This window comes from Amycolatopsis sp. NPDC028719, from assembly GCF_055565395.1.
Genome location: NZ_JBVHUL010000009.1, coordinates 252004 through 309674, shown reverse-complemented (window position 1 = coordinate 309674; position 57671 = coordinate 252004). Strand labels below are relative to the sequence as shown.

The window sequence follows — 57671 nt, the reverse complement described above, 5'->3', positions numbered from 1 at the left end:
GGTGATCGTCGTCTACGACGAACCCGACACCCATCTTGACTACCATTACCAGCGGGATGTCATGCGGGTAATTCGGGAGCAGAGTGCCGTTGACCACGTCAACGTGGTCGTCGCTACGCACTCGATGAACCTGATCGACGGCGTCGACATCCGGGATGTCGTGCTGCTGCGCGCCGACGAACGGCAGCTGACGGTCTTGGAACGCCTCGGCTCCGGCGCTCACTCGGACTTCGACCAGCATCTCGGCCGGATCGCGACCGCCGTGGGCCTGCGCAACTCCGTCCTGCTGCACGAACGATGCTTCCTCGCGGTCGAGGGTGAGACGGAGCAGCAGGCCCTCCCCCTTCTGTTCAGGCTCTCCGAGGGGCTTTCGCTCCAGGCTGCCGGCATCGCCCTGTGGGCCTGCGGCGGGAACGACGGTGCCCTGTCCCTGGCCAGGTACCTGTACACCCACGGCAGGCAGTTCCTGCTGGTGGTGGACGCCGACAGCCAGGCACGCAACAAGATGTTCGGCAAGGAGCGGCTCAGGCGAACGTTCGACAACAAGTACGAGGACTACGTGGTCCTGCTCGGCGAGACGGAAGGTGTGAACGAGCTGGAAGAACTCTTCGATGACGAGCTTTGGGCTCGCGTCGCGAACTCGGAGTGGCCACGTGATGGTGGTTGGAAGCCGGACGACTTCCGGGCGCACCGAGGCGGCAAGAAGTTCAGCGGAGACGTCGAGAAGATGCTGCGCGAGCACGGATCTTCCAAACCCGGCGGGAAGCCGGACATGATGGTCGCCATCGCCTCACACTTGAACAGCCCGGAAGAGGTGCCCTCTGGGCTCCGGGAGGTCTTCCGGCGGCTCCGGAAGCTGGCCGGCTAGCCGGCGCAGCCGTCGCCCGCGGCGGGCGAGGAGACGTTCTTTCCGCTGTTCAAGAGTGGGTTCGACCCACTTGTGGAGGCCGGCCTCGGCGACCCACCGCTGGAAGTGGTCTCGGCGATCGATGCCGCACCAGCGGCACCCGTTGGGGTTCGGCAGCATGTCGTCGTCATCAGTTTCGTATCTCATCTCGCCCTCCTTCGCCTACGTAGTTTCTACCCTGGGGCACCGACAAAAACCCGCCGAACCGACCGTGCTCGTCCGACTACTTTAAGTGAGATTCTGTGGATCGTGAGGCAGTGAAGTCCGATAGCATCGCGTCGATCGGCTACGACACGTCGGCCGAAATCCTTGAGGTCGAGTTCAAGCGCGGCGGCGTCTATCGGTATCTCGACGTTCCGGACGTCGTGCACCAGCAGCTGCGGCAAGCTGAAAGTCACGGTAAGTACGTCAACGAACACATAAAGCCGCACTACCGGGCAACTCGCTGTTGACCCGCGAGGATCCAGCCGCAGGCCAGCGCCTGCAGCTCGGCGACCTCGGTGTCGGTGTGAGCCGCGCGTTGGCATGTGGACTGCGCATGCCCCGATGACGAGTAGGCCACGCGGCGGTCACTACCGCTGATCGCGCACGAGAGGTTGCGCTGGCGCGCATTGGGCGACAGCCTCGCCCGATGGACATAGAATCCGACCGGCATTCCTTCTCACAAGGTTGTGAGCGATGTACGCGGTAGGCAGCGCAGACGCGGCGGACGCGTGGACGGAGACCGTCTCGCGCCTGAACGGCCGGCTCGGCACCGCCGCTCCCGCGGAGCACACCGGCCAGGTCCACTGGCAGGTCAGCGACGAGTTCCGACTCGTCCACTGGAAGAGTGACGAGGAAGAAGTCCATCGCGGCGCGGCGGACGTCCGTGCCGATCCCCGGGGTACGGTCGAGATACTCTTCCCGGTCTCGGGAAGCGTGATGGTCGAGCAGGCCGGCCGGCGGGTGCGGTTGGGTGCCGACGCGACAGTGCTGTGCGGCCTCGATCGTGAGCTCGAGTTCTGGCACAGCCAGGGTTTCGAGGCAGTGGCGCTTGTGGTTCCGGAAAGCCGCCTACTGGCCAGGGCGCGATGGTTCGACCAGCGTCCTACGGTGTTCGAAGGGCGCCGGGGTCTGGGCAGGGTCGCGTTCGATCTTCTTCGCACGTCCTGGCTGAGCGCGACGCACTGAGCGGCTCTGACTTCCACGCGGCATGTGAGCGAGCCGTCGATCTCGCTTGCCTCGCCGGTTCCGGCGCCCGCGCGCCGGGATGCAGCCATCGCTCCGAGGTACGCGCGACCGTCCGCCGCTTCGTCGCCGAACATGCGGCCGAGCCGGATCTGGACGGGCACGAGGTCGCGGCCGCGCTTGGCTGGTCTCGACGGTACGTGCAGGCCGTACTGCAGGATGAAGGCCTGACGCTGAGTGAACTCGTCCGCAACGCTCGGCTGCAGGTGGCCTACTCGGCGGTAGCGGTCAAAAGTCGGAGTGTCCTTCCGCTGAACAGCGCAGCCGAGCAACGAGCCACTGAGCCGAGGTGCACCATGCGCCCGAGACAACCGCTTCCCACGTACGGTCGCCGCGTACACCTCGCGAAGATCAGGCCGGCCCGGACATGAACCCCGCACACGGTCGCATCGCCCAGCTGCGCGCGTATGGCTTCGTGATCAGACCGCTTCCCAATGCGTTCGGCGAAGTCGACGGTTTGCATGCCACGCGGACCGGGCTGGGCTGGGTCGACTCCGTCGTGATTCGCGGCCCCGAATACGCGGTAGCGGTGCGGGTCGCGGACACATTCAGTCTTTCGACCCCGTTCGCCCAGTCGGAAGTCGCATGGGCCGAGAGCGGCGAAGTCGTCGAGGTGATCGACAGGCTACTCGCACTGTGCCTATCCGGAACCGTTACCCCGACGACGAACATAGTAGGGGAGTGAAAACCCACTGACGGCAGGTGGTGGCCCGCTTTCGGCCGTCAGTGGACGATGGCGCACCGGCCAGAGCGATTGCTCTCCCGCTGGTACAGCAACTCGTACTGTTGCGGACCCCTGTTGAGCACCGATCCTTACACCGGCTTCGCCTTGGCCAACGGTGGAACCAGCACTCCGCACAGCCCTGATGGCCAGCCGCTACTCCTACCCGTGATTCTACCGAACACTGGTGATGGACCGTGTCATCCGGGACGGTCCGGCCACTACGGTGGCCCGATGAGACATCACCGAAGAGGCCTTCCCGCAAGGACCGCCGCAGCAGTTAGTTCAACCCGTTCGCCGTTGTCGTCGAAACCGAACATCCGGGTCGGCAGGTTCAACGCTTCCGACTTGGATGGGTAGCAGAAGTACAGGATCTCCCGGCAGAACGCCGCAGCATCAGGCATCACGGCGTCCTGACAGGTACCGAACACGGTGATGTCGTATTTCTCCGCGACCCGTGCCACGGCCGACAGCACGTCGCGGCGATGCTCCTCACCGAGTGAATCGCCAAGTTCATCGAGAATCAGCACACGACCTCGCGGGTTCGGGCTCGCCAGCAGCGCCGCCAGCACGAGGTGGATACTGAAAAGCTTCTCCTGAGCCGAGTTGGTGGCGTTGTTGTACGGGAGCATCCGGCCGGCCGGCGACCGGCGCCACATGGGCACGACTGACCAGGTCCACGGGTCGTCAGGGTGGATCGGGCGTACGACCGTGTGGTGCAGCTTCGCGCCGTAGCCGTCGGGAGTCGACTGGTTGAGGTTGTCCAGGGCCTGGCTGATGGCGTCCATGTTCGCCTCGATGCGGCGCTCAAGGCTGTCCTGCACATTGTCGAGGCTCTCCGCCAATTCAGCCAGGGTCGACATCGCGTAGGTCGTTTCCCGTTCCCGCTGAAGCCGGGCGGTGTCGATTTGCTCAACGGCCAGATGGTCCCGTTCAAGCAGCTGGATGAGCCAGTCCTGCAGGGCGGCCGATATCCCGGCGTATCCGGTGTCCCGGCCCGACGGACCGCGATGGACGAGCACTTCCTTGCGCCGCAGAGCTTCGGTGATGGCGGGAGTCGGAGCCCCTTCGCCCGAAGTACGATCCACCTTCAACTCGTTGAAGATTTCGACGAGGTAGTCGTTCGCGCTCTGGCTCAACGTATCCTGTGTACGCCGTTCGGCTCGTGCCGCCGGATCCCTCGGGCCGAGGGCGACGCAGGCACCGGCCGCGTCGTCGTATTCGAGCGCGGCGTCGTTCCAGTTCAGCAAGACGCGCGCGGTCGCGTGGTCACCTCCGAGCTCGATATGCCAGTACTGCAAGTCCAACGCGTCACGTTTCTGCTGCAACCGCGTTATCTGCAGATTGGACTCGGTGATGTTCTTCTCGCTCTGAGCTCTGGCCGCTTCAGCTTTCGCGAGTGCCGACTGCGCGCTCCGGAGATCTGCTTGGGCGCTGGTGTGCACGTCCATGCTCGTGTCCCTGATGGCCAGCAACTCCTCCGAATGCGCGCGTGCGGCAAGCAACTCCGTCGTCTCGATGGTTTGCAACGAAGAGGTGAGTTCATCACGCTCAGCGGCTGCACGGGCAGCGGCGAGGGTTCTGTCGGCCTCTTCCTCCATCTGCTTGGCCATGTCGGCTGCGTTGTGCGCCTGTTCCCGGAGTTTCTCTGCTTGCGAGAGCTGTTCTCGCAGTGAACTGATGATGTGCACTCGGCCGGTGGTAGGACGGGGAAAACCCGCCACGACGGTGGCAGCGAGTGCGGAATCGAGGATGCCGGTGACCTCACCGAACCCCACGGGCTCCGTCCGCGCCTCAAGTTCGGACAAGAAGGCCAGTGCCTGGCTCGGGGCGTTCGTCAGCCCGGCAGGGAGGGGGCGCGCGGGCTCCGGCGCCCCCGCGACGACGATGGCGCCCGGCACGTCGGCGAGTGCCCCGATCGCCCGGCGCGCATGCTCGCCCTCGGCTACGCAGACTGCCGCCCGCCAGGGATGAAGGCGCGGCTCCCACACGTCTCGGTGACCATCGGCGACATCGATCGCGTCCATCAGACCGATCGCCTCGACGCCGTGCTCAGCAAGCACCGCGAGCGTGCGAGCGGCCGAGCCCCCGGTGCCGAGTTGCGCACGTTCGAGTTCCGCGGACAGCTCTTCGACCTCGCCGTCGGTCTCAGCCGCCCGGGCCATCGCCACGGCACGCGCTTCGCGGCGACCTTTCAGCTCGGCTTCGGCCTCGGCGACGGTCATCCGTACATCGCGAGCGCCCACCGCATCCAGCTCTGCCACGCGAGAGCGGATGAAGGCGATTCTCTCAGTCAGCCGGCCTTCATTTCGCTGCGCTTCCTGGTACCGGACATCGTCCTGCCGGAACGCCCTTTCGAGGTCCGTCGCCTTCTGCTTGAGGCTGCCGAAGTTCCGGAGCTCCTTCTCCTTCGCTTTGAGTTCGACGAGCCGGGCACGTTCCAGGTCCAGCCCGGCACCGATTTCCCGGCTCTGAGCGGTCAGCCAGTCCGCGCGAGCAACGGTATCCAGAAGGCCACGAGCGAGATGCCTGCGCCACAGGAGATCTCCCTCTCGCAGCTTGGCCCGGACGGTTTCCCTGGTCCGCACGTCGTCCAGGATCTTTTCCTCTGCCGCCCACTTCTCGTTGTTGGCCACCTTCGCGGCTTCCACAGTCGCGCTCTGCTCCGCGAGCTTGCGACGCTGCTCCTTCTCGAGCTCCAGGGCTTCGCTGCGGCCCGTGAGCCGGACCAGCGCCGCACCGATGTCCTCCGGCTTGAACGCGCCGGTGTCCATCTTGAGCAATGAAGGCCCGCTGCGCTGGCTACCGCGGGACGCGACGTAAGCCAGGCAACGGGGACTACGACCGTAAAGCTTGTCCACGTAGGTGTTCGAGCCGAACTCCACCGCGGGCAGGGAATTCCAGACGCCGGCCGCCCTGCGATGGCGTTCGGCGTCGGTGTCCGCCTCGACGAGGTGTACGCCAGGCTGGTGCCGGACCCGGATGTACTTCGGGTCCGACGCGATCCTCAGCCACACCGTGTGCGCCGAGCTCGCCACGTCGTCGGGATGGGCAAATACACCGACGACGTATCCGGTCTGCGCGGCGGGGTAGCGGGCCGCGGTCACACCGGCGGTGTCCGGCTCGAACAGCAGCTGTGCGACGGCGGCGACACCTCCTCCTGCCACCCGCCACTCGGGATCGCCGAGCAGCAACGACACCGCGGCGTTGAAGCTCGTCTTGCCCGACTCATTCGAGTCCCTCGGGCCTCGACCGGTCACCGCCACGAACGAGGACGGCCTGATGGCGACCGGGTGGCTGGTGTGCCGGGCTATGGCGAACAACTGCACGGCGATGAGCTGGCGTTCACCGATGATGCCCAGCACGTCGTCAGGGTCGGAGCCGCTGCGCTCGGGTTCGTCGAACAGGGTGGTGATGGTCATGTCGAGGCCTTCCCGGGCGTTTCGAGCGTGTCGCTGTTCGCGCGACGCTTGCGCAGCACGTGCGCGTATGCGCTCTCAGGTGCAGCTAGGATGAGCAGGTCCTCCCAGAGCACGGAAGTCCGCTGCGAGGTCAGGCGGTGCAGCGCAGGGCCTGGTGTGATCCCCGCTCTCGGACTCCGCCTGATCAGTCCGGCCGACTGCAGTCGTTGCAAGGATTTCTTGATGGCGGATTTCGTCAAAGCACGGTTCTGCGCGAGTTCGTCCGGTGTGGTCGAACGTGCCCCGGCGGCGCCGGCCAACGTCTCACTCGCTGACGCTCCTCGCGCGCGGGGAATCGCGACGCATCGTAAGAGCACCAACGCCAGTACGGCTCGGTCCTGCCGTGCGAGGATGCCGACGCCTTCCCGGACCAGCACGTCGGCCACGTCGTCGGCGTACCCGCTCGTGTAACCGTCAGCCACTTTGTTCAGCACCCTGCCGCACCGCTCGAGCCGCGTGGCCACGGCCGCGCGCAGGGCGGGATCCGTCAACGCGGGGAACCCGGTCGCGGGAACAACTCCGTCCGCGATCTCCAGCGCACCGAGCGCGTCGTAGACCAGGTTTTCGTCGTCCTCGGACAGACGACGTACCTCGTTCACCATTCCCAATCCTCCTCGGATGGCACGCGCGGCAGGTCGACGTGGAACGGCTGGTGGGCGTCCTCTTCATCCGGAGCGGCAGCGACGTGGACTGCGCCGTCCAGCCGGGGAAGCTGTTCATGGAACCGGCGCATGGAGTCGACGAACGCGGGCGGCAGCCCAGCCGCGGCGGGGCCGAGCCTCAACGTCCGTCCGGACGCCCTCACGAGGTGAGCAGGGATGAGGTCGTGTGCGAGGGTCGCTTTGACCCACATGGCGGCCATGCCCAGCTCCGCGGCGACGTCGATCACGAGTGAGGTGGTGAACGGCACGCCCGGATACGGGTCCGCCGTTCGGTCGGGCCATGCGAGGCCGAGACAGCAGGCCCAGGTGAGCCGTGCCGTGGTGCTGAGCCTCCGGACTGGGTAGGCGTTGCTGTCCTCCGGCGACGGTGTCGCACGCGATGACCAGCCGAAGGTGACGACCTGGGATCCTCTCCTCGCCGCGGCACCGTCCGGGGACGCACATCGCACGAGGACGCGTCCCGTGTCCTCGACCCGGCCGCGCATCGCTTCCACTTCGGCCGGAGTGCTGTCGCCTATCGGGAGCGATCCGGCTGCTCGAAGCATGGCGAGTGTGACGGCTGGGTCGCGCGGTGCGTTCACTTGGTCGTCTCCTCTTCCGGGGTGGGCCGAGACGTCCGGACGCGAATGGCGGAGCCGAACTCCGCTTCGGGACTCGCCCGCCTGAGGATCACCGGGTGCATGTAGGTGACCGACGCGTCGGCGTCGACGATGAGCAACTGGCCGAGCTCGACGATGAACGGCAGGTCGGGGTCGGCCGCGACCGCCAGCAACTCCATCAGGTGTTCGCCCGCCTTCGGCCACCCCAGTGCGCGCAGGGCGGAGGTGAGCTCGATTTCTCGGCGGCCCTGCAGATGGGCCTCAGTGGTCAGGGCGCGTCGGCGGTTGGAGCGTTCGAGGCGTGCTCGCATGGCGCCGATGGGGTCTTCCTCGAGCCCATCAGTCGGAACCGGTGGCCGTACAGAGGCGCGCACGCGGGGCCGATACTCCTCGATCGCCTCCTGCAGAGAGCCGGGATCGACCCACGGCTGCGGAGGATCGACCACCAAACAGGTTCCGACCGCGGCCAGGTCGTCCAGCGTTCCGTCCAACGCGGCTGCAAGGTACTGCTCGGCGGACAACACGGTGAAGTCGAGGGTGACACCGCCCTGGTAGAGAACGCGGTCGACGGCGGCGAACACCTGCTGGCGGTAGACGAGTTCGGCCTCGACCAGGCGGAATGCCAGGTCGCCTAGCTCGTGGTCATCGGGGAACTTGTCGGTGACGAGTTTGTTCAGCGTGTGCACGTCCTTCTCGACCTGCGCCGAGTCGTGGTTGCGGTGCTCTTCGATCAGCTCGGTGATCGACGCGGTGTGAACCAGGCGTGCGAGCTTGGCGGCGTAGACGCTCAGCAACTGACGGCACCTCTTGAGGTACGTCTTCAGACCGGCGCGGTTCACCTGGTCATGCTCGATCACCCACCGTGCGCGGTCGAGGAGCAGCAGCATTTCGTCGACGCCTCCCCGCGCGCCGAGGCGTTCGAAAACGAGCAACCCGGCGAGCCCGGACGGATCCAGCACGTAACGCTGCTGGTGCTTCTTCGCGAGGAAGGGGGCGATCAGGCCCATGCGGACGAACAGGTCGAACCGCGCCTCGAACAGACGTCCGTCGTGATGCCCGTAGCGCGCCAGGATCTGCTCCACCTCGGCCTTGGTCAGCCCGAACAACCCGGCGTTGTCGGCGAACACCTCCGAGAGGTCACGCGCCATCTTGAGTGCGCGCGGATCTTCGGTGACAGCCGAGGCGTCGTTGGCGATCGGCGCCATGAACGACCGCAGCCGATCGAGAAGCGCTGCGTCTTCGGGGAGCACGTGATCCACCCCGGCTCGCTCAGGATCAGGCACGGAGAACAGCGGAGACTGTTCTTCTACGTTCCCTTCCTCGTCCTCCTCGGGTTTCATGACGACGACGGCCCCGCCTTCAGGGCTGATTCGAGCAGCTTCGGCAGCAGCGGAAGGACGCGTTCGTGCAACAACTGCTGCTCCACCGCCTTGCCGGTCGTCCCTATGCGGCGGGCAACCTCGGCCAGTTCGCCGGACAGCAGCGGTTCGACCTTCTCGGCCAGCAGTTTGTCGTCACGCTCGGCTTTCGCCTGCTCGTCGCGGTTGAGCCTCTTCCGCGGCTGCCCTGTCGTCAGCAGGTCGAGGGTCATCGCGATCGGTTCGACAGGTCGGTCGATCGCCCGCTCGAGCATTGTGAAGATCTCGAGTCCCGCCGCATCGAGATCCATCCACGCCGCCACGGTCCGACCGGGCAGGGAGTTTATGAGATCGGCGATGTTCACGACCGCCTTCCCCTTGCCCCATACACAGAGCCAGGACTTGGTGATCTCCTCGATCGCGCACACCTTGCTGAAGGTCTCCGCATTTTCGATGATCAAAACACCGGTCGCGGAACACTCGATCTCGCCGACGAGCTGCATGCCGTCCCGCGGCAGCCCGATCCACGGGTGAGATCGCGCCGCGTCGGCGATCGCGTTGCCGTGCCTCCACAGGAGCGGGCCGCGAAGCCTGATCTCCACGTCGGACCTGTCGACGGCCAACGCGAAGTCCAGCCCCACCAGCTGGCTGAACACGAGAACTCGGGCGGCCGACCAGGGGATATGGGTGTCGCCCCAGGCATGGCCCGCCAGCTCGGCCGGCCCGGGCACGTCTGTCATGCGCGCCCGCACGCAGGCTGCCCGCAACGCGGCCTCGTACGTGGGCCAGCTCTTCGCCGTGGTCGCGGTCCCGTCAGGCACCACGAACGCCGCTCCGGGCGGCACGCGTTCCAGGGCAGATCGCTCGATCGCCAGCCGCGGCTGTCCTTTCGCCTCGTCCAGGAGAGCCAACAGCTCAGCCCGCACGCTGTCCGGGTCCCGCCGCGGACGCAGCTCGGCCAGGACGTCGGGAGCCTGCTCTTGCCAGGCGCTGGACAGCCGCCAGCTCTCCGGCAGGCCCAGCTTCATCCGGTCCTCGTCGACCTCGCATCGAAGCACGACACCACCGGCCCGGATCAGCTGGTCGGCGATCGTGTCCGCACGCGCCCCGAACCGCTTGACCACGGTGGACCACCGCCGCATACGAGCCGACAGCACCCAGCTGAGGTCGGCCTTGGACATGTCGGACGGCGGCTCGAAGGCCGGAGGCCTCCGAGCGGTCAGGACGTCGACGCGGTGCACACGTGTGCGTCGCTTGCGGTCGCGGGGAACTTGCGCCACCCCGCTCCGGTGGAAGGGGATGGTGACCGCCTGCATCCCATCGGGCACGCCGTGCAGCACCACCGGAGTTCGGCCGGCCAGCCCTCCAAGCAAAAGCAAGTAGTTCTCGTGCATGAAATTCCCTGATCGTCGCGCCATCGCTGAAACCTGTAACAACGGCGGCAGCTGCGACTCGTACACGGTTCGATGATCATCGACCTGGCTGAAACACTAGCAGAAGGACTTGATCTATTCATTGGCCAAAAAGTTGACAATAACTCGCCGACCCAGCGAAGGTGTGGTTGCCCCACGATTCGGATCCGCCGACAATGCGGGCATGACCGCCATTGCACTGCCGGACGGCCGGACCCTGCACATCGAAGTCAGCGGCCCCGGATCGGGACTGCCGTTGATCTTTCACCACGGCACACCGGGATCCGCGCTCCGGTTCACCGGTTTCCAGCACGCGGTCCATGAGCGCGGTCTCCGCCTGGTGCGGTATTCCCGCGCCGGTTACGGCCGGTCGAGCAGATTGCCCGGCCGGTCGATCGCCGACGTCGCGGCGGACGTCTCCGCGATTCTCGACCACATCGACTCCCCGCGCTGCGTCGTGGCAGGCCGGTCCGGTGGTGGCCCCCATTGCCTGGCCACCGCCGCGCTGTTGCCCGAGCGAGTGGCCGGCGCACTCGTGATTGCCGGGTTTGCCCCGTATGACACGACCGGCCTGGACTTTCTCGCCGGGATGGGTGAACTGAACATCGAGTTGTTCGGCCGCGCCCTGGGTGGTGAGGCCGAGCTCCGCCCTGCGCTGGAAACCTACGCTCGCGATCTTGGCGTCAACGACCCTGCTGCGATCATGCGGGGATGGCGGACCCTGCTCCCGGAAGTTGACCGCGCGGTCATGACCGGCGAGTACGCCGAAGACCTGGCAGCCAATTTCGCCGAAGGGCTACGCCCTGGTGTCGACGGCTGGGTCGACGACGACCTCGCCTTCGTACGCCCGTGGGGATTTTCCGTGGCCGACATCAGCGTTCCCACCTTCGTCTGGCACGGCAGCGAAGACCTCTTCGTCCCCTTCGGACACGGTGAATGGCTCGCTGACAACATTCCGAACGCGACAGCCCACCTTCTCGTCGGCGAAGGTCACCTGTCGCTCGCCCTCGGCGCTCTCGACACGATGCTGGCCGAACTGACCGAGGCCTGCTAGGAGCGATCCTGTAAGTCGTGACAAACGCTGCCCGCAGATGGGTCGACGAGCAGCCGCAATCGCGCACCCGGCGACGGTTGTCGGAGCGCGCTCTGTCCCTTAGCTGAGAGAACAGCAACAGCTACGAAGAGGCCGGCACCCAAGACGCACGCTGAGCTGACGGCAGCCACTGCCCACTCAGGTTCCCGACACCACCGCAACAGCGCTCCCGCCTGATGCACGATTCATCGCGGACCTGGCGGCATACTGTGCTCGTGCATGACGATCACGTCGACCGCGCGGCGCTTCTGCGGGAAGCGAAGGCGTGGGGGATGCCAATGGACAACGCCGGGAGTCCGGCCGGCTGGCCCCGGCCGCGGGTCGATGGCCTCCCTGTCCCGTGGCTGACGCCCTGTACCGACGGGGTCGCCGAGTGGTCGGACGTGCTTGAACACCGCGTTGCACGCTGCAGGTCGCACTGGCTGTGCCAAGTCTGCGGCGAAGAACTCGACGCCACGGCATGGGTCGTCCTCGAATACGGCGATCTCATCGTCAGCGGTGCTGCGATGCACCGTCGCTGCCTCGCCCTGGCGCAACGCTGGTGCCCACGGCTGTCTCGGCATCCCGGAGACTTCACGACGGCTGAGATCACCCGGTCCGAACTCGGAGACCAGGCCGTCCGCCCACGCCTCTCCTAGGGCCCGCCGGAGACTGTCCGCCCACGCAGTGCGCCAACGCGGACAGCGCCGATCGACGGTGAGCTAGCGGGTCGGGCGGGTCTCGACCGCGGTGACTCGATGCTCATCGGCGGTTGGCGGGCGTCGTCCACCAGGTCCAGGTTGACCATGAACGGCTTGATGAATCGGAGGATCGGCGTTGTCCGGCCCTGGCCGGTCCAGTAGGTGCGGAAGTGACCTCGCCGCTGATGCGGAACCGGACGGCGCCGCCCGGTCTCGGTCACGGCCGCAGCCAGCTCGGCGCCAGCCCGGCGCGCGGCGTGGAAAGCAGGCCCGAGTCGCCAGCCGACCTTGATCACCCGCGCAGGCTTCGGCGACTTCGCACCCTTGCCGGCGCTGCGGCGCTTGGCCGATCGGACGATGATCGTGTCGGGTTTCGCTGGAGAGGTACAGCGGGACGTTCAGGGCGGTGCGGATCAGCTCGGTGAGCCAGTCCTTCATGCGTTTCGACGGCAGGACCACCCCCGGTTCGGCACCGAACCGGGCGAGCGTCCACTCGACCGCCTCCGCCACGGTGAACATGTCCTCGCCGACGGGCACGGTAACGCGTACCAAGTCGGTGTCGACGCGCTTGCCCTTGTCGTCGACCAGGGCGGTGACGAACATCAGTCCGAGGCTGTCACGGCTGTCGTCGTGGCTCGAGCACAGCTGACGGGGTTGTCCCGAACTGCCGTAGACGTAGAAGCCCAACACGCGACCGCGCACGCCGCTATCCGGCGTGGTCGTCAGGATCGGCTTGGGAAAGTCACTAGCGGATTCGTGTGCGGGAGAAGGTCGAAGATCGGTCCCGGCAAGCGCTCGGGACTGCTGTCGGCCAGCTCCGAGAGCATCTGCGGGTGCACAGCGTAAACGATCTTGCTCGAGTGCCAATCCGGTGAATCGCGAGCGCGACGATGCTGCTGTAAGCGGAGTGCCGTAGTTGGACCGGCACGTGGTCAGGAACATCGAAGCGTGTTCCGCCAGCCGCGGCGATTCGGATCTGGTCCCAGCAATCCTGCTGCTGGAGGAACAGTTTTTGCGCCGACATCTGGCGTTCGATGTCTTCTGCGACCTCAGCTGCCTTGGTACCGAGTACCAGCTCTGAGCTGGCTTCCACTGCCAAGACCTCCGTTGCCATGAATTGGTCAACGCCAGCGCGTGCCTTCAGCGACCGAAAGACTACCCGGCGAGACCGAGAGTGCCCGAGACCAACTGCATCATTTCGAAGCGATTTTTTGCCGGTAAAGCAGCTGGTGCTGGTGCGCACCCTTGATGAGCACCGACACTTCGACGGGCCGCTCTTCGTCGCTGTAGATCGTGCGAAGCTGCCGGATGACCGGAGTGCCCTCGGACAGCTCGAGCGCCTCGGCTTCGTCAACCGTTGGCGCCCGCGCCGAGATCCGGTCGACAAATCCCCGTTGCGGAAGCCCGAGATCCACCAGCACTTGCGGCGCACCACCCCGAATCCTCGCGCGGCCGGCCAAACCAGTACCCGCCGCGATGCTCAACGGGTAGTACGAGGCCGACAGCTCCACCGGCCGCTCGTCATGAACAAGAACCCGCCGCCGCACGATCGCTCTCGCCCCGGGGTCCAATTCCAATGCCTCGACGACGTCGGCCGGCGGATCCACCTCTTCGACCGCGACCAGCTGGTACCGGAATTTGCCCGGCTCGGGAGCGATGTAGGCGGAGGCGTCGATGACGAACGGCTGCCGATCGCGGACGTAGACGCCTTTGCCGACGCGGCTGTCGAGGAACCCTTCGGCCTTCAGCGTCGACAGCGCACGCTGGATCGTGGCGTTCGCCGCCGCATACCGGGCGACGAGCTCCGCGGTCGAGGGCAGCTGCGCGCCGGGCGGAAGGTCGCCTCGCATGATCTGGTCGCGCAGGTCCGCAGCGATCTGCTGATGGCGCGGCCGGACGTCACGGGCGCGGGGCAAGTCCGACTCCTCGAAGCACGGTGATCACGGGGTCAGCTCGTAGCGTAGGCGCCGCCCCTCGGCGACCATCGTCATGACGCTCGCTTCGACCGCGACGTCGTCCTGGTCGTAGAGCACCCGCGACAGCTGCAACACACACGCCGGGTCGTCCAGCTGCAGCTCGACACGCTCCTCGGCGGTCGCCAAGCGGGCGAGGACGTCCTCCCGGACCCGCCATGGCGTGGTGTCCAGCATGAGCACGCCCGACGACGTAGCCTAAGGGTCATGTCCACGCCGACGAATTCGGACACTCCGTCCGCTCTCGAGAGGAAAGTGTGCGACGCCGCCGTACGGGCATGGCACGTCGCGGGTGAAGAGTCGCGACTGATCGCGTGGGCATCGCTCGCGGAACAACTCGGACGCTCCGTGACCGGAGCCGCTCTGGGATCCGTCGTCCTCGTGCCCCGCTTGCGCCGTGTCGAGTGCGTGTTCACCGCCGACGAGCACTGGGATGTCGCCCGCCAGGCCCTGCTCGTACTCGCCGATCAAGGATGGGCTGTCAACGCGCTCGTGCCGCTGCACACGATGGGGGCAGCGCACGAGGTGTTTCGGGGCCTTCCGGTTCACCTGCAGGGGTGGTGGGAGCGAAATGACCGTGACATGGCCTTCACCGAGCCCGAGGTCGCTTGAGTCATGCCACCTTCGTTGAACACTCAGACTGTCGTCGCGTTCATCTGGGACTTTGACAAGACCTTGACGCCCGGGTACATGCAGGTCCCTCTGTTCGACGCCTTCGGAGTCGACGCACAGAAGTTCTGGAGCGAGGTCAACAATCTGGTCGGCCACTACCAGCAGCGCGGCCTACGGGTCTCCGCTGACACGGCCTATCTCGGTCATCTCTTGAGCTACGTTCAGGATGGCCCGTTCAGCGGGCTCACCAACGCCAAACTGCGCGAACTGGGCGCGCTGGTTCCGCTGGCCCCTGGCATGCCGGAATTCATGGCGCGCACGCGCAAGCTGGTCTCCGAGGACGACAAATACCGACACCACAACATCACAGTCGAGCACTACATCGTGTCGACCGGGCTGCGGCAGATGATCGAAGGGAACCCGATCCACGAGCACGTGGACGGCGTCTGGGCGTGCGAACTGCTGGCCGACCCGCCTACGGCCGGCTACCTCGATTCACCGGACGCTGCGGCGGAGACTGACGTGCTGTCGCAGGTCGGGTATGTGCTCGACAACACGACCAAGACACGCGCGATCTTCGAGATCAACAAAGGGGCGAACGTCGAGCAGATCGACGTCAACTCCCGGATGGCGGACGAGGATCGCCGCATTCCCATCCCCAACATGATCTACATCGCGGACGGTCCGAGCGATGTGCCCTGCTTCTCAGTCGTTGGCAAACACGGTGGCATGACGCTCGGGGTGTACACCGCCCAAGGCTCCGCCAGCAACTACGACGGCGTACGCCAACTCGAAGACGATGGCCGCGTCAACTCCATCGCGGAGGCCAACTACGAGGCGGGCTCGCCCGCTGATCTTTGGTTGCAGTCCTCGCTGCGCAAGATCGCGAACGGTATCTGCGAACGCCGTGATCAAGCGTTCGCCAGCATCATCGGCCCGGCCGGCCACAAGGTCTGACAACCACCGAGCCGGGTTCGGTTTGGGGTTGCTGGCCGGCCCACGATCACCCACTCGGAGCGGTCACGACGGCGTCGAGCCCACGGGCAGCGCACCGATGTCGTCTGTCGGACATCCGACTCGGGCTGCTCGTTACCGTCGGAGCGGCCCTGGCGGTGCAGCGTGAACTGCCGAATCCCACCGTAGCGACCAATGCACCGGCTGTCAGAGGCACGCTCAGGCAGAGAGCACGGCGACCATTGCGAACTCGTTCGTCCGTTCGAGTGTTGCTGCCGTTGATCATTGCGTGTTTGGTGACGACCGAGGACCCCCAGTCGGCTACTGTGCGCAGTCGTGATCGTTGCGCTGGCCATCACCACCGTCGCGCTCTTCGTGACCGACCTGTGGCTGGTGACGTACATCGTCGTCACTCCAATCCAGTCGCGCATATCCAACCGACGTCTGCGGTGGACCACGGGTGACCACGTCGAAGACGTGCGCAACCGGGCCAGCCTCGCCGCCCCGCTCTCCCTGATGGGCCCGGTCAACACGGTGGCCGGTGCGTTCGCCGGCCTCGGAGCGTCGACGTACGTCGTGAACAGCGAATTCCGCTTCACGACGTAGCTCCTGCTCGTCATCCTGCTCGGCATCGCACTGGTTTCGGTCCAGTTCGGCGGCTTGATCATCGGATTCTGGGCATCCCGTCCGCTGCGCGCCTGGATCACCAACCCCTTCGTCCTCGAGGCCACCCTGCGACGCTGCCTACAAGAAGGACCAGCACCTCGAGAGGTGGTTGATGACTTCGAACAGAACCTCGCCGACCTCCGGCGCAAGCCGTCGGTCCGTGGTCTGAAGACTGCTGACGACCTAGTGCGCCTGGGCATGCAGGCTCCGGCCGCACTTCAGGAATGGCCGGCTGCCCCGGACCACGATTCGGCGAGATGGACGAAGTTCGTCCGGCACGAGCTTGATCGGCACGCAGCCCGGCGTTGGCTCTGGCATGGGCACCGGCGGTCGTTCTTTCTCCCGCTCGTACTCGGGTCGGCTTTGGCGTTCGCCGTCACCTGGCTGGGTACCGTTCAGTTCGACTCCGGCCCGATCGTGGCCACGGTACTCGTGATCGCGTTCAGCTCGTGGCACCTGCTCCTGGCTTGGCTGGGTTCGAAAGGAGTTCGAGAAGACCTTGTCCTCACCAATCGCCAGGACGCTCTCGTGCGGGCGAAGTTGTCAGTGTGCGCCGAGCTGATCCTGGCACTACGGAGACAAGGCGAACCGGCAACGGCTACGACGGTCGACTCGACCACGCTCGTCGTGTCGATCGGCCGCTGGCAGCTCAGGCGCGGGCCTCGGAAACGTAACGGCGGGTGAGCTCGGCAACGATACCGTCGGTGCATCCGACGACTTCCGGGAGTGCTGCATGCTGAAGCTCGTCCGAGACGAAGGCACACCGAAGACCCCGCTCAGCCTCGGCGACCTCCCTCTCGGCCCATGGGCCGGGACGACACTGCAGGTGTGGGCGACGAAGACCGGCACGCGCTGGCACGCCGACCCAGATTGCACGTCGTTGAAGGCAAGGGTGCGCTCCGAGGAATTCGTCCAACCGGCCGGCGGCACCCTTGCCGACCGCAAGCTGCCCGAGGGTCTCCACTGTGATCCGCCCGGCATGCTCGGTGACTACCTCGCTGCTGCCAGTCGTCTGGTGCGCCTGTCGAACGAGACGGACGCAGCAGAGGACGAGTGGGACCACGGGAACATTCCGGTCCGCTCCCTTCGCCCCGGCCTCCGGTGGGGCAATCCCCACGTCCTGGAGTTGCTCGCCACGGAACCGCTTGCTTCGGTGGCGGCTGCGGAAACCCGGCGTCACGAGGAACTCGTCGAGAAGGTGTGTCACTTCGTCGCGGTCAACGACGAGAGGCCGGCGTTGATGGTCCTGGCCGATTGGGTGCGGCGCGGGCGGACCCCGCGTGAGCACAAGCCCTACTACGACCACTTCGTCGAGACCGCCGCCGAGTTGTTCGACGCCGCCGACATCACGACCTACATGGGGATGAGGTCCTCGATCAACCGCGACAGCCTGCCGGACTGGCTCAGATCCGTCGCAATGGGCACCACGGGCGAATCGGCGACAAGCGAACTCGCCGAAGAGGAGTACGCACGTTGCCGACGGATGCGCCGGACCGAGGAAAGCGATCTCTCCGAGCAAGTCCGCGACACGTGGCTGGCCGCCGGGGCGAAATGGCAGTTCATGCTCGAATCGATGGCAGTCGCTCACCCGGGCTCGGTGTTGGCCGTGTTCGAAAACCACGGCAGCGGAGTCGACCACGAACTGCTCGATCTCTGCACTCGTACCGGACCATCGGCCCACCTCATCGTCGCGCACCTCGACTGGACGATCGCGGCGGTTCCGGCAGCGTGCCGCCTCTCCTTCGGCAGCGCGGACGCGGGCCCGGGCGGCCTGGTCCTGATGGACCAGGTCCACTACCGTGTCGACAACGACACCTGCGGCCTGTTCCTCCGCAACCTCGTCACCAGGCTCGGCTGTGCCAGCCTCACACGGTATGTCTGGTTGGGCTCGGCGGAGCCGGAGGACCGGGAAGAGCCAGAATCCGACGAGGATGACTGGCAACTGGCCACCACGATCGCGCGACGAGGTTTCAGCGCGACCGGCCTGGGCTACGGCGTTTCCCTGGGCGACTGCCTTCCCGCACTCCAGGCAGCTCTGCAAGGTGAGGAGATTTCGCCTCCGTCGGCGCCCCGGAAGCGTCGCCCAGCTAGGTCCTGACGTCCCCGCCAGGCCGTTCGCGCGGATGGCAGGTAAGGCAACGACGACGGGATGACGCGGCCCGCAACCACTCCTCTGCTTGAGCTGCACTCATCCTCAAAACGGCTTCAGCGGTCACGCCCGGCTGAGAAGGACGGAGGTGCCGGCAAGCCCCGCGGTGGAGAACTTTCGCGCCAGGACGAACAGTGAACTTGTGTACTGCGTCCGAACACGGCCGGTGCACCTCCAGCTGCTTCTGCACCATCCGCATCCGGCGATCCAGTCCCTGAAGCTCGCGTTCAACCGTGGACCTTCGCCGATTCAGGCGAGCCAACTCCTCCTCGAGCTCGCGGATCCCGGTGCTCGGCTTTCCGGCACTCCGGCCAGGCCAAGCGGCCTTGCCGCGATGACGATGGAGGGCTCGAGACCGCACGTGGCACAGGGCGCACCTCCCGAAATCGCGGCGTGAACGGTCCGATGGTCTCGGTGTGAAGTTCGCTCGGCCACGTGCCCGCAGTACAGCCGAACCCGCCACCTCATCAGGTTGCTCCGCGGCTGACGCACAACGCTCGCAAAGAGGGAACTCACCCTCTCGATCACCGCATCGGGCAGTGGTGGTGCAGCTTCCGCGACCGCGGAAGCGTAGGCGACCATGGCGACGTATTCCTTCTGACGCCGGTGATCGGCTTTGCTCAACACGTGCTCAGCGGCCGGGTCACCGAGGTGTTCGTACTCGGAGAGATCGACCGGCACCACCGAATCCATGACCATGGGCTCCCTACGCCGAAAGACCGAGTACGAGCGCATCTGCCAGGCGTTCCGGAACCCGCGCCCGGAGCAAGCTGCCGGCCACCGTCACCTCCACGTCGCCCCCGGCCAAGCGGCAAGTGTGCCGGATCCGATGTCAACACAATCAGGTCACCCCGGCCGAGTACCAGCCAAGGTCGAGGGGCGAGATCGAGGCAAGTCGCCGTGGTCGACGACACCGAGCGATTCGCCCCGTTTCCGACGCCGAGCTCTCCCGTATGCTTGATCACTGTGCCAAGCGGAGCCACGAATCACCCACTCGGAAGTCGTACACCGCCGCTCTACTTCACCTTGGTCGACCGGGCATTCAGACACCTCGCCGAGGCCCGACCCACCCTCTTGCGACTCGCGGACGACGAGCTGGGGCTGGATTGGAACGACTCACCTCAGGCCTGGCCGGCGAACGAAGTCGCGACGGCAGCCAACCTATCCGAAGCGGTGGCCGGCGCCCTGAGCAAAGGACCCGTGCTCCTGCTCCCACCGTGGGGCCGCCGTGGACGCCGTCGTACAGGCGAGGTGAGCCAGCACGAGCACGAGCTCATGCTCTTGGAGTGCACCCCGCCGAGGTCCAGCGCGTTGCTCGCAGCCGTGATTCCGGCGATCAGCCTGGTATCGGTCGGCTCCGAACAGTTCAGGGAACAACTCGGACGCAACTGGCAACCGGTTCTCGTCCAGTACTCCCGGGGCCTCCTACCCGGTCTCGACCACCGGTTCGTCGTCGCGACCGTCTTCCTCAGGCCCAAGGTCGAGGACGAGAGGCCACCGCTGCGGATCTTCGAATGCTCCGCTGCCGACGACGACGCAGCCATCCTCGACGACTTCGGCAGATTGCTCGCGAGAAAAAGCGGTCAGGGCGCCTTCGGCTATGTGTTACCAGAGGTGCCAGCCCCCGGGGAATCGTTGGCTTTCGCCCGCCATGCCCCGCGGCTGAAAGCCCGACGCGACTCCCTGACCGTGTTCGGTGGCGCGGGAACGCTCGACGAGATCTTCGAGGTCCAGCCATCTGGCTTCAACCTCACCACCGACCGAGCCCTCAAGTGCGCCGCCGACGTTCCCGGAGCGATCAGGGTCATCGGTGGCCGTGAGATCAAGCGCGACGGCACGATCGCCTTCCCGGACGAGGACACCGAGTGGGCCGAAGTACCGTCGGCTAGGCAACTTCAGGCTGGCGACGTCGTCGTCAGGGCCATCACGATGGCGGGACAGAAACTGATCCTGGCCGAAGTCTCCGAGGAGGATCTACCCGCGGTCGCCACCAACAGCGTGGCCGTGCTGCGTCCGAAAGCGGACTTCGACGGGGCTCAACGCTCGCTGGTCGTTAAGTACCTGCGATCAGAGTTGGCCCGTGAACTGCTCGATGCACACAGCGGCGCGGTAGGCACGCTGAATCGACAAACTCTCCGAGGGCTGTCGCTGCCGAGACCCGACGAATCCTTGAGCGCCGCCTTGTCCGACCTTGCCGAGGCCGAACGGAGCTTCGAAGCGTGGCGAGTGGAAGCGGCGGCCGTCCTGGAGGCCGCATTCCCCGACAACGAAGACTTCGAGGCGGCCAGGGCACGGCTCGTCGAACACGGACGCAACTCACGACTTCGGCTGGAAGCTGCGTCGAATATCGCCGACCAGGACCACCTCGTCCGGACCCGATTCCCGTACCCGGTCGCTTACCGCTGGCGGATTGTGGAAGCGGAGCTCAGCGCGGGCTCTTCCAAGGACGCCTACGACGCAATCCTGCAAGCCGCTGAGGTGCTTCTGTGTTACACCGCCCACCTGGCCCTGGCCCTCGCCAGGGCCGCGAACGTCAACGTCGGGTATCGCAGCACCGTCCAGGCCTCCCTCGCCAAAGGGAAAGGTTTGGGCTTCGGCGATTGGTCCGCGATCCTGGAAGAGGTGCGAGACGGCAAAGCCTTCCGAAACCTTCCGAAGGCCCACCCCTTGGACGACCTCCGCTCGCTCCTCGCGAGCAACCAGGTCGCAGCGGCCCGCAAGAGGCTCAACGACCGCCGCAACGACGACTCACACCTGCGGAAGGTTGATCCGACCGACTTGCCGCAGGCGACCAAGTCCGCTGCAGCCGATCTGCGCACCTTGCTAACGGCTGCGAAGTTCCTGTCCGACCTGTCGCTAATCCACATCACTGCGGTCAGATGGGACAGCATCCGCCAGGAAGCCATGGTCAGTTATCGCGAATTGATGGGCGATCATCCCGTTGTTCCGACGCGGACGATGACCTACCCCGAGCCCGACGTGGAGGTGGACAGCCTCTATCTGAAGGACACCCGCCACCGGCTGCACCTGCTGCGTCCCTTCATCGCCGGTCGCATTTGCCCAGAGTGCCGCAACTGGTCGACGTTCCACGCCGACGGCGTTCGCCAGGGTGTCGTGACGTTGAAGAGCCTCGAACACGGTCACACCGTCAAGGACGCCTCGGGCGATGAACCTCTCCGCCAGGTCGGGCTTCTTTGACAGGCCGGCTTCGTCCGCCCTGGACGATCGCACTCGCACGGCGGCGAAACGATCTCTGCGCTGGCCATTTCTCGTGCCGCAACGGTACCGCAGGTCATGGCATCCCACGACCCCCCGGCTCCGGCGGTGACCCGACGCACTTCTTTCGCGGTGTTCCGGTGCGTCCAGCGCCCAGCAGTTCACGCGTTCAGGCAAGATGCTGGGTCGACCGATGCGATCAACGCCGAGGAGCACTTGTGCCGACGCACCCTGCCGAAGCCGCCGTCCGCAAGTTTTGGGGGGCGAAGGACAGTCCCTCGTCCAGGCCTGTCACGCTCGGATACAAGGCAATGATCGACTCAGTCGTCGAGGAACTGGTCAGTGTCGGCATCGACCGCGCCACCATCCACGTCAGCCGCCCGCTACCGGTTCCCGGGGCGTACCAGAACACCGGCAGGCCGTGGGACATCCTCGTGCTCGAAGAGGACATGCCCGTAGCCGCGATCGACATCAAGGCGCTGTTCGGCTCCATCAGGAACAACATGCGCAACAGGATGGACGACGTCGTCGCGGCCGGCGCCAATGTCGCCAGAGCCTTCGACCAGCGTGCCGTGCGGGCCTTGAAACCCGCTGTGGGACAACTTTTCCTCCTCGAAGAACGTTGGGATACAACGGATCCCAACCGGCCGCGGCAAACCGCCTTGAGCACCTTCCCAGCCGGACCGCCCGAGTCTGTTCAAGACCAGTTCCACGCCTTTTTTCGACGCTTGTTGAACGACGAGATGTACGACGCGATCTGCTTCCTGACCTCGACCTCTCCACCCAATGTGAACGTCCGCGAGCCGGACCCGGCAATGGGCTTCGCCTCGTTCGCCGCTAAGATCGCTGAACGCGTTGAAGATATTCGGGAAGCTCGCGGACGAAGCAAGATCCAGGCCGCGGAACTGGGACGAAAACTCGCCGAACGCGACGACCTCAGCGTCGTGGTCGCAGGTTTGAGCACCACCGACGCCGGCCGCTTAGCTGTCGACCTCGACGTCATCCACCGACGTCGGCAGACCGTCGAGGAACTGCGCGACCTCGTCCTGAACCCGGACACGACCGAAAACGAGATACAGAAGATGATCGGCCGGAAGTACTGGCTCTTCGGCGGCCAGTACACCGGTGTCTTGGAACGGCGCGACAGCTTCGCCCTCGACGAGCACGACATCCCGCTTGTATGTGCCGACCGCAGCATTCACATCGTCGAGCTGAAACGCCCAGGTCACAAGCTAGTCAAGGCGCAGCGGAACCATCTGATCGTTTCGAACGACGTCCACGCGGCTGTCGGGCAATGCATGAACTACCTCCGCGGCATCGACGAACTGGGCGCGGCCATGGGGACGTACTACCGCAACGAGCTCGGTCTGGAGTACGACTACCGGCGCGCCAGGGGAACGGTCATCATCGGCCACCCCGAGCTGTCCACGAGCGACGACGTCACACGTGAGCAGGTCGAACAGGCCATCCGTTCGTACAACGCCCACCTGAGCCGAGTCCAGGTGATCACATTCGCCGATCTGGTCGACAGCGCCGATCGCGCACTTCGGTTCGAAGCCGAAGAACTCTGAACGCCGGCGTCCCGGCGAGGGCTGCGTAACGACACCGGTTGCGCCGTCGCCACAATGCCGGCCGACACTTTCGGTGACTCACCGCCCGCGCAGCACGGTCGTGCTAGCCGGGTCAGTGCACAGCGGGCTGACCGACGACCCACTGGCCGAGCTCGACCACTTGCGGGCACCGCTGGTGCGCCCGCTCAGCGGGCTAGTGTTCTGACGATCCTCAGCTCGCCACTTGCGCAGGATTCGTCGGCCGTAGTTGTGCGTTCCGGCTACCCGATCCAAATCAGCGCCTGTCGGCGTGCGGCCGCGCGCCCGCTCGCCGACGTAGTACTTCCACATCCGCTGCTCAGCCGTTGGCTCAGAAACCCCCATGCTTGACGGCGAGACCACGACCGGCTGAACCGGTGTCGCGGTCTCGTCGTCCGCCTCCGTCTCGAAGGGCCGACTATCCGTCTCGCTAGCACCGCCAGCGGTCTCGGAGACAGTCTCGCGAGACCGATTCTTCAACGCACCGTTCAGCAGTTCGACTGCCAGCAGCAACACCAGCGGCGGGCACGCCGCCACCGTCACCTGCAACACGCTCAACGCCGGCGCCGAGCAAACGTTCGCCACCAGCGACAGACAGATACCGAACACGAACGCCAGCCACGCCACCCATCGACCCGACGGGTGACCGCTGCGATGGGTCTTCCACAGCTCGACCGTCGCGATCGTCAGCAAACCGTCGACCAACAGCGGTCAGATTGAGGCGGTCACACCGTCCGCTCCAAAGCGGAGCGCGAACTCGCGTCCGTGACGGTAGGAGGCATACGCCGCGCCGAGGGCGACCAGACCGGTGCAGATGCATTGGATGGACAGAGCAAGGTCTTGAGCAAGCCAATCCTTGAGCCGCCTCATGGCCGCACCGCCACGTCAGCCTCCTCGGGATAGCTGTCTCGCCTTCCGCGAATCGGTCGCCGCAGGAGGCTCGGACCAGACGACACGACCCGGCATTTGCGAGCCCGAGGTGAGCCCGAGAGCGCATGCACGCGACGACAGACCGCGACACAGGCCGACACCGTCGCCACCCCACGACCGAGGAAAACGACCTTGGCCGACATCACTCGACACCATCCGGAACATCAGGGTGGGCACTCTTAACCAGCGGATTGAGGAGTCGCACCCCGTACGGTCGATCGACCGCTGCCGGACCAGCCAGCCAACTTGCACTGCGTCGAACATATGTTCTACGCTCGGTGTGTCGGGCGGGGTGGGGAAGACCCCGCCCGACACCAGACGGATCTCGGCCACCGCACAGCTTGTGATGGGTTCTAGGAGGCGACCCTGTCCGCCGCTACAAGGTCAGCGGACACCAGACCGTGAGACCCGACCGGTCGTCCCGCTTTGTCCAGTCGGCCAGCGGCCTTCCAAGTACGCAGAATGCGGCGGCCGTAGTTGCACGTGTTGGCAACACGATCGAGCTCGGCGCCGGTCGAGACACGGCCGCGCGCGTGCTCCCGGACATAGTGCTGCCACATCCGCTGCTCCGCCGTCGCCTCCGCCTCGTCCGAGACGAGGTCTCGCTCCGAAGTCTCGGCGCTCTCGTCGATCTCGATGTTGACGCGGCAACGACGTAGAGATCGGTTGAGCAGCTCGACCGCCAACAGCAACGCCAGCGGCGGGCTGGCCGCCACAATCACTCCGAAGACCGTGTGGTCTTCGGTGGATCCGATGTTGGCGCACAACGACAGGCAGATCCCGAACCCGAACGCCAGCCACGCGATCCGACGGCCGGTGTCATGGCCGGCCTTCCATAGCTCGACCGTGGCGATGGTGAGCAAGCCGTCGACGATCAGGGGCCAGATCGACGCCGTTGTCGGGTCGCCGCCGAAGCGGAGTGCAAAGACGCGGCCGTGTCGGTAGGAGGCGTACGCCGCGCCGAGCGCGACCAGCGCGGTGCAGGCGCACTGGACCACCAGGCCGATTGTCCATCGATCCGTGCGGCTCATCAGGCACCTCCACGGGCATGCTTGTGAGCAAGGGGATGGGGTTCGCCGGTCAAGGCGGCCAAGGCGGTGGCTACGTCTTGGAGCGAGGCTTTGACATAGGTGACCGTGGCGCTGTCGGCCGAGTCGAAGTGGCCGGCGTAGGCGTGGGCCACGCCGTAGCCGAAGCGGCGTTCCACCCAGGTCAGTGTCGTGTGGCGGAGCCAGTGGGTGGAGACGTTCTGCGTGCGCACCGAGGGCACTTGGCGGCCGACCCGGTCCCAGAGGTGGTCGTAGCGGCGCTTGGTGATCGGCTCGCCGGTGCGGTAGCGCAGCAGCTGCGCGTCCGGATGGGTCGCGCCCCGCTCGGTCGAATGGGACAGCAACAACCGCATCAGGGTCGGCGAGACTGGCTGGAAACGGCTGGTGCCGTCCTTTTCCCGGAGATGGACGAGACATTGGGTCTCTTCCAGGTCTCGTCGCCGCAGGCCGAGTGCTCCCCCGCGGCGGCAGGCGGTCTCGGTGTGCAGCCGCAGCAGCAAGGTGTCCAGATGCGGGTCGTCGCCGGTCGTCGCGGCCGCGGTGTTGATGTCCACCAGTTCGTGGTCAGCCAGCGCCCGGCGCGGGGACGGCAGCCGGCGCGGCTTGGCCACCTTCAGCGCTGGGTTCTGCGACTCGCTCAGCAGCTGGTCGTTCACCGCGTGCCGGTACAGGCAGCGGATCGCGGCAATGAGGTTCTCCGCCGCGTTCCGGCCGCCGCGGCTGTTGCGGCGCACGAGAGCGTTTGCGCGGCTCGCCTCCGCCAGCTGTTTGATCTCCGACGGCGTCGGCTCGTCCAGCCGCCGGTCGCCCCACGCCTCCTCGACGCGGCGCCAGTAGGAGCCGTAGGACCTGGCCGTCGCGGGCGAGACCGCCCGCGAGACCAGCGGGATGTACTCCGAGAACGTCGGGACCACCGGCCGCTGCCCAGTCTCGGCCAGCAAATCAGCCGGGGCGATGCCCATCTTCGACAGCAGCAGCCGGGCCGCGTCCAGCTCCATCGGGCTAGCGGTCATCACGATCACCGCCGATCAGGTACGCGTGGTAGCTGGTGACCATCTGATCGAGGGCGCTTGCAGGATGCACGACAAGGACGTCGCGTGCCGCGTCGGCGACCAGCAATGCGTCATCGCCGGCGGAGATCCCGCAGCGACGCCGGAGCGCGATCGGCAGCACCACCATCCGCCGCTTGCCTAAGGCGAACACGCCACCTGGGTCCGGCCGCATCAGCAGTGAGGTCCCGACCACCGTCACGCTGAGGCGGACATCGTCGGGCCAGCCGAGCTGATCCAGCAGCGGCCACACACAGACGCGGCCGGAAGTGCTGATCCGGGCGATCGCGTAGTCCAGCCCTGAGCGTGTCCGTTCCGGCAGCGGCGCGGGCAACGGCAGCGCCACCGCAGGAGAAGCCTGCCGGTCCAGGAGCCCGTCCGTAGCCGCGCCGGGGATCACGGGTGCCACGATCACGCCGACCACCGCCCCGATCGGGTGGTCCGACTACGGGACGCAAGATGCCGACCACCTTGAACGGTGATCGGCTTGATGTGAGAGAGTTGGTGAAAGTTCACCACTTTTGGTGTCCGAGGACGATCTTGCTCACTATCTACACGGCTGACCCTGGGCTGATTTGCGCAGGTCGGCGGCGTATCGTGGCGTTCGGCTCGGCTACGCCATGGGGTAATTGAGTGTCTGTGGGACGATCTTGCTCGCTAAGCACAACGTTCGCGCTCGGTTGGGTGGACGCCTACAGCAGGTCCGAACTCTGACTGCGGGCCGCTCCGCTCGTTCACCTCGGCCATGCTTTCGCCGGCAGTCCATCCGAACCCGGCACCGGCAGCGTCCTCCGACAGCAGCGAGCACGGCCCCGCGTGGCGTGGCGGTACCTGGATGCGGCTGGACAGACGGCTGCCCAACCAGGATCTCGACATCCTTGGCGATCGAGGATCGAGTGAGTAGACCCAGCCTGCCAAACAACCGCACCATGATCAAATACTTCAGCCGAAACAACACAGTCGGTGAGCATCGCATGGCCGCCGCGATGGCAAAACGGCAGGTCAGCGAACCAAGGTCGAGTTGTGGCCCGGTGCAAGGGCGGCCGGCAGGAACCGCCCGGGCGACGCCTTGTGCGTCCACATCGCGCAGCCGACGTGCAGACCTGCCACGGTCGTCAGCTCCTTCCGGATCGGGGGGATACTTCCCGGGCGACCGTAACGCGCCCGGAGGTGCAAACGACATCCGGCCTGGCGGAAATGGCCGGACATCCGGGAGGCAACGCAAATGACCTGGCAGGAAGAGCTCCGTCTACTCGACGAGCAGCTTGCCAGCGGGAAAGTGACGGCCGACGAGTACCGGAAGCGCCGTGACGACGTTCTGGCCGGAGCCATTTCGGCTCCGGTCACCGATGCTTCCGGGTCGGCCGTCAAGGCTCCGGCCGAAGAGCCTGTAACGCCGTACAACGGCTTCGAAATGCCGCTCGCCCGGCACGCGGCGGGTTTCCACGCTGACACCGACGACGGCCAGGACCGGATGGGCATCGTCGCCGACGTCGACATGCTCGCCGACCTCGTCGCTTCGCGCCTGATCGCGCCGCCGTTGTCCATCGGCCTGTTCGGGAACTGGGGCACCGGCAAGAGCTTCTTCATGCGCAGCATGCAAAGCCGGATCCGGGCGACGGCGAAGGCCGCGGAACGCGCCGAACGTGCCGCGGGACGTCGTGGGCCGGAAATCTCCACCTTCTGCTCGTCCGTCCGGCAGATCACCTTCAACGCATGGCACTACGCCGAGGCGAACCTCTGGGCGAGCCTCGCGACGCAGATCTTCGACAACATCGCCGCCAGCGGCTCGGAGGACGACCTGAGCCGCCGCGCCGACGAGCTCGCCGAGTTGCGCCGCACCGAGCACTCCCTGCTGACGCAGCTCAGCACCGTGCGCTTGGAGCGCATGCTCGTTGCGGCGAGGCACGAACGTGCCCCCGTCCGGCTGGGCCTCACCGCCGACGACTTCGCGTGGATCGCCCAGGAAACCGGGGTCGAGACCGCCACCACCGACCAGATCCGGGAGTTCGCCGACGAGGCAGCCGACGCCACGACCGAAATCCGGCGCGGGTGGCAGCTGCTGCGCGGCAACGTCCGCGCCTGGGCGACGCTCACCGTCGGTTTGGCGTTCGCGGTGGTGCTGGCCGTGGTGGTCCGTGGACCGCTGTGGCCGGCCGTCGTCAGCGCAGTTTCGGTGCTCGCCGCGGCCACCCCGACCATCGCCACCGTCCGGAAGGCGGTCCGGCGGATCAGGGACGCGGCGGACCGCGCCGACCAGGCAACCGACCAGCGGCTCGCCGAGCTCGACGCGGAGGCCGACCGCCTCGAGCGGGCTGTCGGCGACCTCGCGCCCGGGCGCAACGCGACCGCATTCGCCAAGTCCCGCTACGCCAGCGACGACTACCGGCAGCACCTCGGCGTCGTCTCCCTCCTGCGGCGCGACCTGGAGACGTTCGCCGCGATCCTCGCCCGGGAGGACGGCGGTGGCCTGGAGCGGGTCGTGCTGTACGTCGACGACCTCGACCGCTGCCCCAGCGACGTGGTCGTGAAGGTGCTGGAAGCGATCCACCTGCTGGTCGCGCTGCCTGTGTTCGTCGTGGTCGTCGGCGTCGACCCCCGCTGGCTGCGGAAGGCGATCGCCACCCACTACGCGGACCTGCTCACAGACCTGGCTCCCGAGCAGTACCTGGAGAAGATCTTCCAGGTGCCGTTCCAGCTGTCCGCCATGAACGAGGACGCCTACCGCGGCCTGATCCGCAGCATGGCGCCCACCCGCCCGCGGTCACCCACGACCCGGAACACCTTGGACGCCCTGGTGGCGGAGCTCCCGCCGACCGCCGGGCCGAACACGTCGGAAGTCGACGTGCGTCCGCAACAGCTGGACCTGTCCAGTGTCGAAGTGGACTTCCTGTGCGGAGTCGGGAAGCTGGTACCCACGCCCCGCACCGCGAAGCGCCTCCTCAACCTTTACCGGCTCATCCGTTCGCGGCTGACCAACGTCGAGCTGTCCGAATTCGTCGACGGCGACGCGGAGCCGGCCAAAGCCGTCATCGTCCTGCTCGCCCTGCACGCCGCCGACGCCCACACGGCGGCGGAGTTGTTCGCTTCGGTGGAGCATTTCGAGTTGAAGACGTGGGACGAAGCGGTGGCGCACGACTGGCCGGACCCGAAGATCGCTGAGATAGCCGCCGCGGTCCGCGGAATCGACGAGCTCCCGCAGGAGATGAGCCGTTACCTCGACTGGCTGCCCCTGGCCCGCCGGTTCTCCTTCGACGACTGACATCCGGTCACGGGCAGCCCGAAGTTGCCAGAGGTCGGTCGACGGCTACCAGACCACGGCGGATGGTGGTCCCTGGACCGTGGCGGGCCGCCGGCTGGACTCGCACTGGGTGAACGGACGCCCGGGCTACCGCTGCCGGCACGGCCACACCAGTACCCGCAACCGCCCACCAGAACTAGCCAAGAACGTCTACGTCCGCGAAGACCACCTACTCCACGATCTCCGCGTGCAATTCGCTGAGACTGTCAGTGATGATGGGTCCGCGATCGCCGACTACCTGAGATCGAACGACCTAACGATCATGTGTGGCGGCCCCACACGAGAAGCCAGAACCTGCAGTTCACTGCGTGTACGTCCCGCAGCAGACGAGACCACCGGGGAGCAACTGCTGTTACTCTGACTTGGCCGCGGCGCGCGGTTCTATGGGTAATTGAGTGCCCGAGACGATCTTGCTCACTATCTACACGCCTGCAACTTCCCAGTCGACCTGCAGGTTCTCCACAGCTGGACCCGAAGCAACCCGCGGCCCCATGGGGTAGTTGAGTGTCCGAGGACGATCTTGCTCGATACAAACAACCCTTACCTTCTAAGAGGCTGCGCATCTAAGCAATCATTAATTTGATCAACCGTCGGCTGCACGCCCGGCTTGACAGATCATGGACGGTCTTACTCGCCAGCTACAGCCTGACAGCGCCTCGATGAGCAGCTGGCTTCGGTATGACTTCAAGGCAGTGACGCGATTCGCGAAGAGACCTTACCGGGACTGAGCTTGCCACAAGCCGCAGCTCACAGTCCACCAAGACAAAGGGCGTCGCCGAGACGGCGCCTCGCGACGTCCGCCCAAAGTCAGAAGGTGAGCTATTTTCAATTAATAGTGATCGAGACTGAGCTGACGCAGCCCGGTAAACCCCTCCCGCAGAAGTGGGGATTCCAGCACTAAATCCGGCTTCGGCCCTACCAAAGCCATTAAACTCAGAGAATTCGCCCAACATTGACTCGATATGGTCGGTGGCGATAGTTAAGAACGGTCATTGAGCTAAATCAGCAGCGGCATCCATGAAAACTTACTCGCTTGCCTGTTTACATGGTCGCCAAAGCTGACTGGGCAATTACTTGCCAACACAAGGCCCCTAATTAGGTCACCAGGCCGTAGTTCGATTGCGACAGATTCCCAGCGACCAAGTTTTGAGGCGTCGCGCGGTACACGTTGCCGCAGCACGTCGTTACATACAGTCGCAAGTGCAGTGAGCCGATACTCGGAGTCTAATCCGACAACAACCAACACCCAAGAGTTATCGACGATTCCGGCTTCAAACTCATGCCTGCTGAGGTGTACAGTAAGTCGGCCGCGGCGAACAGTGCTCTTGACTTCAATGTGAGATTCATGTTCGGCAAGAAAGATAATGTCATAACCAAGCGTGTCGTCTACGATTGAAACGTGGCGAGCCGAGCCGGGAAGCTTCTGTTCCAGAAGGGTGACGAGTGCCCTCTCTCCAGCGAGTCCGATGCGTGCCGTGAGTTCAGGATCTGCTTTACGGCCGACGCCTTGGATGAGCGGAAGGATGTGTTTCTCCGAGACCATGAAGAGTTCTGCCATCCGGATCGCGTCAAAGGGCAAATCTGACGGGTCATCTAGAAGCACATCGGCATCTGTTAACCAAACGGGATCGAGTGAGCTGATTGCGGTCTTGAACAGCTGACCGGCGGACACAGGCTCTTGCCCCGAGAGCGCAGGCAAGAGCCCGAGGCCATTAATCCATTCGAACGCGGCGACGTACTGTGTCGCAGAGAGGTCTGCGAACCGCGGAGTGTTCCGGATCAGTCCCCAGGCATTGTCAACGGACGTACCGAGCCGGAGCAGCTCAAGCCAACGGGAGGCCGCGGCCAGAACACCTTCAGGAGGAAGCATTTTGCCCACGCAAGTGCGACAAGAGTGCATGTAGGTCGGCTTCGTCCATACCAGCCGAAGCTGAAGGTTCCTCTTCAAGGTCTGCCAGCTGCAGTACAGCTGGATCATCCAGCACGCCGCCCATGAACTGGAGTTTCGAAGCGAGGCGGACGTTGACAATCTCGTCGATGGTGCCTTCAGAGATCAGGACAGTGATGCGAGTCTCTGTATCGGGATTGAGGCCAAGCCGATGAATTCGGTCGAGGCTCTGCAAATAGCGCCCAGCAGCAAAATCGCGGTCGACATAGACGGCGTCGTGGCATGCATGGTGTAGACTGACGCCCTCACCTAGCGTTGCAGGATTAGACAGCAAAACTGCACAGCCAGGATCAGAGCGGAAGCGCCGTAATTGTTCTTCACGGTCTTCAGTCCCCCCGTGGACAACGGCTGGACCGAAAGGCGCCAGTAGACGATGGAGCGAGGTGAGATTGCGAACAAAGGTGGACCAGACAAGCGTCTTACGTCCCAATGCCGCATTATCACTAACAATCTTGACGACTTCCTGAAATTTCGAAGACATCTCGTAGTTTGGCAGGTCACGCATCAGGGTGCCGAGCGTGGATCCCGCCGGAGGTGAAAGCGGCGGAACCCTATAGGGCAAAGGCTCGTAGCGACTTCCACCCGTGGCCAGCAGAGCTGGGCTGGTCGCAGCCATAAGCAGGTACAAGACGATCCTGCCGAGCGCTTCGATATCGCCGTTTACGTCGTCACCCCAGCGACCTGAAGCTTGACCAAGCAGCGCTTGGTAAAGCTCACGATGCAGTTCCGGCAGCGGCAGTACCCGGACAGTATTAGATACTGGCGGCAAGTTCAGATCACTTTTGGCGGTGCGGGCGAACAGCGGCCGCAACTGAGCGCTAGCCTTCCGCAGGTCATTACCATCCAACGCGGCTGAGACCGCACGGCGCCCGCGACCTGGCCATACGAAGCCCATGAGGTTAGCCAGGTCCCTCGCGCCGTTTGGAGCCGGAGTGCCGGTGAGAATCAGTCGGCTAGAGGCATAGGGCCCCAGAGTCAGGCAGGCGCTACCCCAGGCCCCCAGCGGGCCTCTCTTCATGCGGTGCGCCTCGTCGAGCACGAGGTAAGTCGGTTGGCAGCGCAGCCAAGCTAGGAGGACGGGCAGCGCGTCCGGGAGCCGCTCATAGTTGATCAGAACGATGTCTGCAGAGGGGACTGCCGGACTGTCCATTACAGCCAGAGCAGTGCTGTCCGTGAAGCAGATGCCCGTCTCGTACTGCCAGCTTTCGAAAGCAGACTTGGGGCAGATGACAAGCATCTGCCTTACAGTTCCGGCTTTGCGCCGAGCGTGGAACAGTGCGAGCGCGACGCGAGTCTTGCCGGCACCAGGGACGCTGAAGTTCGCGCCGTGCGCCATCTGAAGTATTTTTGCGGCGTCGCGGCGTTGGAAGTCTGCGAGCGGGGCGACCCAAGGCTCACCGAGACTCGCCGGATCCAGCGAGCCAGGAGTAATGGACCCGGCTTCAAGCCGAGCGCTTGCTGACTGTGCATCGCTCTCATTGGACTCGACCAGACGCAAGAGCTCGGGCTGCCAGGTGACATCGGGGTCGTCTTCGGGCCACCGCAGTAGCTCGTCGAGGTTGAGCAGCAGGTCGTCTAGGTCGAGCTCGAACGTGGTGGCGGCCAGCCCGGAACTAGTCGGGTAACGGACCTGCAGGTCGCGCAGATGGGCGACCGATTCCAGGCCGCAGGAGACCTCGACACGTCCTGCCTGGACGGCGAATCTGAGGTGGAGCATTACTGCGGACCTTCAGAATAGGGCAAAGACGACAGAGCGCGCAGCCAGTCCACACCAACAGCGGATCCGGGAGTGTAACCGCCGCGCGACGCAAGCTGGGCGAGCTTGGCCAGGTTAGTGCGCAGAGATGCGAGCTGCTCATCTAGGTCCTCGGGCTGGAAGTTGCCCGTCGAGCGAGCATCCGCGATAGCTTTCAGGCAGAGCCCAAGGTCGTCATTAGCGTCTGAGAGCCGCTCCGACGGTCCCAGCCGCTTCTTCTTCACCCGGTCGGTCTTGCCAGCCTTTTCCAAGGCAGCTTCCACGGCGGCATCCGCACTTATGAGTGTCTGGCCTGCGTCCTCTAGCAGAGAAGCCGGAGCGCTATTACCTAGGATCTTGACAGCAGAGGCCTTGAGAATCTTATCTGTTGCTTCCCGCAGTGCATCGACAGACTGACTCCGCGCAGGCGCCTGGATCGATGTTCCGGGGATCCTGCGAACAGGCACGTCGACGACAGCATCTCCCGTCGGCAGATAAGACTTCAAGTAGGTCGCCGCGAAGTCGGGCTCAATGAGGCGTAAATCTGTCTTCGACTTGTTCAGAGCCAGTGCCAGAAGGCGTTGCTCCCGCAGCGCCTCAGCGGCGTCGGGGTCGGTGAGCTTTTGTTTCTTGTACGCCGTGTAGAGTTCCTCCAACTTGCCCTGATGGGTCTCAAAGTCAACCAGGCGAAGTGAAGCTGTCGTTCCGTCGACATCAATAGTGCTGCGGTCGATCGCTTCTTGGACAAACGCTAAAATCCACACCGCCCGCTCATACTTCGCGGCCTGAATCCTGAAGTCCCGTTGGATCTCGGCCGGCTTGCGGTTGGCGCGGATCCGTTCCTCAATCGCGAGTAGGAAGTTCATGAACGAGTAGTCACGCTTGTGGTCCTTGCGCAGCTGCAACGACAGCTCGATCGCCTGGAGGTCGGCCATACCTGCATCTTTCGGCAGGACCCCTACCCGCATGTGCTGCTGGCTAAGCTCCCGAAGCGCCGCCCGGCGCGTGTTGCCGTTTATCAGCACACCCTGACGAGTCACGAGACCCGGCTCGGTCTGCCCGTGTTGTGCTAGGTCTGCTTGGAGCGCCTCAAAGCTCGAGTCCACTTTCGCTGGTGAGGCTGGGTCGCCCATCAGCAGTGAATGCAGATAAGCCTGCGCTGCATCACCGAACGGATCCCTGTCCAACTCCAGGTCACGCTCGGCATCCAGCGTCCGCTGGGCCCTGATACGGTGAGTGACAGGGTTGTAGTACAGCAGCTCAAGGGGCATCGAGATCACCTCGATCGGCAGCTTCTGATCGCGCCACTCGATCGTGACGGTCTCCTTCAGTCCTGCCTGCTCGGTCACCGCGGCCAGGCGCTGCTCGATCACCGACTCGACATGAGCGGCCCCAGCCGGCCTGAGGTCGGCGAGTGACATGAACACCCCTTGCGTCTCAGCGTTGTAAGGTTCTTAGCAAAGCACAACGCGATCCGTCATCTCCCACAGTACCCGCCACCGAACTATAAGGATTGTGTTACGAAGATGGACGTTTCAATCCCCGACTGGCGTGAATCCAGCGCAGGTGCCCGGACTCGCGTCGCATTATGGCTGTTCACCGAGGTGAGGGAGGGTGGCACCTTCACTAAGGCCCAGCTGCGCGAAGCCTTCCCCGGCGTCGAACAGATTGACCGCCGGATGCGATCCTTACGCGCCGAAGGATGGCAAATCACCACGTACCGCGAGGACCGTTCGTTGTCTCTTGACGAGCTGCGGCTAGTCACCGTGGGTGGCCACGTGTGGACGGTGGGCTATCGCAGCCGACAAGTAGCGGTCAGCGACAGGGACAGGGTCAGAACCCTTGAGGCCGACGGATATGCCTGCCGTTTCTGTGGGATCGGTGCGGGTGAGCTGTATTCGGACGACAGGATGCGCACCGCAAAGCTGTCAGTGCAGCGGACGTCCCGCAATGGTGGCGGCGCGCCCCACCTGAGGGCATTATGCGAGAGGTGCATGTCCGGCCAAGCCGCCGGCGAGGTCGAGGCGGACATCGAAGTTCTCAGCGCCGCCGTCTCCGCGTTGCGCGACAGCAGCCTTGAGGACTTCGCGCGCTGGGTCAGCACCGGTTGGCGCGACCGCAGCAGCGCCGAGGAGCTCTGGTCCAGGTACTGCGCACTGCCTCCTGACTCGCGAAGCGAAGTTGCGCGCTACGCCGCCAGCGAACTCCAGCGTCGGCACGGTGTTACCACTGTGTCACCCAACCAGGGACAGGCGACCAGCTCGCGATGATCAAACGTGTCACCTTGACAAGGTACCGCGGTTTCGAGCACTTCGAAGCAGGCCTATATCCGCACGCCTTCCTGGTAGGCCCGAACAGCGCCGGCAAGTCCACCATAATCGAAGCTCTTGGTTTGGCCGAGAAGTGCCTGAAGCTCGCCCGGCGCCGCAAGCCAACCATCGGATTCGTCGACCAGCACCGGTCCTGCAAAGGGTTCCCCATCCCCGTGCCGACCAGTTCCGAGGCAGAAGACCCAGTGCGCTTCGACTTCGGCACCGCCGAAGCCCGCGTCGACATTGAATGGATTTCTGGTGCCGCTCTGCACATGAGCTGGCCTGAAGAGGACGAGGATGGGAGGGCTGACGGCAGGTTCTGGCTCGAAGTACCAGGTCGGCCAACGTCGCCGTCGGCCATCGCCTCACTGTGTCCACCAATTTTTGCTGTTCCTGTTATAACGCCGCTCGACCATTTCGAGGACCTTAAAAATATCCAGTACGTCAAGGACAAAGCCGACACCCGCCTCGCGAGCCGCCACTTCCGCAACCACCTGCGCCTGCTCCGCACGGATGGCGGTTTCGATGAATTCGTCGCGTTCGCACGGCCGTGGCTGCCAGAGATCACCATCGAGGACGTCGTTTTCGACCCGTCCATCAATCGGATGGCCGTGTTTTATGGCGAACGTCGCAGCCGTGTGCCGAAAGAGATCGCCTGGGCTGGTGATGGACTGCAGATCTGGCTGCAACTACTGTGGCATCTCTACCGCGCTCGAGGTGCTACGACCGTGGTCCTCGACGAGCCAGAGGTGTACTTGCACCCCGACCTGCAGCGCAGGCTAGTGCGCCTGCTGGAAGATCTCGGCCCTCAAGTCGTCATCGCCAGCCACTCGTCAGAATTAGTAACCGAGGCACTTCCTGCCTCTGTGCTTTGGGTCGACAGGACCACTCGGCGCGCCCGCCGGAGTGGGGCGAAGGCCATTCCGAAGTCGCTGGCTGACAGCCTTGGCAGTAACTACAATCTAGCGCTCGCGCGGTCCCTTCGCAGTCGAGTAGTGGTCGCGGTCGAAGGTGCAGATACTAGAGCACTGCGAGCCATTGCTAGGACCGCCGGAGCAGCGAAGCTAGCAACGGAGTCAGATCTCACGGTCGTACAGCTTCGCTCGTTTTCAACCTGGGCTAGTCCCGAGCCTCTGCGGTGGATCGCTCGCGACGTCCTCGCCTCTTCCGCGTCACTCGCGGTCCTGCTGAGTGACGATAGCCGACCACAGGAATTCAACGCGAAACTCGCCGAAGAACTGCAGTCCGACGGGATCTATGTGCACGTCTGGCGCCAGCGAGAGCTCGGCAATGTGTTCCTGTCTGCTGCCGTACTTGCCCGTGCGGCACGGACCGACGAGTACGCCATGCACGACCACCTGCAGACGGCAATCCAGCATGCACGCAGCGAGGCGTTCGTGCACTGGTCTCGCCAACACCAGCGCTTCAGTAGCCTCCACGCCGACGGGCCAGGACGATTTGACGAGCTCTGGCGGCGCCCCGGGATGCCGGCCCGCATGGTGTCCGTGCCACTCGTCTTGGCCGAAATCAACAAATGGCTCGCCGCAGATGGCTACCGCGAGCTAACGGCGGAATCAGCTGCGCGCGCGGCGCAGTTGGACGACCTTCCAGCCGACATGATCACGACCATGCTCACGGTTGACGAACTCTGAGGACGCAGCTGGAAGCTACGAGGGACCTGCCGCTTGAACCAAACGACAGCGCGAAGCTTTCCTTCATCCCTTATTGGGCCGAAAGTGAGCTATAGTACCGTGCTTTGAGCACAATTGTGCCGAAGACGTTGACTAGGACATTGGGGGCGGTGGCAGGTTGACCGGCTGCCCTCGTCGCAACGCGCGGCCGCTCCCGCGATGCGCCGCACCGTTTGTCGTTCAACTCCACTGCAACCCCTCGTGTCACGTCATTCGGCTTGCGCGCACTGACCTTTACACGCCAGGAAACCTGTAACGGCTTCGGTGACGGACCCGGCCGGCGATCGACATGCTGCAGGCAGACGACCGGGGGCTGACGTCAAACGGGAGCGACAGCCAGTAACGTCCGAGGACGATCTTGGTCACTATCTACACGGCTCATGCTGCCGTAACAGCTGAAGGAGATTTCTGTCGAAGACGGACCGCAGCAGTCAGCGTCTGAGCTTGAGGTGCTTGCCGAGCCAAAGGCAACTTACTTCAGTCGCATCCGCTTATTGTCGGCCCGTAAGCTCTCGTCGCCGTCGCTCGGCTTGAGCGACAAGGTCGCTCCGGCCCAGCCTCGCATAGGCCTTGCTGAGGCTGGTAAGCACAATCACCTCCAGCGAGCCCGAACCCGGACACGTGCCATCCCACCCGGGCGAGTTCGCGCTGTTCGAGACCGCTTTCTACACCGCGCTCATCAACCGGCACGGCCTCATCGACCTCTTTCGCGCGCTGCACCCAACCACCAAGGAGCACAGCTGGGCCCGCCGCACCGAACTCGGCTACCGCTACGACCACGCCAACACCTCCACGCCGCTCCTCACCCACCTCACCAACTGCTCCTACATCCACCACACCCGATCCGGGAACCCAGCACTCACGGACCATTTAGGACTCACCACCCAGCTGACGCTCACCGCGACCACGCTGCTGATAGCCTCCGACCCGGCCGCGGACCGCGAGGTAACGCAGTACTAGCCAGGAAGCTCCTGCCTGCCATCAGTGAGCCCTCGAACACGAAGACACCCACCGGATGACCGTCGCCAGCGAACCGGCCCTGCGGGTCGGCGCCCGCGTCCTGCTCCCCAACAACGCCGACGAAGTCCTGCTCATCCACGCCCGCGACCCGACCGCCACTGGCGCGAACTCCCTTGCGGTGTCCTCGAGCTTCTCGCCGAGGTCTTGGTCGCCGCCAGCCGCGAAATCGCCGAGGTAGCAGGCCTCGTCCTCGACGAGATCCGCCGCAAGCTCTGGATCCGCGAAAGCCGCTTCACTACCGCGACCGACAACACCGCCGCCTCGACCACGTCTACCTCGCCCGCACGACGCCACAAGTCGCGCTCCAGCACACAGCCAACGAGCGGGCCGGTCTCATCGAGCGCCGCTGGTGGTCAACCGCCGCGCTCTCGAGGTGCACAGACAAGCTCTTGCCCGCGCAGCCGGCCGACCTTCTGCAGGCAGTCCTCGACGACCGATTCCCGCTCGCTCCCCTCGGGCGACGTCGACAACGCCTTGTGATCGCATCCCGAACAGGTCGGTGCGTGACGATCCGGGCACGGAACGGATGCCGCGAGACGGCTGGCCGGTATTCAAATCGAGCCGGTCGCCGTCGCCGCCCCCTGCAGTTACTGCACCTGCAGCGTCCCCGAGGGACGTACGCCCTCGCGAAAGCGGATGAACCTACGTATCCGGCACCCCGAATCCGCTACGAGTGAAGTTTCTGAACAACGGAAACCGTGGACATTTGGCTCCCGTCTGCGAAATCCTCTGTATTCGCGTCATGGCAAGACTACATCCGCCGCTGACCGTGTCGGCCGACATGCGTGTGTCACCCACAAGTGTGAGAAAGTGTCGGGGGTCCTCGATACCGTCCCGGCATGAGTCACGAACCGCAGACCTGGACAGACGAGTGGTCGAACCGGCCGACGGTCACCACGGCGGAGGAGGTGGTGGCGACCTTCCAGGTCACGCCGGCCACAAGAAGCAAATACGACAGCTGGCGTGCCGACAAGTCGCGCGCGCAGGTCGTGGAGCTGGTCAGCAACCACACGACTGTCGAGTTGTACCGACTGACCCTCGACGACGTCCGCCGAGTATGCGGCAGCACCTCCCACGCTCTCGCCGACGCGTCCCGGGAGGATGCCGAACGCGTCCCGAAAGCCCGCGACTGGTATCCCCGCTTCGCCTTCACCCACCTCATGCACCACTACCTCGAACAGCAGAAAGAGCTGCCGACCTGGCAGAAGATCAGCAGATTCTTCTTCCGTTCTGACGAGGGAGTGGACCTGATCGGCAGCGAAACCCGCGAACTCGTTGCCCGGATCGTGCAGGACGGCGTTACCGAACAACTTGCGGACCGCGCGCTGCAGTGGCGATTCGGCAACGCTTACTACAGCTTCCTGCGTGAAGTGTTCACGGTTGTGACGCTGCGCTCGCGAGGGTTTGACGTGCGCGTGCACCCACTGGCCGACGCTCTGTTCCGTGTGGACGGATGGATGGATGACACGATCATCAGTCTTTGGGTCGCCAATGAAGACTTCCGGCGTGATAAGGGCCTCGAACCCGCCGGCCGGAAGGAACGCGCCTGCGATCTCCTTGCCGATGCGCCGGTGCCGTTCAGGTACCTCAACATCGAACTAGACAAGGCCTTCAAGTGGGGGCAAGTCCATTTGCCCTCCGACGGGAAGCTCACCCTTGCAGCGGAGGAACTTGCCAAGTTCCGCGACAAAGCAACCCGCCCCGATTGGTCATGACGTGCCTCAAGGATTCGCCGCACCTGCGCTTCGGCGGGGGCTCAAGACCCTCCGCGCCGAGCATCACGGCCAGCGCCTCGGGGCTCGAGGCGAACTCGACCTCGTCCCGCCCGAGCATGCAGACGTCGCGGCTGCCCGAACTACTTGCGACCGCATCACGCAAGACGGCGACCACGTTGCTGTCGGCGTCATGCAGGTAGGCAGCAGCGCGCACCTCGAGCTTCCGTTCGGGGTCGTCCACCCAGTTTGTCAGGCAGTGGCAATAGGCGGCCGCCTGGCGGCACGGATGGGTGTACTTCACCCCGCGAGTCCAGGTGAACAACGAGGTCGTGGAATCCACCTCGGTCCATTGTTTGAGCTCCACGACCACGGCAGTGACCCCGCCGCCAGGGCGGCCGCCCAGCAGCAGCGCATCGACTCGCTGCCCGCTACCGGGCAGCTCGTACTCCAGCGGCAGCCGCAGATCGCCGAGCCCTGCCTGCCCGAACATGTGGAACAGCCAAGGCCAGCTGTTGTGCCAGCTCAGCTCCTCAGAGTCACCAGGCGGCCGCTCGTACAACTGGACAAAACGTTCAGCACAACGAGCGACGAACCCGCCGGCGCAGACTCGAGCTGATCAGCCAGTTCGGCGACGCCCCCCGTGGACAAACATGCTCAAGGCATAGCAGAGAGCACCGACATCGCGGAAGTCATCACGCCTCAGCTGGCTGGCAAGGCTCGTGTCCCTAGGGACACGAGCCCAGTGTCCGAGGACGATCTTGCTCGCTCGAAACAACCCTTAGCATCTAAGATACTCTTGAGGTGAGCGTCTATGAAGTTAGGAGCAAATAGTCACGGCCGAAGATCGACCGTGGACGATCTTGCTCGATAACCACAGCGCTCACATTGGTCTGATCAGGCATGTTAGCTGTTCAGGACGTCGTCGGATCAGGCTCGATGGCGAGTCGAGTTCGGCTTCTACGACCCGTCTACTTGGCGTAGTGCCCCGGGGCAGTGGAACGACAGCTTCACCGCGGCGGTCGCCGTCACCAACAAAGGTCGGTGCGCCGTGGACGCTGACCTTGATGCTATCCGCCAGCCGGCGGTCTCGCCCGGCCGAGACGGCGACTATCTCCCAGCACGGCGACCGGGTCACCGTGACAGCCGCGGACTGCAACACGGCCCGGCGCCAGGTAAGACCGTCACGACCGGTTTCAACAGCGACTTCGACCACGGCACCCCGCCGCCGCGGGCTCACGCTCAAGGGCGCCCGCTGCGACGCCCTTGAGCGCCGGGCAGAATGGGCGGATGGATTCGTTCGATCTGGGACGGCTGAGTGACTACGACTTCGAAGTGGTCTGCCGGGACCTGTTTGAGGAGATCCTGGGTCTAAAGATCGAGATCTTAGCCCGCGGCGTCGACCGCGGGATCGACCTTCGGCACATGACCGGCGACGCCGGCGACGTCGTGATCCAGTGCAAGCACTGGGCCCGCAGCGGCCGTGCCAAGCTGCTCGCCCACATGCGCGATAAGGAGCGGGCCAAGATCACAGAACTGCGGCCTGCACGGTACATCCTCGCCACGACCGTCGAATTGACCGTAGACGCGAAGGACACCCTCCTTGAAGACCTCGCGCCATACGTCCACAGTACTGGCGACTTGTACGGCGCGGAGCAGCTCACCGAGGAGTTGCGCAAGCGCCCGGCACTCGTGCAGCGCCACCTTCGGCTGTGGCTGACCAGTACCGCTGTCCTGCATGCGGTGCTGAACCAGGACGCGCTGCTCCGCTCGGAAGACCTAGTTAGTGAGCTCGACGACGCCGCGATGACGTTCGTCCCGACCCCCACCTTCGACGCAGCCCGGGAGCTTCTCGAGCGAGAGTCAGTCTGCCTACTGGCGGGTATCCCGGGCATCGGCAAGTCGACGCTCGCGAAGATGCTCGCCCGCCTCCATCTGGAAGGAGGTTACCAGGTGGTCGACGTGACGCGGGAAATCAGCGAAATCGACAGAATGTGGCTTCCCAAAAGTCCACAGCTGTTCTTCTACGACGACTTCCTGGGCGAAATTGCCTTCGACCACCACCTCGGAAAAAACGAGGATCGTCGGCTGCTCGGGGTCCTTCGCCGGATCCGGAAGACGCCGGGGAAACTGCTGGTCCTCACCACACGCGAGTACATCCTGCGGGAGGCCAAGCATCGCCACGAGACTTTGGACGACGGCGACCTCGAACCGCTCACGTGCGATGTCGGGACGGACGCCTACAGCGTGGATATCCGTGCCAACATCCTGTACAACCACGTCTACTACTCCGAAATCTCAGCCTCTGAGAAGAGAAAGTTCGCCGTCCCGTCGCAGTGGCGCGATCTCCTTTGGCACCGCAACTTCAGTCCCCGACTCGTGGCGAATACCCTGCGCCTCGCCGGCCGTGACGGCACCGCGGAAGTGGCCGAAGCCCTGCTCCTCAACTTCGAGAACCCAGAGCGAATCTGGGCACGCGTCATAGAACAGCAGCTTGACGCTTCCGCCGTCCACCTGCTCGAGGTGCTGTTCACCTTCGGCCGGGACACGGAGCTCGACGACCTCCACGACGCCTGGCGCAGCTATCGCATCGCTCTCAGGCAGTCGGACGACCGCCGGCAGTTCCACGACGCGGTGAAAGTCCTCGACGGCTCAATGATCGAAACCTCGCGCCTGTTCGACCCGATCGGGCTTGAAGGTGAAACCGCACCCGTAATCGTATCCTTTCACAACCCGTCCATTCGAGACTATCTACTGAGCCGGGTCCAATCGAAGCTGGTCTCCCTTGACGAGCTGCTCGGGACGATCATCGACGCTCCACGTCTCCACCATCTGGTCTCGCTCGCGTTCCTGCGCTCGCACAGCGTCCTGCGGGACGCGTTGCGCACACGCGTCGACGACCTGACGGACTTGTTCCTTCGCGAATACGCCGAAACCGAGAGACCGTCCTTCGAGGAGGCGCTTAGAGACGACGACTGGGGCGACGAAGACGATGACGGCAACTGGACGATCGACCTGGACTACTACCTGAAGGTCGCGGTCGTCATCGACTCCCGGGTCCTGGCCGGATTTATTGCGGACAAGATCGAGAACGCAGATTCCGGCCGGATCGGCGACTGCGAACCGCGTCATCTCATCACCCTCGCTGCCCACCTCGCGGCAACCGAGCTGATCCCAGCGGAGCAGCGCCTTCGGCTAGGGCCCAAACTACTCGACGAGGCCATCGCCGACAGGTCGCGCGCGCAAGGCCAGCTCGGATATCTGTGGTCGGACCTCAGCGAGCTAGCAGAACTGCTGACCGACCTGGAGGTACCGGGAGCACCCGAACGCTTGCGGACGATCCACGAGGATATGACCGATGTGGTGCACGGCGAACTCCGCGCATGGCTGTTCGACGAGCCGGCACGGCGAGCATACACAGCCCGTTACGGCAACTGGTGGGATCTGGCGGAGGTCTTGTCGTCTGTCGAGCCCGAAGATTTGCCCGAAGAGCTGCGTCCCGCGTACGTCGTCGCTACGGCCGCGGCCCAGGCAGGTATTTCGGCCGAAACCCCGACACCGAAAGCCAGAGAGGTGCCGCCGACGAACAGGCCGCCCGTTCATATCACCGAGCCGACTCTCGACGAGACGCTTCGCAATATGCTCGAAACCCTCGAATAGGCCAGGTCTTCCCGCAAGAAGTCCACCGCGAGTCCGGCACCGGGCCGGGAGTGTGCGGGTGCTGCGTGTATACAGACACCTGAGCCAGCTCGACGTTGAACGGCAGCCTGAACCGCCAAAGCGATGCTCGGCTGCGGAACATCTTGGTCGCCAGGCGCAAGACACCGCCACAACTCGCTGATTCGGATCAGGTACGGCAGGCTATGGTCGCAAACTGCGCATCGGGCATCGCTAAGCGGACGTCGACGACTGGTCAAGACAGCCTACACGGCCGCTCCTCACCGAACAGGGCGATCTATTGACCACAGGCCGGGAAATACGACCGACTGGTTCGCCTGACGCCACCCATTTACCGCACTGCAAGGAAAGTGCAGTAGATGGATTAATTCTCCCCGATCTATCGCGATATCCTTCCGACCGTCGGCATTATCTGCAATTCTGTTCAGAACAGTCGGTCCGATAACTCACCGTCCAGGGCGGTCGCGCACTGGCGGGCCAGTGGGCATCCCGCGCACATCGGTGCTCGCTTGTGGCAGTGAAGCTGGCCGACCAGTCGCAACGCGGCCATGCGCAGCGGTGCGCTGGAGTCGCCTCCTATCAAGCGGGAGACGTCGACCCTGCCGTCAGTGAGGCTGTTCGTCCGCTCCGAGCTGGTGTTGAGCACGCGTGACGACACGCGGATGGCCGGCTGGCTGGTTAACAAGACATCGTCGCCCGCCAGCAGCTTCAGGAGTGCAGTCTTCCCAGGCGGAAGCGCTAAGACTTCCGGCATGTCCTGGGGGTGCAGCCAGAGCTTCCTGTCGTTCTGCAACTGCCGTAGGCGTGTGACCGATGCAGCAGCTCCGCGCGTGACTACCGCTCGTTCGATGAGGTCGATCGCTCGCTTGGTGATCCGCCCCCGCGTGGCCACCTCGCGGAGGCCAGAAGCGTAGGCGGCCAGTTCAACGGGTGTCGGGTCCAGCATCGCCACGACCGCGGCGACGGGCGGGGTCAGCTCGTCTCCGGGGAGCACGCACCAGTAATTCCCGGCACGCCGCTCCTCGGCCCAAGCGGCCAAGTGGTTTGCGAGAACACGCCACCGGTTCTGCCGGGCCTTGTCGGCGACCGCTACCGGGACCAGGGCGGTAGCTGCTGCCTTGCCCAGCATCGGCGGCACTGCGTTGCCGATCTGCTGAAACGCGTGACTGCGACTGCCCGCGAAGCGGAAGTTGTCCGGGAATGTCTGGATACGGGCGGCTTCACGCACGGTGAGTGTGCGGTTCTCAGACGGGTGAATGTACCAGTAGCCGTCCTTCGCGATGTGCGCGGTGATGGAACGGCTCAGCTCTTTCCAGTCCAACCGCTTGTACTTGTCGTCGAACGTTTCTGCGGTGTACCTGCGTAGGCTGGGATCGATGTGCGCATACAGCGTCTTCGACGTCATCGAAGCGAAGATTTCACGATCGTCCTCGCGAACCGGCCGGGTCATGTGATCCCACACCCTCCGCTCGCCGATGCCGCGTCTCATCGCCTTCGCGAACTCCGATACCTCGCCATCGGGTGAGTAGGGCAGATCTCGACGACCGGTCGTGAGGCCGAGGCGAGGTAGGTCGTGAATTGCATCCTGTACGAACACCTCTTTGCCTGGGCTAGGCCAAGTGAAGGCGTCGCTGTCGAGGCGGGCGAGCAGGATAAGCCGCTTGCGGTGCTGGGGAACGCCGTAGTGCCGGGCGTCAACCAGTCGGAGGTTGGTCCGGTATCCGACGTCCTCCAGCATATTCACGATCCGCCGTACAACGTGGAAGTCGTCGCCCAAGGCCATGTCAGGGACGTTTTCCATCAGCACCGCACGAGGCTTCACCTTGAGCACGACATCGACGTACGCTCTCCATAACTCCTTGCGTTCGTCGAACTCGTCGCGCACGCCGGCGTCCACCAGACTGCGGATCTTGCTGCGCCCTGCCCTGCTGAACGGCTGGCACGGTGGCCCGCCGGCGATGAGGTCGATCTCGACGCGTTTGAGCATCCTGACCAACGCGGCGCGCTTCTTCGGGTCCCCCAAGTCGACGTCGAGCGCGAGGCCGGGGAAGTTCGCCCGGTGAGTCTGCAACGCGAACTTGTTGTGGTCGACCGAGGCCGCGACGGTCCACCCGGCGTCGGTCAAACCCAGGCTCAAGCCACCGCCGCCGGAAAACAAGTCGACCGCGAGCCGGGCACCTTTCGCCACCCGGTCGGCGCACCACTGCTCGAAGGTCTCCTCGGTGCACGCCTCCGGGTGTGCCGGCAACTGGAGCAGGTCGCTGCGCTCGAGCTTCACCGCGTAGACCGCCACGTCGCCTCCCGTCCTCCGAACAGGGACCCGCGCGGGACCTCCACCACCGTAAATCTGGTTGTGCTCAATTTCTTCATGCCACTTCCCGGGACCGGTCCGCTCGGCCGACCCGACGCGCTAACAATGAAAACGGGGATGAAGTCACCTAACCGACGAGGACGTTGGCAGGAGGGGCCCACCCTATCGCGCGGACGCGGTCCCAGCAGGCGGTTTTCTTTGCCCACTCGGTGACGTTTCCGCCGCTCGGAGGTGAGGTGAGCACCCGGCGCACAGCCTTGGCAACGTCAGGTACCGCACTAACGATCGCTTCGGGCAGCGTCTGTTCGCGCCAGAGCCGGTCGAGATCGAGCCCGCCGAGCGTGTGTACGATCAGCGACACGCTGTGCGCAGCTGTCTGACCGAGGTACCCACCGAAGTTCTGCTTCTGGATGATCGCTCTGACCTGGCGGAACACAATCGCCTTGGCGACCAAATGGCGGAAGTACACGTCATCGGGGGCTTCGCGCTCGGCTAAGCCCTCGTCCGACGTCCACGTCCGGAAGCACTTCTCAGCGCCCTGGCACACGATTTCAGGTCGCAGCGAGTAGGCGTACTCGTACTTGGCGGCGTCCGTCTTGCCGAACCGCTGTCGCACAGGGTTCTCGCGGTCGAACTTTCGTCGCGTGGCGGCGGTCGTGAACCTGTTCTTCTCGACGTCGTACTGCCCGCGCACGCGCTCGTAGTACCAGCGAGTCTGCTCGACGTCGACCCCGAGAGAGGGCACCCAGGTGGTGCGGGACCACCGCTCCAACCCGACATGGAAGCGGCTGTTGCCCTCGAAGTCAGCTGGGGTGACAGCGTTCTGCGAGTTTGCGTAGCGGGAAATCTCCGGGACCATGCTGTCAAGCCGGTCATCGGCGATCAAGGTTATCTTCGCGGGCACCATGACCCGGGCTAGGTCGATCCCCTTGCGCGCAGCGTGGTGCAGCGAGGCGGTGGTCTGCCCGCCGTTGACAATCTGCAGCTCGGTCAGGGTGCGCAGCACCAGTCCGCCCGACGTCCGCTCGAGGTCTGCTGCCCGAGCGGTGGCGGACACGCCGTTGTTGTAGGCCAGGAATCGGCCGGGCTGCTCCTTGAGCGTCTCCGCGATTCCCTTGTTGACTTTTCCCCTGGCTTGGAGATAGGCACGCACGTTGCGCTGGAGCAGCCGGCTGTGGTGCTCGTCGTACAGATCGGCGAGCAGCTTCCCCGGCAGCATCGCCATCAAGCAGCGGTAACCATCGGCCTGCTCAGGTGACTCCAGGCAGTGCACTTCGTACCCCATCTCCTCGACGTCGATGAGAATGTCCTCCTGGTGGGCGCCGGAGCTGATCAGCTTTTGGAGACGGTTGACGTCCCACACGTTCACGAGGGTCGGGAGACCAGCAACGGTGGCCTCTTCCGCTCGGCGCAACCCGCTCTTCCCGTCGGTGAAGACCAGAATCTTGATCATCTGCAACTGGGGCCACGTGCCGTGGATGTGCTCGACCATGTCGTAAGGCGGGCTCGACCGCTCAAGCTGCTCGTGCAGTCCGCTGCGGCAGAACTCCGCGAACGCGCCGGCGCGGCGGACCAACTGGGTTAGCCGCTCGCGCTTCAGGGGCTCGGCGTCCAAGCCGTAATCAACGGTGACGAGATGCAGGATCGTGCCGTCTCCTGTGATGTCATACCCCGCGACCTCGATGCGACGACTCTGCCAGGGCATGAACAAGTAGCAGGTGTCCAGATCGTCTAGCGCCCCGTCGTCGATCAGGTGCTCACCGATCAGGGTCACGAAGGCGTCCCGTGCCATTAGCTCCGGCTCCGCCTGGACCCGGTCCTCCACCCTGCGCCGCAGCTCCGCTACGAAGGTGGCGAGTTCGCCGTCCGTCACGTCGTCCCCCTGGTTCGGTGCTGTTCGATTACAAGCTCTGACTTGCCGCGTGCTATGCGCGCGAGAGCAGTAAGCCTCGGCCGCAGCGGTGCCGGCACCACGACCGCGGCTCCGGGGTGATCTTCGCCCCAGGCGGAGCGCTGTGCGAACGGTACCTCGACGAGGACCCTGGCCAGTGCGGTGCTCTCCGCCATGTCCAAGCCGTCGAGTCCGAGCCACCCACCGCGCGAGAGGTACCGGCCGTCACATCGCACGTAGAAACCCTGCGAGGCCCGCCAGTCGACCGGGTCGCCGACCGAGTCCGCCTCTCCGGCACGCAGGAGGTCCGGGTGGGGTAGGACGCGAGGACTGGCGACCGCCGAGAAGCCTTCGCCAGTTACCCGCTCTTCCCCGAGGTGCTGCCCGGCCGGGTTACCCCACAGGAACGGGTCTTTCGCAGTCACCACGCATCCGTTGACGTCGAGGCGGGTACTGCGCTCCAACAACTCTCCGAACACCACGCCCAAGTCGCGGATGCACCGGTTGAGGATCGTTCCGAGGTGTGCACCCGCGACTTGCGGACGTGGGATGCGGAGCAACACCACCGACCAGCGGTCGACCTCGTCCTTGGCCAGCAGTCCCGCGGGGAGCCTCCGAGAAGTGCGATGCAGCCACCAGGTGTCGGTGTCCACGGCGGAGGTGAGCACGAGGCAGGCCGGGGACGCATGCGACTCCCAGGTGGTGATCTCACCGTACAGGGAAGCGGCGATGCCGAGGGCCACCGATCCGCGGGACACCGCGTGTCCCTCGGACAGCGTCGAGAGCAACGAATACCCGGCGAAGGTTGCACCGTCGTGGACCAGCGAAAGTCTGCAGCTCGTGCCAGAGCCCGCGCTCCTGATGCGGACGTGGCGGGCGCCGGACCGCAACGCGCGGTCCACCAGGGCGATCAGCAGAGCTCCCACGGCACTGTCGCCGTCTGCAGCGCCGAGCAGCTCCACGAGTCCCGATCCCGTGGCGATCTCCGTGCTGGTCGGGCGCTTCTCACGCTCCAGTGTGCGCATGCCGTTCGACCGACGGGTCGGACGCTTCGGTGAGGGCATAGGTACGGGATTTGCACCGCCGGCCACCAGACCTACGTCCGCGAGCTTGTCGCGCAGGTGGTCCTTCGCCTTGCTTTCGATCTGCCGAGCTCGTTCGCGGGTGAACGAGAAGTGTTCGCCGATCTTATCCAGGGTGAGTTCGTCACCACCGTCGAAGCCGAACCGCAATCTGAGCACTTCGGCTTCGCGTTCCTTCAGTAGTGACAAAGCTTTCCGCACCAGTTCGGCGCCGAGTTCGCGGTCTACCACGTAGTCGGGGTTCGAGTGGTCTTCGAGCGGAGCGGGGATCATTTCCGCGAACGAGATCTCGCCATCCATGCCCAAGGGCGCGTCCAGGCTGATCACACCTAAGGACAACCGCAGGCAGTCCACCACCTTCTCCCAAGACAACCCGGTGCGTTTGGCGATCTCCGCGATTGGAGCGTCTTCCTGCTGGAGAAGCAGTCCGTTCCGAACGGTGCGAACCTTGCGGACTTCTTCGTACTTGTGGACCGGCAGCCGGATCATCGCGCCTTCGTCGGGAACTGCTCGGCCCATATGCTGGTTGATCCAGTTCACCGCGTAGGTGGAGAACTTCAGTCCTCGCGAGCCGTCCCACTTCTCGATCGCCCGCATCAGACCCAACAGCCCGTGCTGGTACAGGTCCTCGTAGTCAAGACCGGCACCGAGGTGCTTCGTGATGCAGGAGCCGACGAGGCCGGTGTTGTGCAACACCATGGCGTCGAACGCCTTCGCCCGCTCGTCAGCGCTGCGCAGCGTTGAGCGGAAACGCTTGGGGAGTTCCTCCGCGAGATCTTCACCGGTAAGCCGCATCAACTGCGCCAGCCCGACCTCCTCCTCCGCCGTCAGTAGGCGTTTGGCGCGGTCCTCGCTCCGCATTGGAGCAGCGAGCACAGCACGGGCACTGTCGACGGCTGATCGGCTGGGCGGGGGCAGCTGTTCTGCCGTGACAGGAGAAGCAGCGAGGTGCCTGGTGGACACCACCTCCACCCACTCGTCGCCGACCGCTTTACGCGTGCGGTCGTCCACGAGGGCAGACGGGAGCCCGCTCAAAGCAGTGGGTCGTCCCACACCGGAGTAGGAGAGAAACAACTCCGAGCGCGTCGTCGGGCCGAGCACCCGCAGCGCGTTCTCGAACCGGAAACGGTCCTCCACCTGGTCGAGTCCCGCCAGCACGACGTGGTCGAACCGCATACCCATGGCGCTGACCCAGGTCAGAACCTTGACTCCCGGGTCGGATGCGGTAACCGCGGCGTGCCGCGGGACCCTTGCACCGGACAGGTGCCACTGAGTCGTACCGTCGAACAGGTCGCCGATCCCATCCTTGAAGACTTGGACCAATTCGCGGGTCGGCAGCAGCACGCCGATTCGCCGGTCGCGGTGCGCCGTCGCGTGCTCTACGACAAACCGGATCTCCTCGTCGACGTCCTCGTGGTCCACCAACACTGGCCGCGGACCTTCACGGCGGGAGACGTCTTTGAGCAAAGATCCATCGCCAAGACGCTCTAGCAACTGGTCGATCTGCGCAGTGCCGCCATCGACGTCGTGCGAGGTCGTGGCGGCATCCGCGCCGAGGAGAGCGGTGAGGTCGTCCAATGTCGTACCGGAGTCGCCGACCGTCTGCACGGGGTCGACGAATACCGTCGCCTCGATGCTCAGTAGCCGGAGCACCGTGTAGAAGTCGGGTGGCAGCTGCTGCCCTTGGACGACGATGACATGTCGCCGGTCCAGCGGCCGGACGTAACGGGCTCGGAGGTGCCGCTTGAATTCCCAGAAGTCGACGTCGTAATCGTCCGTCTCCGGTTGCCTCACTCGCAGTACCGTGCGCCACATGTCGGCGAAGTAGGAGTGGTAGGTCATCACCGTGTCTCCACGGCTCTCGAACGGCATCATCGTGCGGATGCGGCTCGTCAGCACGCTTGACCGGGTGATGACGTGGAGTTCCTTGCCGCTCCCCCGCAAGCGGCGGTAGGCCGTGACCGCCTGGTCCGCTTGATCGACTGCGGGTGCGGCAGCCACCACGGTATGGCAAAGTGCCTCGTGAACCGGGGCTCGTAACGCGGCGCTCACAGCACGCTTCCCGGGACACCGTCGACCGTCGCAGCCAGGTCCTTGAAGAACCCGAACTCCGGGTCGATCAGAAGGCGTCTGTCCAGCAGCCTGTTCATCACCTCGCAGCTCGTCTCCGGGGTCAGCGAGCACGCGTGGCATGCCGCCAGGGACAACCCGTCCGGTCCCTGACCTGGGTGGTCTGCGCACACGGGATCAAACGAGCACCACCCGGCCGAAATGATCGACATGTCGAGGAGCCGACCCAACCGGGGGGACTCACCCATCCTGACGAGACCGCCGAGAGTGCCCTCCAAGTCACCAGCTGCGGTGTAAATCAGTACGCCGGCCATGGCGGGGCCTTTGCCGCTCCTCGTCACGTATAGGCGCTCGCGCAACGCGGAAGTCGAGTAGCCAGCTTCGAAGGCGGTGTTGCGCAGGAGCAGGTGTGCGAAGGTATGCAGGAGCACCAAGCGCGGTGTCGGCTCGGGGAGCCACTTGGCTCCCTTGTCTTTGTGCCGCTCCACCAGCTTCCGGCATCGGTCGATCACTGCGCCTGATCGTTCCCAGTGGGCGAGGGCTTCTTCGTCGAACCGGAGGAAGAAGCCCTCGCCGAAGACCTCGATCGCTGGCAGGAAGTCGCCGTCGGAACTCAAGTTCGACGGCACCTTCTCCCGCATCGTGTGGCGCTCGAAGTGCGTCAGCACCCGAACTTCGCGCAGGCGGTCGACCAGTACGACGTCTGCGATCAGTTGCCGCCAGCCGCTCGTCGTCCCTCCGACGTCTCCCAACGGACGATCGGCTCTGCGCGAGATGAAGCGATCCCGGTGGTCGTGGTCCTCCTGGGGGTTGATCAGGGCCGCCCACTCGTCCGGACGGATGTTCTCCGGACCACCGTCGACGGGAGTGCGCGGATCACCCGCCTCACGAGCCAGTGCCGCCTCGACCTCGGCGACGGAGAGTTTATACTCGTCGGCCGCTACCTCGATCATCTGTTTGGCCAGCTTGTAGCTCGGTTGGCCCACCAGGAACTTGAACTCGTTGCTCCTTATCAGCGCCGCCAGCGGGTCGCTGATCGTGCTCCACGCCGACTCCGGCGGAATATCGATCGCGCTTTCCACCGTGGGGAAGTACACACTCGACGCCCCGCGTTGCATCGCAACCATTTGCTCGGAGCATGCCGAGGCGTCCCTCGAGCCCTGCCACGGCTGCCTGCCAGAGCATTTGCCGCCAATCTGCTTCAGTCCGATCCTGGTGGTCAATCCGTCCAGGGACTTCTCGCAGCCGCACGTTCCGCAACGCACGACGAGCGAGTTAAGGCCACCACCGACGCCGGTCTTGTTCAGGAACTTCAGCTCCGGCCGCTGGCATTGGTTCTGATTCCGGCTGCGGCGAACCGCGGAGTGTGCCCAGCCGGCCCAGTCCACATCCGAGAGGTGCCCGTTGGCGCACACCGCAACGAACCGCATTGGGACGAGCTGCTTGCGACCGGGGCAGTGTTCACAAGACGGGGCGGTGTTGGCGACCTCTTTCTTGTACGACCACCGGCTCATGCGCCGGCAGCTTGGACAGAACAGCCACTGCGGGAAGCGGAAGTAGGGGATGGGCCAGCGGGGTGAGGGCGCCGCGAGCGAATCCACCTTCAGGTAGGCGGCTAAGCGCGGAAAATCGATGGGCACGTGCGGGCCGCGCCACTTCCCGGCATCCTCGACCACGAACGACTCACCGACGAGGTCGATGATCGCTCCAGGGCCGAAAGGACTGATGATTTGCGAACGCCGAACCTTGCGGACCGTCACTTTCGTGCCCCCCTCACTTCGACTTGGACCTCCACATCGACGCTGCGCATCGAGTCGAGCGTGGCCCAGCCGTCCCCTCGGTCGGTAAATCGCTTGAGCAGTCTGGGGCGCTCGCGCCCGCCCTGGCTGTAGCGCAGACCGCCAGCCGGCTCCGCATCCACTGCCCGCTTCACCCACGTCTCGATGAGGTCGTTGAGGTGAGCCTCGACCCGCTCCAGTTCGGTTGCGTCGGCTCGTTCGACTCGGCCGAGGAATCTCTTGACGAGCACAGCGAAGCGCTCGTCGTCGGGGTCGAATGACGCGGCCTCTTGGTCACCCGACAGACCGAGCGCGTGGCGCACCAGCACGACCAAGTCTGCGTGAAGGGCGCGCAGGCGCGCCGGTACCGAGAACGGAGTTACCGAACTCGGCTCGACCGAGCGGTAGAGGCTCGCGTGGTAGGGCGTGAACGACTCGTAGTGCGACCGGTCTCGCGGCTTGGACGGTGAGTACACCGTTACGACGATGCCTGGACGGTCGGCGCTCCGGCCCACGCGGCTGGTGGCCTGGATGTATTCGGCGGTCGTCTTCGGCTGGCCAACGACGGTCATGACGCCGAGACGGCCGACGTCGACGCCCACGGAGATCATATTGGTGCTGGCGAGGAAGGCGACGCCGTCCGACGCGTCGTGCCGTTTCTTGAGCCGGTCCAGGCGTTGCGGGATCTGTGCTGACGCCACGTTGCTGGTCAGCTCGACCACGTTGTCGTCGTCGAGGTGCCGCACGTGGTCCTCGGCCTGCGCGATCACCTTCAACCGCGACGGGATGTCGTCAGAGGCGAGGTTGATCGTCTTGCCCAGCTCGCGGAGACTGTTGTGGTAGACGACGAGCGTCGAGTATGCGTCCTTGGCCGCGGGCGTCAGATCGACTTCGAGTGGCGCCTGCAGCTGCGCTGCAGCGACGTGGATGAGCGCGGTAAGCGGCGTGTGCCCCTGGGGCATAACCCCCATGTAGGCACGACCGGGTCGTTCGCGGTCGGTGCTTACGAAGTACGAGTCGGCCGCGTCGACACCCGCTGGCGGGAACAGCGCAACAGGCCGCCCGAAGACACCCCTGGTCTGCTCGTCGGCCCGGCGAATGGTGGCCGTGGCGGCGACGATCTTGGGCTTGTTGCCCCGATGCGCCATCAGCACGTCGAAAGCCGCTTCATAGAGGCCGACTATGGTCCCGAGCGGACCGGAAATGAGGTGGAACTCATCTTGGATGATCAGTGACGGACCCGGGTAGGGACCCGCACCGAAGAACACGCCGGTGTCTTCTTTCCAGACCGTGCGGGCGAACTTGTCGACCGTGCCGACCAGCATGGTGGGCGGGTTCAGGTAGAGGTCTTCGTCCACGGAGGACATTGGCAGCTCGGTTCGGAAAGGACATTTGTCGTTCACACACCGCACGCGGAAAGAGTTATTGGTCGCCGAGATGCCCCACCGCCGCTCGTCCTCCGGGCTACCGGGCGTGACCCTGGTACCGCACCACGGGCAGGACTCGATCTGGAAGCCTTGGTCGCTCGCGGTTCCGTCACGCAGCCGTGTGATCAGTCGCCGGGCCTCTGCGAAGCTGTTGGGGCTGTTATCACCGCCGACCCAAAGGCCAATCGACACGGCGCGGCTGCCGAGCTGCCCCCGGTACTCGGGGTCGTCCCGGCGCACCCGCTCGCAGGCGGCAATCATGGTCGCGGCGCGCTGAAACTGCTGGCTGGTGAGCAGACGTAGGGTGTACCTGGTGATGACCGTCGTGCCCACTCCCGCGTCACCCCTGGTCATGCGCCGGTGGAGGATGGTGAACGCCGCGAGCCCGAGGTACGCCTCGGTCTTGCCACCTCCGGTGGGGAACCAGATCAGGTCGACCAAGTCCCGGTCTTCGCCCTCTTGGACCACGCCTTTCACCGTCATCAACAGGAAGCCGAGCTGGAACGGTCGCCAAGCGTAGTCGAGCGAGTCGTAGTCGACCGCCGGGTCCGGTGCTTCCGAGGGAGCGTGCGGCGAGCCGCCGAGGTGCGGCTGGCTGTGCGCCATCTGCATGACCATCACGCGGTTGGCCAGAGCGAAGGCCTTGAGTGCAACTTGGTCTTCGCGCAGAAAGTCGAGACCGCCCAGCATGCGGTCCCTAGCACTTGTGGCACGGACGCGCAACCGCTGAGCGGCAGCCTGGAGTCGCTGGTCAAGGTTCGCCACTGCGGCGTCCCAGGTCTTCGTGATCCAGTCCGAGTATCGGTCGACGAAGCCGGTCAGGGCCGCGAACACGGGCTCAGGATCGGTGGCCATCGCGGCGAGGCCGTTCAGGCGGACGGCGTCGGCCACGTCGGGTAGGTCGAAGTCGACGTCGGGCACGACGTGCACGGGGAGGAACGACGTGCCGACCCACGAGGGCTGTTCGCCGGTCGTGTCCCAGCGGGCGGCTGTCCCGTGGCCGACGGCGTACACCGGCACGTCACGGTACTGGAGTTCGAGTTCTTCCGCCTCTTCGTCGCTATGTGCCCGTGCCTGTGCCGGATAGCGGATGAGGGTGCCCTCCACGGCCGAGCAGCGCAGGTCGACCTGGAAGAGCAAGTCCTCTGGGTTCACCGCCCGGCGCTCTTCCTGCACATTGCGGTTGACCAAGACGACGGTGACGATCACGCCGTCGGGATGCAGACGCCAGATGACCTCGACGCTGGCCGCCCCATTCCAAACCTCCTTCCGCCGGCTCGCTCCGGAGGGTGGAGGCTCGAACCGCAGACCTTCTTCACCCACGAGATCCAGCGGTTCGCGTTGCCACTCGTCATCCGAGGTGGCGCGGTACCGCCCAGCTCGCACCTCCACCACAATGGCGGACCGCTCCGCGGTCATGAAGCTGATGCCGGCCGAACTCGGCCGACTTTGTCCCGCCAGCGTGATGGGGTTCTCGTCGTCGTCCTCGGGTAATGCCCCCGCCTGATCGTCGACTTCCTCGGCATCATCGGCTGGGAAGCTCACATCGGCGGTGGGCGGGGTGAGCGACATCGGGTACAGCACGGCGGTCAGGTACCGATGCTGTGGAGCCCGCTCGTACAGGACCTCGTCCTCGCTGTCGACCGGACCAACCAGTTGGTCGTGTAGATAGTCGATCACCCGGTCACGGTCCGGGAACCCGGTGGTGTGCAACCTTGTCACTGATCTGCCCCCGATGCGTCCGGTTTGACCACCCAGAGCGCGGCCTTGGCGCGGGTCATGCCCACGTACAACTGGGCGCGCGCTGCCTGCTCGTCCGCCGCGGCGTCCACCTCCAGGAAGGCGTACCGGCTCTCCAGTCCCTTGAAGTCGGCGACCTGCGCGAACCCGACGCGTCCACGGCCAGGACGGCGCATGCGCATCAGATCCAGAACGTCGACCCGCTCAAGCCACTCGACGGGCAGGTCGACGAAGATCGATGCGGCCAGGTCGTGCGGTGACAGCAGCACGACCTGTTCGAGCGGCACGCCGTGCTCTTCGAGCTCAGCCAAGGCCGCAGACACTGCGATGATTGCCTTATCGCGCTCCTCCTCGACCACTACGACCTCGCGGCCGTGTCCGGCCGTGGTCACCCCCAAGTCGGCGCCGGTCCGTTCCTGGGTTGCGCGGACGATTTCGATCGTGTTCCGGCAGTTGTCCATTAGGTCGACGAAGGTGGGGCGGTGCGAGTCGAGCCTGGCTTTAGCGCGGTCCTCGTAGCGCCCGACCAGTCCACGCTGGTTGTTGGAGTCGAGGAAGAAGGCCCAGCGACCATCGGCCAATCCGCCGAACAGCACGCTGTCCAGCACGTCGAGGCTATGCCCGTTTATGACGTCCTGCGCCTCGTCCACCACGACCATGTCGAAGGTGCCCGCACTGAAGGTCGACACCTCGTCGAACGGGACTGCGGTAATGCCGTCCAAGTCCTGCTGCGAACGGATAAAGGCTGCCAGGATCTGGCTGTGGCAGGTCAGCAGGATACGTTCGCCGGAGTCTCGGACACGCCGGCACATCTCCACCGCCAGCATGGTCTTGCCCGTCCCGGCACCGCCCTCGAACACCAGTCGCGGATTCCTCCGATGCTGGTCAAGCGCCTTGTACTGGCTCCTGGTCAGGGCAACGAGTTCTTTCTCCACCATGTCGTCGAGACGGCGCAGGGACAGCACGCGGTCGAAGTCGGGTCGGAGGGCGTTGAGGTAGCGCTCGACGTCATCGGCGGACAGAGGACCACGGTTGCCCGGCTTTCCCTCCCAGAATGCGCCCAACCGGTCGAGGCAGTCCGCCCACCCCTCGGAGGCCAGGCGAATCGAGTTGATCACCATTTCCGGGGTCCACTCCACGCTGACCGCGTCGAACTCGCTGTCTGGGAAGACAACTCCGTACCCGAACACCGTGCGCTCGCCCAGCTCCGGGTCGGCGGTGATGCGGCGGAGAACTTTCGCCAAGGCGAACATACTGGTCTGAGCCTGGTCGAGTGGGCTCTCCTTGAGCCGGTGCCGGTTACCCTTGAGGTCACGCGTGTGCCACACGTCCTTCTTCAGGAGGATTTCGCCTCCCTTGGCTTCCAGCACCAGTAAGCCGCGTTCGCCCAGCAGCAGGAAGTCGATCTCGCATACCCGCTTGCGGTCGTGCTCGGGCAGGTTGGTGCTGTGCAGGGCGTATCCCACCCGGCCACTTCGAGTGCGGCCAGCTGGGAGAAGATCTCCTGCTCTGCCCGACTGGCACCTGAGTGCACCGATTCCGGGATCATTCGCACGATAGCCTGCCCGCATCGCTACAAGGGGGGAAGGTGGTCGAAAACTTGTTCGATAAATTCAGCGGAGTCCCCCTTGGATCACCTGAGTAGCGGTGCGCAGCCACGCGCGAACG

At 64.8% G+C, this 57671-nt stretch carries 43 protein-coding genes and 1 pseudogene (1 of these 44 running past the window's edge); 22 read left to right on the top strand and 22 right to left on the bottom strand.

Annotated features, from left to right (window positions below):
• The 4 genes from ACZ4TR_RS36150 to ACZ4TR_RS36135 form a co-directional block, all read left to right on the top strand.
• On the top strand, positions 1-868 hold the final stretch of the coding sequence (locus ACZ4TR_RS36150; RefSeq protein ID WP_465292493.1) for an ATP-dependent nuclease. It extends 947 nt beyond the left edge of the window; only the last 868 of its 1815 coding nucleotides appear in the window; its start codon lies beyond the left edge, outside the window; its stop codon occupies positions 866-868.
• Positions 869-1164: 296 nt separating this feature from the next.
• Positions 1165-1359: a KTSC domain-containing protein gene (locus ACZ4TR_RS36145; RefSeq protein ID WP_465292491.1), complete on the top strand. Its 195-nt coding sequence runs from the start codon at positions 1165-1167 to the stop codon at positions 1357-1359.
• Positions 1360-1585: 226 nt separating this feature from the next.
• Positions 1586-2077: an AraC-like ligand-binding domain-containing protein gene (locus ACZ4TR_RS36140; RefSeq protein WP_465292489.1), complete on the top strand. Its 492-nt coding sequence runs from the start codon at positions 1586-1588 to the stop codon at positions 2075-2077.
• Positions 2078-2501: 424 nt separating this feature from the next.
• On the top strand, positions 2502-2819 hold the full coding sequence (locus tag ACZ4TR_RS36135) for a hypothetical protein (RefSeq protein WP_465292487.1): 318 nt from the start codon (positions 2502-2504) through the stop codon (positions 2817-2819).
• 278 nt (positions 2820-3097) lie between these two features.
• Here ACZ4TR_RS36135 and ACZ4TR_RS36130 read toward each other — a convergent pair whose 3' ends face one another.
• From ACZ4TR_RS36130 to ACZ4TR_RS36110, 5 genes are all read right to left on the bottom strand, one after another.
• Positions 3098-6277 carry a coiled-coil domain-containing protein gene (locus ACZ4TR_RS36130; protein WP_465292485.1) on the bottom strand — a complete coding sequence of 1060 codons (3180 nt, stop codon included), beginning with the start codon at positions 6275-6277 and terminating at the stop codon, positions 3098-3100.
• Positions 6274-6918: a hypothetical protein gene (locus tag ACZ4TR_RS36125; protein WP_465292484.1), complete on the bottom strand. Its 645-nt coding sequence runs from the start codon at positions 6916-6918 to the stop codon at positions 6274-6276. The genes ACZ4TR_RS36130 and ACZ4TR_RS36125 overlap by 4 nt, the downstream gene beginning before the upstream one ends.
• Positions 6912-7226 carry a hypothetical protein gene (locus ACZ4TR_RS36120; RefSeq protein ID WP_465292482.1) on the bottom strand — a complete coding sequence of 105 codons (315 nt, stop codon included), beginning with the start codon at positions 7224-7226 and terminating at the stop codon, positions 6912-6914. The genes ACZ4TR_RS36125 and ACZ4TR_RS36120 overlap by 7 nt, the downstream gene beginning before the upstream one ends.
• 329 nt (positions 7227-7555) lie before the next feature.
• The gene (locus tag ACZ4TR_RS36115) at positions 7556-8917 is read right to left on the bottom strand and encodes a hypothetical protein (RefSeq protein WP_465292480.1); all 1362 of its coding nucleotides are present in this window, start codon (positions 8915-8917) and stop codon (positions 7556-7558) included.
• Positions 8914-10395, bottom strand: coding sequence for a Wadjet anti-phage system protein JetD domain-containing protein (locus ACZ4TR_RS36110; protein WP_465292478.1), 1482 nt, complete (start codon positions 10393-10395; stop codon positions 8914-8916). Before ACZ4TR_RS36110 ends, ACZ4TR_RS36115 begins: the two co-directional genes overlap by 4 nt.
• 136 nt (positions 10396-10531) lie before the next feature.
• Between ACZ4TR_RS36110 and ACZ4TR_RS36105 the strand changes: the two genes are divergently transcribed.
• Positions 10532-11401: an alpha/beta fold hydrolase gene (locus ACZ4TR_RS36105; protein ID WP_465292476.1), complete on the top strand. Its 870-nt coding sequence runs from the start codon at positions 10532-10534 to the stop codon at positions 11399-11401.
• Between the two features lie 254 nt (positions 11402-11655).
• The gene (locus ACZ4TR_RS36100; protein ID WP_465292474.1) at positions 11656-12078 is read left to right on the top strand and encodes a hypothetical protein; all 423 of its coding nucleotides are present in this window, start codon (positions 11656-11658) and stop codon (positions 12076-12078) included.
• On the opposite strand, the gene ACZ4TR_RS36095 is transcribed toward ACZ4TR_RS36100, so the two are convergent.
• Positions 12075-12479, bottom strand: a complete 405-nt coding sequence (locus ACZ4TR_RS36095) for an AcrVA2 family anti-CRISPR protein (RefSeq protein WP_465292571.1) — start codon at positions 12477-12479, stop codon at positions 12075-12077. The genes ACZ4TR_RS36100 and ACZ4TR_RS36095 overlap by 4 nt on opposite strands.
• Positions 12480-13048: 569 nt before the next feature.
• Between ACZ4TR_RS36095 and ACZ4TR_RS36090 the strand changes: the two genes are divergently transcribed.
• Positions 13049-13201 (top strand): hypothetical protein, encoded by a 153-nt coding sequence (locus tag ACZ4TR_RS36090; RefSeq protein ID WP_465292473.1) that lies wholly within the window; start codon positions 13049-13051, stop codon positions 13199-13201.
• Between the two features lie 112 nt (positions 13202-13313).
• Here the strand turns inward: ACZ4TR_RS36090 and ACZ4TR_RS36085 are convergent, their stop codons facing one another.
• On the bottom strand, positions 13314-14036 hold the full coding sequence (locus tag ACZ4TR_RS36085; protein ID WP_465292471.1) for a GntR family transcriptional regulator: 723 nt from the start codon (positions 14034-14036) through the stop codon (positions 13314-13316).
• Positions 14037-14060: 24 nt separating this feature from the next.
• Positions 14061-14270 (bottom strand): UTRA domain-containing protein, encoded by a 210-nt coding sequence (locus tag ACZ4TR_RS36080; protein ID WP_465292569.1) that lies wholly within the window; start codon positions 14268-14270, stop codon positions 14061-14063.
• A 30-nt stretch (positions 14271-14300) separates the two neighbouring features.
• On the opposite strand from ACZ4TR_RS36080, the gene ACZ4TR_RS36075 reads away from it, so the two are divergent.
• The 8 genes from ACZ4TR_RS36075 (at position 14301) to ACZ4TR_RS36040 (ending at position 23466) form a co-directional block, all read left to right on the top strand.
• Positions 14301-14705 carry a hypothetical protein gene (locus tag ACZ4TR_RS36075; protein WP_465292469.1) on the top strand — a complete coding sequence of 135 codons (405 nt, stop codon included), beginning with the start codon at positions 14301-14303 and terminating at the stop codon, positions 14703-14705.
• Between the two features lie 15 nt (positions 14706-14720).
• On the top strand, positions 14721-15662 hold the full coding sequence (locus tag ACZ4TR_RS36070; protein ID WP_465292467.1) for an HAD family hydrolase: 942 nt from the start codon (positions 14721-14723) through the stop codon (positions 15660-15662).
• A gap of 333 nt (positions 15663-15995) precedes the next feature.
• On the top strand, positions 15996-16265 hold the full coding sequence (locus tag ACZ4TR_RS36065) for a hypothetical protein (protein ID WP_465292465.1): 270 nt from the start codon (positions 15996-15998) through the stop codon (positions 16263-16265).
• 54 nt (positions 16266-16319) lie between these two features.
• Positions 16320-17009, top strand: coding sequence for a hypothetical protein (locus ACZ4TR_RS36060; protein ID WP_465292463.1), 690 nt, complete (start codon positions 16320-16322; stop codon positions 17007-17009).
• 49 nt (positions 17010-17058) lie between these two features.
• Complete coding sequence (locus ACZ4TR_RS36055; RefSeq protein WP_465292462.1) at positions 17059-18423, top strand: hypothetical protein; 1365 nt, start codon at positions 17059-17061, stop codon at positions 18421-18423.
• 1302 nt (positions 18424-19725) lie between these two features.
• Entirely contained in the window at positions 19726-21672 is a 1947-nt protein-coding gene (locus ACZ4TR_RS36050; RefSeq protein ID WP_465292460.1) for a hypothetical protein, read from the top strand.
• 329 nt (positions 21673-22001) lie between these two features.
• Entirely contained in the window at positions 22002-23261 is a 1260-nt protein-coding gene (locus ACZ4TR_RS36045; protein WP_465292458.1) for a Shedu anti-phage system protein SduA domain-containing protein, read from the top strand.
• Between the two features lie 73 nt (positions 23262-23334).
• The gene (locus ACZ4TR_RS36040; protein WP_465292456.1) at positions 23335-23466 is read left to right on the top strand and encodes a DUF3037 domain-containing protein; all 132 of its coding nucleotides are present in this window, start codon (positions 23335-23337) and stop codon (positions 23464-23466) included.
• A 329-nt stretch (positions 23467-23795) separates the two neighbouring features.
• Here the strand turns inward: ACZ4TR_RS36040 and ACZ4TR_RS36035 are convergent.
• The 4 genes and pseudogenes from ACZ4TR_RS36035 to ACZ4TR_RS36020 form a co-directional block, all read right to left on the bottom strand.
• Positions 23796-23972, bottom strand: a pseudogene (locus ACZ4TR_RS36035) (DUF2637 domain-containing protein); the annotation flags it as partial.
• Positions 23973-24562: 590 nt separating this feature from the next.
• A complete protein-coding gene (locus ACZ4TR_RS36030; protein ID WP_465292454.1) occupies positions 24563-25240 on the bottom strand; it encodes a DUF2637 domain-containing protein in 678 nt (225 codons plus the stop codon).
• Positions 25240-26271, bottom strand: a complete 1032-nt coding sequence (locus tag ACZ4TR_RS36025; RefSeq protein ID WP_465292452.1) for a tyrosine-type recombinase/integrase — start codon at positions 26269-26271, stop codon at positions 25240-25242. Before ACZ4TR_RS36025 ends, ACZ4TR_RS36030 begins: the two co-directional genes overlap by 1 nt.
• On the bottom strand, positions 26261-26722 hold the full coding sequence (locus ACZ4TR_RS36020) for a hypothetical protein (protein ID WP_465292450.1): 462 nt from the start codon (positions 26720-26722) through the stop codon (positions 26261-26263). Before ACZ4TR_RS36020 ends, ACZ4TR_RS36025 begins: the two co-directional genes overlap by 11 nt.
• Positions 26723-27532: 810 nt before the next feature.
• Here ACZ4TR_RS36020 and ACZ4TR_RS36015 point away from each other — a divergent pair.
• Positions 27533-29569: a P-loop NTPase fold protein gene (locus tag ACZ4TR_RS36015; RefSeq protein WP_465292449.1), complete on the top strand. Its 2037-nt coding sequence runs from the start codon at positions 27533-27535 to the stop codon at positions 29567-29569.
• 1036 nt (positions 29570-30605) lie between these two features.
• Here the strand turns inward: ACZ4TR_RS36015 and ACZ4TR_RS36010 are convergent.
• From ACZ4TR_RS36010 to ACZ4TR_RS36000, 3 genes are read right to left on the bottom strand one after another with little or no spacing between them, the layout of a single operon-like run.
• Positions 30606-31478, bottom strand: a complete 873-nt coding sequence (locus ACZ4TR_RS36010; protein ID WP_465292448.1) for a protein NO VEIN domain-containing protein — start codon at positions 31476-31478, stop codon at positions 30606-30608.
• Positions 31465-33273: a DEAD/DEAH box helicase gene (locus ACZ4TR_RS36005; protein WP_465292446.1), complete on the bottom strand. Its 1809-nt coding sequence runs from the start codon at positions 33271-33273 to the stop codon at positions 31465-31467. The genes ACZ4TR_RS36010 and ACZ4TR_RS36005 overlap by 14 nt, the downstream gene beginning before the upstream one ends.
• On the bottom strand, positions 33273-34712 hold the full coding sequence (locus ACZ4TR_RS36000) for a ParB N-terminal domain-containing protein (protein WP_465292444.1): 1440 nt from the start codon (positions 34710-34712) through the stop codon (positions 33273-33275). Before ACZ4TR_RS36000 ends, ACZ4TR_RS36005 begins: the two co-directional genes overlap by 1 nt.
• Before the next feature lie 105 nt (positions 34713-34817).
• Between ACZ4TR_RS36000 and ACZ4TR_RS35995 the strand changes: the two genes are divergently transcribed.
• The 5 genes from ACZ4TR_RS35995 (at position 34818) to ACZ4TR_RS35975 (ending at position 40029) form a co-directional block, all read left to right on the top strand.
• Positions 34818-35561 (top strand): 3CxxC-type zinc finger protein, encoded by a 744-nt coding sequence (locus ACZ4TR_RS35995; RefSeq protein WP_465292442.1) that lies wholly within the window; start codon positions 34818-34820, stop codon positions 35559-35561.
• Positions 35558-37255, top strand: a complete 1698-nt coding sequence (locus ACZ4TR_RS35990) for an ATP-dependent nuclease (RefSeq protein WP_465292440.1) — start codon at positions 35558-35560, stop codon at positions 37253-37255. The genes ACZ4TR_RS35995 and ACZ4TR_RS35990 overlap by 4 nt, the downstream gene beginning before the upstream one ends.
• A gap of 660 nt (positions 37256-37915) precedes the next feature.
• A complete protein-coding gene (locus ACZ4TR_RS35985; RefSeq protein ID WP_465292438.1) occupies positions 37916-38254 on the top strand; it encodes a hypothetical protein in 339 nt (112 codons plus the stop codon).
• A 55-nt stretch (positions 38255-38309) separates the two neighbouring features.
• Entirely contained in the window at positions 38310-38492 is a 183-nt protein-coding gene (locus ACZ4TR_RS35980) for a hypothetical protein (RefSeq protein WP_465292437.1), read from the top strand.
• Between the two features lie 661 nt (positions 38493-39153).
• The gene (locus ACZ4TR_RS35975) at positions 39154-40029 is read left to right on the top strand and encodes a hypothetical protein (protein WP_465292435.1); all 876 of its coding nucleotides are present in this window, start codon (positions 39154-39156) and stop codon (positions 40027-40029) included.
• Here ACZ4TR_RS35975 and ACZ4TR_RS35970 read toward each other — a convergent pair.
• Complete coding sequence (locus ACZ4TR_RS35970; protein ID WP_465292433.1) at positions 39965-40519, bottom strand: hypothetical protein; 555 nt, start codon at positions 40517-40519, stop codon at positions 39965-39967. The two genes, ACZ4TR_RS35975 and ACZ4TR_RS35970, sit on opposite strands and share 65 nt — an antisense overlap.
• 797 nt (positions 40520-41316) lie before the next feature.
• On the opposite strand from ACZ4TR_RS35970, the gene ACZ4TR_RS35965 reads away from it, so the two are divergent.
• Positions 41317-43686, top strand: a complete 2370-nt coding sequence (locus tag ACZ4TR_RS35965; protein WP_465292431.1) for an nSTAND3 domain-containing NTPase — start codon at positions 41317-41319, stop codon at positions 43684-43686.
• A 442-nt stretch (positions 43687-44128) separates the two neighbouring features.
• Here the strand turns inward: ACZ4TR_RS35965 and ACZ4TR_RS35960 are convergent, their stop codons facing one another.
• The 6 genes from ACZ4TR_RS35960 to ACZ4TR_RS35935 all read right to left on the bottom strand — a co-directional run bounded on the left by ACZ4TR_RS35960 (position 44129) and on the right by ACZ4TR_RS35935 (position 57469).
• The gene (locus ACZ4TR_RS35960; protein ID WP_465292429.1) at positions 44129-45997 is read right to left on the bottom strand and encodes a DNA cytosine methyltransferase; all 1869 of its coding nucleotides are present in this window, start codon (positions 45995-45997) and stop codon (positions 44129-44131) included.
• A 145-nt stretch (positions 45998-46142) separates the two neighbouring features.
• Positions 46143-47888 carry an AIPR family protein gene (locus ACZ4TR_RS35955; protein WP_465292427.1) on the bottom strand — a complete coding sequence of 582 codons (1746 nt, stop codon included), beginning with the start codon at positions 47886-47888 and terminating at the stop codon, positions 46143-46145.
• A complete protein-coding gene (locus ACZ4TR_RS35950; protein WP_465292425.1) occupies positions 47885-50989 on the bottom strand; it encodes a sigma-70 family RNA polymerase sigma factor in 3105 nt (1034 codons plus the stop codon). The genes ACZ4TR_RS35955 and ACZ4TR_RS35950 overlap by 4 nt, the downstream gene beginning before the upstream one ends.
• Before the next feature lie 47 nt (positions 50990-51036).
• Complete coding sequence (gene drmB / locus ACZ4TR_RS35945; protein WP_465292424.1) at positions 51037-52818, bottom strand: DrmB family protein; 1782 nt, start codon at positions 52816-52818, stop codon at positions 51037-51039.
• Positions 52815-55943: a helicase-related protein gene (locus ACZ4TR_RS35940; RefSeq protein ID WP_465292423.1), complete on the bottom strand. Its 3129-nt coding sequence runs from the start codon at positions 55941-55943 to the stop codon at positions 52815-52817. Before ACZ4TR_RS35940 ends, drmB begins: the two co-directional genes overlap by 4 nt.
• Before the next feature lie 38 nt (positions 55944-55981).
• Positions 55982-57469 carry a nuclease-related domain-containing DEAD/DEAH box helicase gene (locus tag ACZ4TR_RS35935; RefSeq protein WP_465292421.1) on the bottom strand — a complete coding sequence of 496 codons (1488 nt, stop codon included), beginning with the start codon at positions 57467-57469 and terminating at the stop codon, positions 55982-55984.
• Positions 57470-57671 lie beyond the last annotated feature (202 nt).

Bases quoted from the DNA above. Each gene is read 5' to 3' on its own strand.
- ACZ4TR_RS36015 (WP_465292449.1), top strand. From the start codon at position 27,533: ATGACCTGGCAGGAAGAGCTCCGTCTACTCGACGAGCAGCTTGCCAGC.
- ACZ4TR_RS36115 (WP_465292480.1), bottom strand. From the start codon at position 8,917: ATGAAACCCGAGGAGGACGAGGAAGGGAACGTAGAAGAACAGTCTCCG.
- ACZ4TR_RS36000 (WP_465292444.1), bottom strand. From the start codon at position 34,712: ATGTCACTCGCCGACCTCAGGCCGGCTGGGGCCGCTCATGTCGAGTCG.
- ACZ4TR_RS36030 (WP_465292454.1), bottom strand. From the start codon at position 25,240: ATGAGCCGCACGGATCGATGGACAATCGGCCTGGTGGTCCAGTGCGCC.
- ACZ4TR_RS36045 (WP_465292458.1), top strand. From the start codon at position 22,002: ATGATCGACTCAGTCGTCGAGGAACTGGTCAGTGTCGGCATCGACCGC.
- ACZ4TR_RS36005 (WP_465292446.1), bottom strand. From the start codon at position 33,273: ATGCTCCACCTCAGATTCGCCGTCCAGGCAGGACGTGTCGAGGTCTCC.
- ACZ4TR_RS36140 (WP_465292489.1), top strand. From the start codon at position 1,586: ATGTACGCGGTAGGCAGCGCAGACGCGGCGGACGCGTGGACGGAGACC.
- ACZ4TR_RS36055 (WP_465292462.1), top strand. From the start codon at position 17,059: ATGCTGAAGCTCGTCCGAGACGAAGGCACACCGAAGACCCCGCTCAGC.
- ACZ4TR_RS35975 (WP_465292435.1), top strand. From the start codon at position 39,154: ATGAGTCACGAACCGCAGACCTGGACAGACGAGTGGTCGAACCGGCCG.
- ACZ4TR_RS35970 (WP_465292433.1), bottom strand. From the start codon at position 40,519: ATGTTCGGGCAGGCAGGGCTCGGCGATCTGCGGCTGCCGCTGGAGTAC.
- ACZ4TR_RS36105 (WP_465292476.1), top strand. From the start codon at position 10,532: ATGACCGCCATTGCACTGCCGGACGGCCGGACCCTGCACATCGAAGTC.
- ACZ4TR_RS35980 (WP_465292437.1), top strand. From the start codon at position 38,310: ATGACCGTCGCCAGCGAACCGGCCCTGCGGGTCGGCGCCCGCGTCCTG.
- ACZ4TR_RS35990 (WP_465292440.1), top strand. From the start codon at position 35,558: ATGATCAAACGTGTCACCTTGACAAGGTACCGCGGTTTCGAGCACTTC.
- ACZ4TR_RS35965 (WP_465292431.1), top strand. From the start codon at position 41,317: ATGGATTCGTTCGATCTGGGACGGCTGAGTGACTACGACTTCGAAGTG.
- ACZ4TR_RS36130 (WP_465292485.1), bottom strand. From the start codon at position 6,277: ATGACCATCACCACCCTGTTCGACGAACCCGAGCGCAGCGGCTCCGAC.
- ACZ4TR_RS35995 (WP_465292442.1), top strand. From the start codon at position 34,818: ATGGACGTTTCAATCCCCGACTGGCGTGAATCCAGCGCAGGTGCCCGG.
- ACZ4TR_RS36135 (WP_465292487.1), top strand. From the start codon at position 2,502: ATGAACCCCGCACACGGTCGCATCGCCCAGCTGCGCGCGTATGGCTTC.
- ACZ4TR_RS36010 (WP_465292448.1), bottom strand. From the start codon at position 31,478: ATGCTTCCTCCTGAAGGTGTTCTGGCCGCGGCCTCCCGTTGGCTTGAG.
- ACZ4TR_RS36125 (WP_465292484.1), bottom strand. From the start codon at position 6,918: ATGGTGAACGAGGTACGTCGTCTGTCCGAGGACGACGAAAACCTGGTC.
- ACZ4TR_RS36025 (WP_465292452.1), bottom strand. From the start codon at position 26,271: ATGACCGCTAGCCCGATGGAGCTGGACGCGGCCCGGCTGCTGCTGTCG.
- ACZ4TR_RS36080 (WP_465292569.1), bottom strand. From the start codon at position 14,270: ATGCTGGACACCACGCCATGGCGGGTCCGGGAGGACGTCCTCGCCCGC.
- ACZ4TR_RS36075 (WP_465292469.1), top strand. From the start codon at position 14,301: ATGTCCACGCCGACGAATTCGGACACTCCGTCCGCTCTCGAGAGGAAA.